The sequence below is a fragment of the Geodermatophilus sp. CPCC 205506 genome, from assembly GCF_051383635.1.
Classification (GTDB): Bacteria; Actinomycetota; Actinomycetes; order Mycobacteriales; family Geodermatophilaceae; genus Geodermatophilus.
Genome location: NZ_JALPKP010000005.1, coordinates 57672 through 112634, shown reverse-complemented (window position 1 = coordinate 112634; position 54963 = coordinate 57672). Strand labels below are relative to the sequence as shown.

Genomic DNA, 54963 nt, shown 5'->3' with positions numbered 1-54963 from the left:
GCTGCGGTGCTCGACGTGCAGGTACGAGTACCGGTCGAACACCCGGGAGGCGCGGCTCTGGCTGTGCCGGGTCAGCCGGAACGGGCTGCCCAGCGTGATCACCTGGCGTACCGAGTCCGGCGTCCGGCGGGCCAGGTCGCGGGCGAAGATCCCGCCCAGGCTCCAGCCGACCAGGCTGACCGGGCGGCCGTAGCGGTCGCTGAGGTCGTCGATCCGGTCCCGCATCCCCTCGACGCACTGCGCGGTCGGGCCGATGTTCCGGCCCAGGCGCCAGCCGTGCACGCGGTAGCCGAGGCCGCGGAGCACCGAGCGCAACGCCCGGGTGGACGTGTCGTCGGCGAGCAGGCCGGGGAGCACGAGCACCGGGTGCCCGTCGCCCTGGGGCAGCCGCTGCAGGAGCGGCAGGGTGGCGAGGAAGAGGCCGAAGTCGGCGGCGCCGCGGGCCGGCTCGGTGAGGTACAGCGGAAGGGCCGGGCCGTCTCCCCGGAGTCGTTCCCCATGCGGTCGTGCCACGTCGTCCTCCTCGCCGTCCGGCCGTCGTCGGCCGTCCCGGTCCGGTACCACTGTCGCGCCGCAGTCACACCTGACTGCTGCGGCGCGCGGAGTCCAGTGTGGCCGCCGTCGCACGCGCCACACAGGCCTCACGGCGCGCGTCGCGTGGCGACGGCGGCCGGGCCGGGAGACGGTGGAGCGGTGACCGCCGACGACGACGCCGGGCTGCGCGGCCGCAGCGCCACCGTGGACCTGGACGGGCCGGTGCACCACGTCGACTACGGCGGCACGGACGACGGGCCGACCGTCGTCCTCGTGCACGGCCTCGGCGGCTCGCACCTCAACTGGGACCTGCTGGCCCCGCTGCTCACCCCGCACGCCCGCGTGCACGCCCTCGACCTGCCCGGCTTCGGCCGCAGCGAGCCGGGCCACCGGCAGGCCACCGTGCGCAGCAACGTGACCGTGCTCGACCGCTTCGTCCGCGAGGTGACCGGAACGCCCGTGGTGCTGGTCGGCAACTCGATGGGCGGGATGATCTCGATCCTCGAGGCGGCCCGCGCACCGGCGCGGGTGAGCGGGCTGGTGCTCGTCGACCCCGCGGTCCCGGGCCCGCGCGGGCGCCCCGATCCGCGGGTGGCCGCGACCTTCGCCCTCTACGCACTGCCCGGGCTGGGGGAGCGCTACCTCGCCGCCCGGCACCGGAAGCGCGGAGCTCGCGCGGCCGTGCTCGACATGCTGGACGTGTGCGGTGTCGACCCGGCCGGCGTGCCGCCGGAGCTCATCGACCGCTCCGCCGCGCTGATCGACCAGCGGCAGGACGTCGCGGGCATGGACCGCGCGTTCCTCACGGCATTCCGTTCACTGTTCCTCCTGCTGGCCGACCCGCGGCTCATGCGGCGGGCGATGGCCGAGGTGACCGCGCCGGTGCTGCTCGTCCACGGCGGGCTCGACCGGCTGGTGCCCGTGTCCGCGGCCCGGAACGCCGCCCGCCGGCACCCGCGGTGGGAGTACGTCGAGCTGGAGGGAGTGGGGCACGTCCCGCAGCTGCAGTGCCCGCAGGTAGTGGCCAAGCACCTGCTCGACTGGCTGCCCGTCGTGCCCCGCAGGACGTGAGTCAGCCCAGCGTCGCGCGCAACGCCTCCAGGCCGGTGTAGCGCGCACGTGGACGACGACGACGTCGACGCCGGCGAACGCCCTTCGCAGGGGCAGCCACGGTCAGGTCGGTCTCGGGAGCGGCCACGGGCGACCGGCCCGGGCCCGGACGCGAACCGGTTCAGGCCGAGGCCGCGTTCCGGGCGGCCGCGACCAGCTCGTCGACCCCGCGGCGGATGCCCGTGGCGAGCACGTCGACGTCGGGGAAGGCGTCGAAGTCGGCGTTGATCCCGAACGTCATCGTGTCCAGGTAGGAGAAGATCCCGATGGAGACGCGCATGCCGCCGGCGATCGGCACGTAGGCGTGCGCCGAGCACATCCGACGGCCCAGCACGTAGAGGGGCACGCGCGGGCCGGGCACGTTGGTGGTCACGGTCTGGCCGAGCACCTGGCCGGTCGCCAGCGCCGCCCGGACGCCGAGGGAGAGCAGCGTGGGCGCCACGAAGTCGCCCATCGCGATGATCGAGCGGGCGTCGACCGCCGCGAGGGTCTTCTTGTGCTCGTCCATCTGCCGGCGCACGGAGGCCAGCCGCTGCACCGGGTCGGGCTCGCCGACGGGCAGGTCGACGAAGACGGCGGAGATCCGGTTGTCCAGGGTGTTGCGCTCACCGGCCTGGCGCACCGACACCGGGACCATCGAGCGGACGACCAGCTCCTCGCGGAGGTCACCCCGCCGTTCCAGGAGGTCCCGGAACCCGCGGGTGATGCCCGCGAGCACGACGTCGTTGACGGTCCCGCCCAGCGCCTTCCGGATGCCCTTGAGCTCGGCCAGCTGAGCCTCGGTCCACGCCCAGCGCCGGTGCGGGCCGATCGGGCCGTTCAACGACCGGGCGGCGGGGCTGGTGACCCGTCGCGCGGCCGCGGGGATGCCGGCGGCGAGCCGCCGGCTGGTTCGCAGTGCGTCCCTGGACGCCTGCGTGAGGCTGCCCGCACCGGGCAGGCGGGTGAACTGGCGCATCGGATGCGTGACGGCGTCCTGCACGGCGCCGGCGGCGACCGAGAGGCTCGACGGGATGCGCTGCGGCGTCCAGTCCTCGGGCTCGGGGTGGGTGGCGTCGGGGGTCAGGTCGAAGACCAGTTGCATGAGGTCGGTGCCGGCGACGCCGTCGACCATGCAGTGGTGGACCTTGGAGATCAGCGTCCACCGGCCGTTCTCCAGCCCCTCGACCAGGTAGAGCTCCCACAGCGGCTTGGCGAGGTCGAGGCGCTGGCCGAGGAGCCGGCCGGCCAGGTTGCGCAGCTGCTCGTCGCCGCCCGGACGGGGCACCGCGGTGTGCCGGACGTGGTACAGGATCTGGAAGTGCGGGTCGTCGACCCACACCGGCCGGCCGAGCTGCATCGGGACCTGCCGCACGCGCTGCCGGTAGCGGGGGACCAGGGGCAGCTTGCTCAGCAGCAGCCGGACGACGTCCCCGTACGAGGGGGCCGGCCCCTCGAACACCGACACCGATCCGACGTGCAGCGGGGTGTTCTCGCTCTCGGCGTAGTAGAAACCGGCATCGGTCGGGCTCAGGCGGTCCACGGTCAGCTCCTTCTGGCACGTCCGTGCTCTGACCTGCTAGCCGACCACGCGGCGACGGTCGCGTCCAGCGGACCTCCCCCGGTCCGGCGGCGGCCCGGCGTCAGCCCTCGTCGGCCCGCGGGCGGCCCGGGGCGGCGTCCCGGACCAGGCGCCGTGCGGTGTCCACCTCCCGCGCGACCGGGGCCAGCACGCCCTCGGCGTGGATCTCGGCGTCGTCGGGCGGCCGGTGCGCCTCGATGTCGGCCTCCAGTTCGCGGATGGCCCGGCGGAGGACGGCGACCTGCGCGAGGTCGGGCGCGGGTTCGCCCTGCCGGGTGGCGATGACCGCCTCGGTGACGGCGTCCGAGGTCCGCTCCAGCTGGACGATGACCGGCCAGAACGCCGCGGCGCGGGTGCTCACCGGCGGCGGCTCGGCCAGCCGTCGCTGCAGCTGGGTCTGCAACTCGGTCAGCGCCCGGTAGTTGCGCCGGCGGGCGCGGCGCCGCTCCACCGGGCCGCCGGTGAACGCCGCCTCCACGAACGCGTCGAGGGCGAAGGCGGCGGCGCGCAGCGCCTCGCCGAGCGGGGCCCGCCAGGTCTGCGGCCACAGCAGGTAGCCGAAGACGAGCACGATGGCGCAGCCGATGAGGGTGTCGACCAGGCGGGCGCCGACGAGCCCGGGGTCGCTGGGCAGCGCCAGGCCGAGCAGCAGGATGATCATCGGCGTCTGGAAGACGGCGAACAGACCGAAGTTCGCCGCCCGCGCCCACGGCAGGACGGCGGCCGCGGCGGCCATGGCCACCAGCACCCAGGCGTTGCGGGGGAGGACCGCCAGCAGCGCCGAGCCCAGCAGCACCCCGACGACGGTTCCGGCGCCGCGCTGCACGGCCCGGCCGAACACCGAGCCGAAGTCCGGCTTGAGCACGATCGCCACGGTGAGCAGCACCCAGTAGGGGCGCTGGATGGGCAGGTACTGGCGGGCGACCTCGGCGATCGTCATGCACAGCGCGAGGCGGACGGCGAAGTCCCGGCTGTCCCGGCTGGCCAGCGTGCGGTCGGTCAGCTCGCGCAGCCGGGTGCGCAGGTCGACGTCCGGGCGCGGGGCGGCGGCCCCGGCCCGCTCCTCGGGGTCGCCGACGACGTTCCAGACCAGCCGCACGCCGTGACGCACGGCCCGACGTGCCGGTGACCCGTCGTCCAGCGCGGGTGGCCGCTCGGCGGGCAGCTCGCGGGCGCCCTGGAGCGCGAGTGCGAGCGCGGAGACGGCGGTGACGTCCTGCGGGTCGGCCGGCACGCCGGCCCGGGCGGCGGCGACCGTCCCCTCGACCAGCGGGGCGGCCGCGTTGAGCACGCCGGCGAGCTCGGAGAGCTCTTGCGTGCGCCCCGACGAGTGGCTCCGGCTGCGGATCACCCGGTCGTAGGCGGCGTTGAGCGCGGTGGTCAGCGCCCGCCGGGCGTCGTCGGACTGCGGGGTGCCGCTCGCGGCGAGCAGCTCGCCGATGCGGGTGAAGACGGTGGCGACCGCGGTCCGGTCGGGGTCGAGCGTCTCGGTGCGCGCCTGGACCAGCGCGGTCAGCGTCGCCCAGGCCGCGCCGCCCAGGAAGAAGCCGATCTCCTGTGCGGTGGTCAGCGTGGTGACCAGCCCCGACGACAGCGCGGCGTAGACCAGCAGCTGCAGCCCGCCGAGCGACAGGGCGGCGTTGACCCCGCTGACCAGCGCCGCGACCACCGACAGCACGGCGATGACAACGACGGGCTCCCAGCCGCCACCGGTCGCGAACTGGCCGGCGACCAGGCCGACGGTGCCGAAGCCGACGGCGGCGGCGATGCGGCGCAGCCGGTCCCGCAGCGCGCCCCCCTGCGGTGCGAGGGTCGCCACGAGCGCGCCCATGGTGCCGAAGACGCCGGCGCTGAGGGCCGGCCCGGGCTCGACGCCCCCGCCGACGACGACCGCCACGGCCAGTGGCGCGGGGATGGCGACGGCGTACCGGACGACGTCCCGCCACGGCACCGGGGGACGGGTGGTGCGCACCAGCTCCTCCAGCCACGCCGGCGCGTGCACCCCCCTCTCCACGGTCCCGAGCTTTCCACCGCCCCGCGGAGCGACGCTCTGGGAGGCTGCCGCGGTGATCGAGGTCCGGGTGGCGACGACCACCGAGCTGGCCGAGCTACCGGCGGTGGAGGACGCCGCGGACGAGCTGTTCCGGGCGCGCGGGGTCCTCGACCTCCCGCCCGCGGCGCCGGCCGACGTGCGCGCGGGGGCGTGGCGGGTGCTGGTGGCCGGCCGGCCGGTGCGCGGGTTCGCCGTCCTGGAGCTCGTCGACGGCGACGTGCACCTCGAGCAGCTGTCGGTGCACCCCGACGCCATGCGCCAGGGGATCGGAGCGGCGCTGCTGGCGGCGACCGTCGAGGCGGCGCGCGCCGCCGGTAGCCGGCGAGTGACGCTGCTGACCTACGCCGACGTGCGGTGGAACGGCCCCTGGTACGCCCGGCACGGCTGGCGGGAGACCGACGACGTGGGCCCGGAGCTGCAGGCCCTGCGCGCGGCCGAGCACGCCCTGGGGCTCGACCGGCACGGCCGCCGGGTGGCGATGGCCCGGCCGGTGGACGGCGCGCCCTGACCGCTTGGCCCCGGGCGCCGGGACGGGCACGCTGGACGGGTGCCTGGGCAGGCGCCGGCGGCCACCGCGGCGCGGGGGAGGGCCGCGGGGCACGGCGGCACCACCGCGCTGCCCGTTCCGCTGACCTCGCTCGTGGGCCGGTCCGCCGACCTGGACACCGTGGCCGGCCTGCTGGGCCGGGCCCGGCTGGTGACGCTGGTGGGCGCCGGGGGGTGCGGCAAGACCCGGCTGGCCCTGGCCGCGGCGTCCCGCGAGCGCGACGCCGGCACGCCGGTCGCCTGGTGGCCGCTGGCGCCGTTGCGCGAGGCGGCGTTCGTGGCGCCGTCTCTCGCCACCACGCTCGGGCTGCAGCACAGCCGGGCCGACGCCGAGGCGCTGGCCGGCGCGCTCGGGAACCGCGAGGTCCTCGTCGTCGCGGACAACTGCGAGCACCTGGCCGACGAGATCGCCGAGCTGCTCCTCGCCCTGCTGCCCGAGTGCCCCGGCCTGCGGGTGCTGGCCACCAGCCGGCAGGCGCTCCGGGTCGCCGGCGAGCACGTGTGGGAGGTCCCGCCGCTGGGCGTGCCCCCGGAGCCGGCGACCGCGGCGGAGGCGGTGTCGGCCGCACCGGCCGTCGAGCTGTTCCTGGACCGGGCCGCCGCGGCGGGCGCGGCGCTGGGCCCCGGCGACCTCGCGGCCGTGGCGCGGCTGGTGCGCCGGCTCGACGGCATGCCCCTGGCGGTGGAGCTGGCCGCGGCCCGGACGGCGGTGGTGGCCCCGGCCGAGCTCGACGAGCAGCTGGACGACGCCTTCCGGGTGCTCGTCGACGACCGGCAGGGCGTGCCCGCCCGGCAGCGCACCCTGCACGCGACCCTCGCCTGGAGCCACGACCTGCTCGACGCCGACGAGCGGGTGCTGTTCCGCCGCCTGGCGGTGTTCGCCGGCCCCTTCGACCGGGACGTCGCGGCCGCCGTCGCCGGCGACCCGGGGAAGGACGCCGGCGCGGTGCTCGACTCCCTGGTCCGGCGCTACCTGGTCCGCTCGTTGCCCGACCCGTCGCGGCGCGGCTACCGGCTGCTCGAGCCGGTGCGCCAGTACGCCGCGCAACGGCTGGCGGAGGCCGGCGAGCTGGAGGAGACCGCACGGCGGCACGCCGGCGCCCACCTCGCGCTCGCCCGCCGGCTCGGGGCTGCGGTGCGGGGACCGGCCGGTCCCTCGGCGCAACGCGAGGCCCTGGACCACCTCGACGCGCGCAGCCCGGACCTGCGGGCCGCGCTGAGCTGGGCCCGTCGGACCCCCGGGGAGGAGGAGCTGCTGGTCGACCTCGTGGTGGTGCAGTGGTGGGCGTGGTGGCGGCTGGGCCGGTTCCCGGAGGGGCTGACCTGGACCCGGGCGGCGCTGGCCACCGGCGCCGGGACGACGGCCGACCGCGCGGAGCTGCTGCACGCGCTGGGCTGGCTGGCCCGCCACCAGGACGACCCGTATGAGGCCCGGGCGGCGCTCACCGAGGCGCTCGGGCTCTACGACGACCTGGGTGACGACGCCGACGCCTCGATCGTGCTGCACCGGCTGGCCGCCGTCTGCCTGGACACCGCCGTGCTCGGGGAGCCGGAGTGCCTGGCCGAGTGCCGGGAGCTGGTGGAGGCCAGCGCCGCGCGGGCCCGGGCCGCCGGCGACGACTGGACGCTGGGCGGGGCGACGTACTGGCACGGCCTGCTGGCCCTCGCCGAGCACGACCCGGAGACGGCCGCGCGCCTCCTGACCGAGGCCCGGGCGCTGTTCGTCGTGGCCGGGGACCGGTGGGCCGTGGGACGGGCGACCGGCATGTCCGCCGTCGCCCTGCTCCGGACCGGGCGGCTGCGCGACGCCGCGGCCGCGCTCCGCGAGGCGGAGCGGACCAGCGAGGAGGTCCACGACCGCTGGGGCGTGGCCCGGTGGGCGCTGCACGACGCGCAGTGGCACCTCGCGGCGGAGCAGCCGGAGGAGGCGGCGCGGTCGTGCGCCCGCGCCGCGACCGGTTTCGCCGAGCTCGGTGACGGCCTGCGCGTCGTCGAGGTGGCCCGCGTCTGCGCGGCCGTCCTCTCGGCGCTGGGCCGGGACGCCGGGGCCGCCGAGCTGCGGGCGGCGGTCGCGGTGGTGGCGGGGCGGCGCGGCGCGGCCGGGGCGCGGCTGGCCGACCAGGTGGTGGAGCTGGCGGCGGCCGGTCCGGCACCCGGGGCGCTGCCCGAGCCGCTGAGCGCCCGGGAGCTGGAGGTGCTGCGGCTGGTCGCCCGCGGGTGCAGCGACGCCGAGGTCGCGCGGACGCTGTTCCTCAGCAAGCGCACGGTCGGCGGGCACCTCGGCTCGGCCTACCGGAAGCTCGGCGTCCGCTCGCGGACGGCCGCCGCCCGCCGGATGGCGGAGCTGGGCCTGGCCCGCGCGGACGGGTAGCCCGGCGCGTAGTCCTACGCATCAGTTCCGGCCTCCCCGCCGCCACGCTCGGCCGAGCGGCCGCCGCACCGGGCGGCGCGCGACCGGGAGGTAGTGATGACCACCGTTTCCTCCACCGGCCGGGACGGCGCCGCCGTCGTCGTCGGCGCGAGCATGGCCGGGCTGCTGGCGGCCCGGGTCCTCGCCGAGCGGTTCGGCCGGGTCACCGTGCTCGATTCGGACACGCTGCCGGAGGACGCCGTACCGCGAGGCGGTGTGCCGCAGAGCGCGCACGCGCACGGGCTGCTGGCCGCGGGCCTGCGCGGGCTCGAGGAGCTGTTCCCCGGCCTGATCGACGAGCTCGTGGCCCGCGGCGGCCTGGTGGCCGACGTCCAGGAGCAGTTCCGCTGGGTCAACGACGGCTACACCATCGCCCGCGGCCGCTCCGGCATGCAGGGGATCCTGATCAGCCGGCCACTCCTCGAGCGGGAGGTGCGGCGCCGGACCCTGGCCGACCCCCGCATCGAGCTGTTCGACCGGGTGGACGTCCGGGGTCTCGTGTCCGACGACCACGGCCGAGTGCGCGGCGTCGCCGCGGTGGACCGCCGGGACCCGGCGGACCGGGAGAGCCGGCGGTGGGACGCCGACCTCGTCGTCGACGCGTCCGGGCGGACGTCGCGCGCACCCGACTGGCTGGCCGCGCTCGGCGCCGAGCCGCCGGAGGAGGAGCGGGTCGAAGTGGACGTCGCCTACTCCACCCGGTGGTACCGGCGCGAGCCGGGCCAGCTCGACGGCGACAGGGGGATCGTCATCGCGGCCACGCCGGGCAACCCGCGCGCCGGCTTCCTGCTCGCGCAGGAGGGCGACCGGTGGATCTGCGCCCTGGGCGGCTACCTGGGGGACCGTCCGCCGATCGACCCCGACGGCTTCGATGCATACGCCGCGACCCTGCCCTCGCCGATGCTGCACGAGGTGATCGCCTCGGCGGAGCCGATCACCGAGCCGCGGCGGTTCCGCTTCCCGGCGTCCGTCCGGCGGCGCTACGAGCGGCTGGCGCGGCCGCCGGAGGGCCTCCTCGTGACCGGCGACGCGGTCTGCAGCTTCGACCCGGTCTACGGCCAGGGGATGACCGTGGCCTGCCTGGAGGCCCTGGCGCTGCGCGACGTCCTGCGCCGCGGGGTGGACGGGCCCGCGCTGCCCCGGGCGTTCTGGCGCGCGATCGAGCCGGTCGTCGACGTCCCGTGGGAGATCGCCGTCGGCGGGGACCTGCGCATCCCGGGCGTGCGGGGGCCGCTGGACCGCCGGACGCGGGTGGTCAACGGGTACATCGGCAGGGTGCACCGGGCGGCCGCGCTCGATCCCGCGGTGGGGACGGCGTTCCTCCGGGTCGCCCACCTGGAGGCGCCGCCGGCGAGCCTGATGGCGCCGACGGTGATGGCGCACGTGCTGGTCGGTTCCCGCCGGTGGCCGTCGGGGACGACGCGCCTCATCCCGGTCCCGCGGTCGCCGGTCGACTCCCGCTCACCCGTCTGACCCGCCGTCGCTACGGACTTTCCGCGCCGGAAGTCCGCCGTCGTCCCGGCCTTCCGGCGCGGAGAGTCCGGAGGGGGAGGCCCGGGTGGACCGGCTCACGGGCTGACCTACAGTCCGGCGGGTGACCGTGACCCTGGGGGAGGTCGTCGCCGCCCTCGAGGCCCGCTACGACCCCACGCTCGCCGAGGACTGGGACGCCGTCGGCCTGGTCTGCGGCGACCCGGGCGAGCCGGTGCAGCGCGTGCTGTTCGCCGTCGACCCGGTCTCCGCCGTGGTCGACGAGGTCCTCGAGGCCGGGGCCCAGCTGCTGGTCACCCACCACCCGCTGCTGCTCACGCCGGTCTCCGCCGTGCCGGCCGACGACCCGAAGGGCCGCGTCGTGCACCGGCTCATCCGGGCCCGCGCCGGGCTCTTCGTCGCGCACACCAACGCCGACCGCGCTCCCGGCAACGGCGTCAACGACGCCCTGGCCGCCGCGCTGGGTCTCACCGGCACCACGCCCCTCCTGCCGGCCGCCGGGGACCCGCGTGCCGGGCTCGGCCGGATCGGCCGGCTGCCCGCGCCGCTGACCCTGCGCCAGTTCGCGGACCTGGTCGCCGGGAGCCTGCCCGCCACGGTGGGCGGCGTCCGGGTGGCGGGGGACCCCGGACGCCGGATCGAGACCGTGGCGGTCTGCGGCGGCAGCGGCGGTTCGCTCCTCCCCGCCGCCGCGGCGGCCGGCGCCGACGTGCTGCTGACCAGCGACCTCCGCCACCACCCCGTGTCGGAGGCCCAGGAGGTCCCCGGGCCCGCGGTGTGCGACGTCGCGCACTTCGCCTCCGAGTGGCCCTGGCTGCCCGTGGCCGCCGACGTCCTGCGCCGGGACCTGGACGGCCGGGTCGAGGTGCGGGTGTCCGAGCGGCGCACCGACCCGTGGACGTGGAGCGCCGGGGGAGCGGCCGCCCCGCAGGTAGGTTGAGCGGGTGAAGGCCGACCACTTCGACCAGCAGAAGCTCCTGGCCGTTGCCGCCGAGGACGTCGCGCTGGCCCAGCTGGCGCACCGCCGGCGCACGCTGCCGGAGTTGGCCGCCGTCGAGACCGCGGCGGAGGCCGAACGCGACCTCGCCGCGCAGGTGGTCCGCGCCGAGACCGAGGTGCGCGACCTGCAGCGGGAGGTCAAGCGGCTGGAGGCGGACGTCGACACCGTCCGGCAGCGCGCGGCCAAGGACCAGAGGCAGCTGGACTCCGGCAGCGTCGCGGCCAAGCAGATGACCGAACTGCAGCACGAGCTGCAGTCACTGGCCCGCCGCCAGTCCGACCTGGAGGACCAGGAGCTCGAGCTCATGGAGCAGCTCGAGACCGCGGAGGCGACCCTGGGCGCGGCGCAGGAGGGCCACGGCCGGGCACAGGCGGACAAGGAGCGCGCCGAGCAGCTCCGCGACGACGCCCTGGCCGACATCGCCGACGCCACCACCCAGCACGAGAAGGCCCGGCAGGAGGCCGTCGCCACCGTCCCGGCCGACCTGCTGGCCCTGTACGAGCGGATCCGCAGCCACACCGGCGGTACGGGGGCGGCGATGCTCAAGGCGCGCCAGTGCCAGGGCTGCCGCATCGAGCTGTTCGGCAAGGAGCTGGCCGCCGTCCGGAACGCCGACCCCCACGAGGTGGTCCGCTGCGACAACTGCGGCCGGATCCTGGTGCGCACGGCTGAGTCCGGGCTGTGAAGACGACGCGCGAGGGAGCATCGCAGGGAGCGCCAGCGACCGAGGAGCGGATCGAGCGCGGAGTCGAACGGGGAACGCTGTGACGCGGCGGTTCATCGTCGAGGCGGACGGCGGCTCGCGGGGCAACCCGGGCCCGGCCGGGTACGGCGCCCTGGTCCGCGACGCGACGACCGGGCGGGTGCTCGCCGAGCGGGCGGAGTCCGTCGGGCGGGCCACGAACAACGTCGCGGAGTACGGCGGCCTGGTCGCCGGGCTGCAGGCCGCCCTCGACCTCGACCCGGGCGCCGAGGTCGAGGTACGGATGGACTCCAAGCTCGTCGTCGAGCAGATGTCGGGTCGCTGGAAGATCAAGCACCCCGACATGCAGAAGCTCGCGCTGCAGGCCAAGGCGATCGCCCGGCAGCTGGGCGGGGTCCGCTACACCTGGGTGCCGCGGGCGCAGAACGGCGCCGCGGACGCCCTGGCCAACAGCGCCATGGACGGGCGGCCGGTCCGCCGCGACCTGGCCGCCGAGCCGGCCACGACCGAGGACGACGTCCAGCCGGTGGCCCAGCCGGCGCCCACCGTCACCACGGTGACCCATCTGCTGCGGCACGGCCGCACCGAGCACACGCCCGAGCGTCGTTACAGCGGCCGTAACGACCTGCCGCTGTCGGCCACCGGCCGGGCGGAGGTCACGGCCGCGGCCAAGCGGGCCGCGGAGCTCGGCATCGAGGTCGTCGTCGCCTCGCCGATCCGCCGGGCCCGGGAGACCGCCGAGGCCGTGGCCGCCGAGCTCGGGCTGCCCGTCGAGTACGACGAGGACCTCGTCGAGCTCGACTTCGGCCGGCTCGAGGGCCTGACCGCCGAGGAGGCGCGGGCGCAGCACCCGCTGGCCACGCGCCGGTTCATCGGCGACGTCACCGTGGCCGCACCCGGCGGGGAGTCGGTGGCCGACGTCAGCGTGCGGGTCGGCCGGGCCCGCGCCCGCATCCTGCGCGAGCACGCCGGCCGCACGGTGCTCGTCGTCAGCCACGTGACACCGATCAAGCTGCTGCTGGCCGCCGGGCTGGACGTGGCCGACGACGTCGTCCACCGGGTGTTCCTGGAAGCCGCGTCGTTCTGCACGGTGGCGTGGAGCTCCGACGGGCGCGCGTCGGTCCGGCTGGTCAACGACACGAGCCACCTGCGCTAGTCCTCACCCGATGAGTTGACCGTGCCCCGGCCGTCTCCCCTGCACGACAGGCGACCAGGGGAGGCGGGCGACATGGGCAGGGCGATCCTCTTCGCGGCGGTGTCCCTCGACGGGTACATCGCCCGCGAGGACGACTCGGTGGGGCCGCTGTTCGACTGGTACGGCAACGGCGACGTCGCCATGACCTTCACCGACGAGTCGCGCGTCTTCCACGTCACCGCGGAGACCGCCGACTTCCTGCGGTCCATGACACCGCGGATGGTCGCGGGCGTGGTCGGCCGCCACCTGTTCGACGTCACCAACGGCTGGGAGGGCGTGCCGCCCAACGGCGAGCACGCCTTCGTGGTCACCCACGAGGTCCCGGACGACTGGCCGCACCTCGGCACCGCGCCCTTCACCTTCGTCACCGACGGCGTCCGCAGCGCGATCGAGCAGGCCAAGGCGTACGCCGGGGACCGGGACGTCTCGGTCACCGCGGGGGACATCGGCGGCCAGGCGCTCCGTGAGGGCCTCATCGACCAGGTCGTGGTCAACCTCGTGCCGGTCGTCCTCGGTTCGGGGCGGCCGTACTTCGGCTCCGGTGGCCCGCCCGAGGTGCTCCTCGAGGACCCCCGCATCGTCCAGGGGCGGCGGGTCACCCACCTCGTCTACGACGTCCGCCGCTGACGCCGGCGGTGGCCCTCAGACGCGCTGGGCGGCGACGGCGGCGGGGATGCGGGCGACGTCGGCGTCCTGCAGCCACCGGTACCCCGGGGTCAGCAGCGGGTTGACCAGGCGGAACAGGCCGTGGGGCAGCACGGTGAGCTCCTCGGTGACCAGGGAGCCCCCGTCGGGCCGCGGCTCCACCGTCCGCCGTCCCCGCACGGTCATCTGGCGGGTGCCCCCCTCGAAGCCGAGCGAGGTGGGACCGGCCTCGACCACCTCGGTCGGCGTGACGAAGGTCAGCCCGGCGAAGCGGAGTCGTTCGACGGCGCGCTGCCCGACCCGTGCCGGGCCCGGCGGGTCCACCTGCATGCTGACCACCGCCGGCCGCCACTCCCGGTCCCGGGTCAGGTCCAGGACGAGCGCCGCGGTCGCCTCGACCGGAGCGGGGACGACCACGCGGGAGGTCAGGGTCACCATGCCGGGATCGCAGCACCGCCCCGGTCGGCGGTCGAGGGTCCATGGTCCTGCGGGAAGGGCGGCCGCGGGGACGGCGTTGTAGGGAGTGCCCCACGCCACACCCGGCAGACCGCCGGCGCGGGAGATCATGGGGCCGCACGCCCGACCCGAGGAGATCCGTGACCGCCACCATCGCGCCCGCCACGTCCGCCGTCGTCGGTGACGAGCGCACCCTGTCGGCCGCCGAGTACGAGACCTGGGCCGCGGAGGTCCGCGAGCTGGCCGCGCAGCGCGGCGCGGTGATCCTGGCGCACAACTACCAGGTCCCGGAGATCCAGGACGTCGCGCACTTCACCGGCGACTCGCTCTACCTCTCCCGCGTCGCCGCGCAGACCGACGCCCGGGAGATCGTCTTCTGCGGTGTCCACTTCATGGCCGAGACGGCGAAGATCCTCTCGCCGGGCAAGACCGTGCTGCTGCCCGACCACGCCGCCGGCTGCTCGCTGGCCGACTCGATCACCGCCGAGCAGCTGCGCGAGTGGAAGGCCCAGTACCCGGGAGCCGTCGTCGTCAGCTACGTGAACACCACCGCGGCGGTGAAGGCGGAGACCGACATCTGCTGCACGTCGTCCAACGCCGCCGACGTCGTCCGGTCGATCCCGGCCGACAAGGAGATCCTCTTCTGCCCCGACCAGTTCCTCGGCGCGCACGTCAAGCGGGTCACCGGGCGGGAGAACATCCACATCTGGGCGGGGGAGTGCCACGTGCACGCCGGGATCAGCCCGGCCGACGTCCGCGCGCAGATCGCCGCCCACCCGAACGCCGAGATCCTCGTGCACCCCGAGTGCGGGTGCACGACCTCGGTGCTCGACCTGGTGAGCCACGGCGACGTGCCGGCCGACCGCACCCGCGTGCTGTCCACCGGCGGCATGGTCGAGGAGGCGGCGCGGACGCAGTCGCGCGAGGTGCTCGTGGCCACCGAGGTGGGCATCCTGCACCAGCTGCGCGGCCTGAACAGCGGCACCGCGTTCATCCCGATGAACGACCGCGCCGCCTGCCGCTACATGAAGATGATCACGCCGGCCAAGCTGCTGCGGACGCTCCGCACCGGCGAGGGGGCCGTCGACGTCGACCCGGAGACCGCGGCGCGGGCCCGCCGGGCGGTCGAGGCGATGATCGCCATCGGGGAGCCCGGCCGCGGCGGGGAGTGAACCCGTCGGTTTCCGTGGAAACCGCCAGGGTTCAGCGCAGGACGTCGGAGGAGATGTCGGCGACGATCGCCGTGAACGTGCCGGTGTCCACCTCGTCGTCGACGGTGACCCGCACGATGTCGGCGACCTGCTGCGGCGACGTCGGCTGCACGGCCGCGGCACGGGCGGCGGCGATCAGGTGCAGCCGCTGGACCCGGGCGGTGGGGCAGTCGCCGGCGGTCCGGACCGGGGAGAGTCGGTTCTCGCGCATGGGTCGACGGTAGGCAGCTCCGGCGCCGATCCGGGCGTCCGCGGGCGCGTGTCCGCGGCGGTGTGGACCCGTCCGTCCCACCGACCACACTGGGTGGCCGGGGTCACACCACCGGCAGTACCGCTCGCCGGGGGGCGGTCCACCCGATGGGGCCAGGTCAGATGCGCGTGAACAGGTAGGCCGACACCGCGACCCCGAAGACGACGATGAACACCCGCAGCGGGGTGGCGGGGATGCGGCGGGCGATGCGGGCACCGAGGAACCCGCCGAGCAGGCTGGCCGGGGCGGCGACGGCGACGACCAGCCAGTCGACCGGCCCCCAGATGCCGAAGACGACGAGGGTGACGGTGGCGGTGACCGCCGACAGCGCGGACTTCAGCGCGTTGGCCAGCTTCAGCCGGTGCAGCCCCACCCCGAGGACGCCGACCAGGATCACGCCGAGCGCGCCGCCGAAGTAGCCGCCGTACACGGTGGCCAGGAACAGCGCGACGTACAGCCAGGCCGGGTCCCGGCGCGGGCCGCCGTCCTCGGTCGTCCGGAGCCGCCGGGTGAGCAGCGGCTGCACCGCCAGCAGCAGGCTGGCCAGCAGGACCAGCACCGGGACGACGACGTCGAAGGCCGCGCTCGGCGTGGTGAGCAGCAGGACGCTGCCCGCCGTCCCGCCGAGGAGGGCGACCAGGCCGAAGCGCAGCAGCCGCCCGCGCTGGCCGGCGTACTCGCGGCGGAAGCCGAGGACCCCGCCGAGGTAGCCGGGCCACTGGGCGATCGAGTTGGTCACGTTCGCGGCCACCGTGCCCAGGCCGAGGGCGACGAGGGTCGGGAAGAGGATCAGCGAGCCGCCGCCGGCGACGGAGTTGATCACGCCGGCGACGAGGGCGACGCCCGCGGCGACGGCCAGGTCGAGGGCGGACACGAGCGGCGAGCCTACGGTGGCGGCGTGGAGTCACCGGGAAGGACGCCGCTGGTGCGATGCGTCCTGCTCGTGGGCGGGGGGCGGTGACCGCCGTGGCCGACATCGTCCTGGTGCCCGGGGCCTGGCACGGCGCGTGGTGCTGGCGGCGCGTGCTGCCGCAGCTGTGGGCGGCCGGGCACCGGGTCCTCGCCGTGACGTTGACCGGGCTGGGGGACCGGGCGCACCAGCTCGCGCCGGACATCACGCTCGCCACCCACGTCGAGGACGTGGTCGCCGCGGTCCGGGCGGAGGAGTGCCGGGACGCGGTGCTGGTGGGGCACAGCTACGGCGGCGTGGTGGCGACCGGCGCGGCCGACCGGCTGGGCGGTGCGGTCGGCCGGCTGGTGTACGTCGACGCCGTCGTCCCGGCTCCGGGGGAGTGCTGGTCGACGCGCAACCCGCCGGACGTCCGGCAGGCGCGGCGCGCGGCGATCGAGCGGACCGGCACCATCCCGCCCCCGCCGCCCGGGGTGTTCGGCCTCACCGGCGCCGACGCGGAGTGGGTGGCGCGGCGGCAGACCCCGCAACCCGGCGGCGTCTACGACGACCCGCTCGACTTCGACGCCGACCGCTGGGCGGCCCGGCCGCGGACCTTCGTCGACTGCACCGCGCCGGCGTTGCGCACCATCGACCCCTCCCGGGAGCTGGTGCGCACCCAGCCGGGCTGGGAGCTGGTCGAGCTCGCCACCGGGCACGATCCGATGGTCAGCGCGCCCCGTGAGCTGACCGAGGTGCTGCTGGCGGTCGCCGCGCGCTAGCGACCGTGGAACCGGCGGTGCAGCTCGTGCACCTCCTCGTCCAGCCCGGCGACGGGCCCCTCGGGAACGATGCCGCGGACGACGTCGCCGATCGGCAGCGGACGCACCGGTCCCGGCGGCACCCCCAGCTCGGCCAGCCAGCCGCTCAGCTGGGCCGAGGAGCTGGCGTAGACGATCCGCCCCAGGCCCACCCAGGCGTGCGCGGCCGCGCACATGGGGCAGTGCTCCCCGGACGTGTAGACGGTCGCCGCCGCCCGCTCCGCGGGGGTGAGGTGCTCGGTGGACCACCGCGCGATCGCGAACTCGGGGTGCCGGGTGGCGTCGCCGCCGGCGACGTGGTTGGTGTCCTCGAAGCGCACCCGGCCGGCGGCGTCCACGAGCACCGACCCGAACGGCTCGTCGCCCGCGTCCAGCGCGGCGCGGGCGAGCTCCACGCACCGGCGGAGGTGGGTCCGGTCCACGTCGTCGACCACGGCGCCATGGTGGCGCAGCCGATGAGTTCCCGGCCCCCGCCGGGTCGTCCTGGCATGGGACAGCTGGTCGTCACGCAGAACTGCACGCTGGACGGCGTCATCGAGGCGCTCGACGGGTGGTTCGACCCGCAGGGCGACGACGAGGACACCTCCGACGTGCTGGCGGTGATCCAGCAGCAGATGGCCGCCCAGACCGGCTTCCTCCTGGGGCGGCGGACGTTCGAGGACATGCGCGGCCTCTGGCCGGCGCAGACCGACACGACGGGGATCACCCGGCACCTCGACGAGGTCCGGAAGTACGTCGTCTCCCGCACGCTGACCGACCCGGGCTGGGAGAACACGCGGGTGCTGCCCGGGGACCCCGTCGAGGAGGTGCGCGTGCTGCGGGCATCGCACGACGGCGAGGTCGGCGTGACCGGCAGCATCACCCTGTGCCACGCGCTGATCCGCGGGGGGCTGGTGGACGAGTTCCGGCTGCTGGTCCACCCGCGGGTGCTGGGACGGGGGCGACGGCTGTTCCCCGACGGCGTCGACGTCCGGCTGCGGCGGGTGGGCGCGGAGGAGTTCCGTGCCGGGATCACGCTGCTGACCTACCGGCCGACGGTCGGCTGACGGCACACTGCCGCCATGCCGACCCAGCCCATGCCCGCCGACTGGCAGCGAGCCCTCGTCGTCGCGGCGCACCCGGACGACATCGAGTACGGCCTGGCTGCCGCGGTGGCCGCCTGGACGTCGTCCGGCAAGGACGTGCACTACCTGCTGGCCACCCGCGGCGAGGCGGGCATGGCGGGGGTGCCGCCGGAGGAGGCCGGCCCGCTGCGCGAGGAGGAGGAGCGGAGGTCCGCCGCCGTCGTCGGCGTCACCGAGGTGGAGTTCCTCGGGCTGCGCGACGGCCAGCTGGTGGAGGGGCTGGACCTGCGCCGGGCCCTGGCGGGGGCCATCCGCCGGCACCGGCCGGAGCTCGTCGTCACCGGGTACTTCGGCGCCACGTGGTCGCCACCCGGGGTATCGCCGTCCTACGTGAACTCCGCCGACCACCGGGCGCTGGGCCAGGGTGTGCTGGACGCGGTCGCCGACGCGGGGAACGAGTGGATCTTCCCGGAGCTGACCGAGGAGCCGTGGCGCGGTGTGCAGTACATCGCCGTCCAGGAGATGACCGATCCGGCGCACGTGCTCGACGTCGCCGAGCACGTGGACGCCGCGGTCGCCTCGCTGTGCGAGCACCGCCGGTACCTGGAGCTGTTGTCGAAGGACCCGGTCGAGGAGCAGGCGCGTCAGGTCATCGACATGGGCACGCTGGCCGAGGACGGCGGCCGGCGGGTCGGCTTCAACCTGTACTGGGGCTGAGCGGCGGCGGTGGGCCGTGTCCTCACCGCGTTCTAGACTGTGGGCACGACGGACGAGTCGGCTGGGCGGTCGCGTCGGCGGGGGAGACCCCGCCGCCGAGGAACGTCCGGGCTCCACAGGGCAGGGTGGTCGCTAACGGCGACCCGGGGCGACCCGCGGGACAGTGCCACAGAGAACAGACCGCCAGCGCTCGCGCTGGTAAGGGTGAAACGGCGGTGTAAGAGACCACCGCACACCGGGTGACCGGTGTGGCTCGGTAAACCCCACCCGGAGCAAGGTCGAGAGGGACGGCGGGCGACCGCCGTCCTGCGCAGGCGTTCGAGGGCTGCCCGCCCGATGCCTGCGGGTGGACCGCTCGAGCCTGCCGGCAACGGCAGGCCTAGATGGATGACCGCCCATCGGGAGGCCGCAAGGCACCCGTGGACAGAACCCGGCGTACAGGCCGACTCGTCCGTCGCCCGCCCCTCTGACCAGAGCTCATGTAGTCAGCGGGGGCGACAGTCCGCCCAGGGTCCGCAACTCGGCCGCGGACGCCGCCGACGGCGGCCTCCCTGGAAGCAGCGGTCGGTGTCCCGCCGGCGGCGACCGCGGGTACCTTGGACGCGCCCGCCGTAGCAGATGGACCGGTCGAGAAGACGGCCAGCAGCCACCACCGGCCCCGGCCACGGATCCTCCGTCGGCGTGGACGGGGAGCCCTGAGACACCGATCGACCTCGCCGTCCTGCGCAGGCGGCTGCGCGGCGCTGTGGCCGCCGGGTTCTCGCCGTCCTGCGCCGACGATGACGACGTCTCCTGGCTGCTGCTGGCGTTCGAGGAGCTGGGTTCCAACGCGCTGCGGCACGGCAGCCCACCCGCCCACGTGGCCGTCACGATCACCGCGACCGGCTGGCTGGTGGAGGTGAGTGACGCCGCGCCCGACCGGCCACCGATCCCGGCCGAAGGGCGCGACGCCGCCCTCGGGGGCCTCGGGCTCTCTCTGGTGGCCCGGCTCAGCGACGGCCACGGCTGGGTGGAGGAAGTCGGCCGCAAGCGCGTGTGGGCCCACCTCGTCTGCGCGACCGCACGACCGACCGACCGAGAGGCGGGAAGTCCGCACGACGGGACGCAGACCTCCCCACGTTCTCCACACCCGGACGACCAATGGCCTCAGCAGTCGAGACCGCGGATGGCATCGCCGTGGTCGCGCACGGACCCCCGTGCTGGCGGCCGAGGTCCGGCAGTCGAGCAGTGGCTGCCGGACCGCCTGTCCGCCCGGCCGTTAGCTGCTCTCCGTGCCCGGCCTTCCTCGGTCGGAATCCACTCGCGGAGACGACGGACGTTCGCCGAGCATCTCCTCGATGACGCGGTCGAGCCGTTCGTCGATCACATCCCTCAGCGGCGGTGTCGACAGCGGAACGCAGTCGGCCCGGTAGCGGTCCGCGAGTGCCTCGTTGAGGGCCTGGGCGAGGACGTCCTGCTGGAGCCCCTCGAGCGGCACCAGGCCCTGGAGATAGCCGTCGAGGTCGAAGGCGTCGCCGGTGCCGCCCAGCGCCAGGTAGCGCAACCACATGTCCCGCACACTCAGCTCGGCCCGAACCCGCGCGCTGTCCATGTGCCGGTGGCGCTCATCGATGGTCATGGTCGTGGCGGTCAGGCACCGGCGGAGCGGGCGTTGCGAGCGGCCACCGCCGCCAGGAGGGCACGGGCCACGTCGTGGACAGGGTGGCCGGCCTGCCGGGCGGCGTCGGAGAGCCTGGCGAAGGCGTCCTGCTCGCTGGCGGCGCCCCGGGCGAGCAGCACGCCGGTGGCCCGGGCGACGGCGTCCCGACTGGCCAGCGCATCAGCCAGCTGCCGACTGAGCCGGCGGGCCTCCTGGAGGCTCTGGGAGTTGGCCAGCAGGATCGCGGCTTGTGCGGCGAGCAGGCGCATGACGTGCTCGTCCTGGGGTCCGTAGTTCTGCGGCCGCTCGCAGTAGACCTTCATCGCGCCGATCGATTCCGCGCCCACGATCAGCGGTGTGCTCAGCACCGAGCGAACACCCATCCGACTGACCGCCTCGTTCCACTGCGGCCACCGACCGTCGGTGGCGGTGTCATCGATCCGCACCAGCTCCCCGGTCCGCCAGGCGGTCAGGCAGGGTCCTTCGTCCAGCTCGTACTGGAGCACGTCAGCCTGTTCGACGGCAGCGTTGGACGCTGCGCGCGACCGCTTGCCGTGCTCGTCGACGACGGTGACCCCGGCACCCAGGGTGCCTGCAGTGGTGGTCGCGGCAAGCGTGGTGACGAGTGCAAGGGCAGTGTCGACGGTCTCCCGGGAGAGGACCAGGCCCGCCATCTGGGTCAGTGCCGATGCCAGTTCGTCGGGTCCGGGCGGTGCCGTGTCCGGCACGTGCGGAGCGGGGTCTGGCATGGCGGCTCCCTCCAGCGGTGCGGGCTGCCCGGTCAGGTGTCTCGTGCGCGCGGCGGGCGGTGAGTCGCGGGGGTGCGGTCGAGTTCTCCGGTGAGCACCAGGTGGTCGGCGACGTCGCGCACCTTGCGGTTGGTGTTCATCGAGGCGTCCGCCAGCAGTCGGAAGGCCTGGTCAGCGGTGAGCTTGAACCGTTCGATCAGCACACCCTTGGCCTGCTCGATGACCGACCGGGACTCCATCGCCTTCTCCAGGTTGTCAGCGAGGTCCCGGGCATCCTGCAGCGCGTCCAGGTTGGTCAACGCAGCGCCGGCATAGGCGGCGAACGCGGCAAGTGCAGCCCGGTCGTCGGCGGTGAACGCCTCGGCCACGCGCGCGTACACGTTCAGTCCCGCGGCCAGGTGCGCCGCCGGCACGGGCGCGGCCATCGAGCTCAGCGCGCCGCGCTCGAGGAAGGTCGGCAGGTAGTCCGGCCATCGGTCCTCGGTGCGGCCGTCGGGGATCTCGACCACGTGACCGCCGAGGGCAGCCTCCAGGCAGGGACCGTGACCGCGCGCGTACTGGCTCTCGTCGAGGTCGCCGGCCAGTGATCCGGTGAAAGCGGCAGTGGCGGGCTGCTCGCCGCGCATGAGCGTGATCGACACCTCGGCGCCCGCAGGCATCGCCTGCTGGACCAGCTCGACAACGCGTTGCAGTACCGACTGCGGGGTCTGGTTCGACAAGAGCAGCCGGCCGAGCTCGTCGAGGGCCGCCCGGGTCTGCGGCACGCTCTGACTGTCGGTGCGATCGGTCACCAGCGCCGCTCCTCACGCCCTGCGGCCTGGCGACCTCGACCACTGCCTGCCGAGGAGCAGGTCGCGCGCCCGTCTCGCGGACGGGCCCCACCCTCGTCTTGAGTGGGCTGCGCCGACGGACCTGCTGCACCACGACTGCGGGAACGAACGACGGCGTTGAGCACGGTACCCGACATTGACTGCGCAGGGCGGACCTCGCCCACCGGGCAGGTATCGACCCCGTCGGCGACGATGGGATCGCCCCGCACGCAGGAGCAGCCTCCGCCACGCGCACCGACCTCGACGAGGGACCACCACCCGCCGGCCGGTCGCGGCACGCCGACGCCGGCATCGGAGGAACCCGTGCAGATCGACCCGCTCACCGCGCGCCGCAACACCGTGCTCGCCGGCCTCGGCCCGGCGACGCTGGCCAGACTGTTGCCGGCGCTGCGGCCGACGCCGCTCCTCTCGGGAGTCGTGCTGCACGAGCCGGGGGAGGCCATCGAGGCCGTGCACTTCCCGCTCGTCGGCGTCGTCTCGATCGTCGCCGACCTCGGCGTCGACCTGGTCGTGGAGACCGCCACGATCGGCCGAGAAGGCATGGTCGGCATCCCGCTGGTCCTCGGTGCAGGCATCCCGACGGAACGAGCGTTGGTCCAGGTGCCCGGCGAGGCGCTGTCCATGGCCGCTGCAGACCTCAAGGCGCACCTCGCCGACGTCGACGGCCCGCTGACCGACATGCTGCGCCGCTCGGCCCAGGCACTGTTCACCCAGGTTGCGCGCAACGCCGCCTGCAACCGGGTTCACGTCGTGCGCCAGCGCGCCGCCCGCTGGCTGCTCATGACCGCCGACCGGATGGACAGCCCCACCTTCGAGCTGACCCAGCACTTCCTCGCCCAGATGCTCGCGGTGCGCCGCACCTCGGTGAGCGAGGTCGCCCAGTCACTGGCCGAGGACGGCTGCCTCACGTACGTCCGCGGCAGGATCACCATCATCGACCGGCCGCGCCTGGAGGCCCGCGCCTGCAACTGCTACGACGCGATCCGCCTGGCCACTGAAACGGCCCTGACGTCCACGTAGCGGTCAGCCCTCCTCGAAGCACGGCGGGCAGCGATCGACCGCCCGACAGCGACCTGTCGGTCCGCACGGAGTCCGGCGTGCAGGCCGACTCATCCGTCGCGCTTCGCTGAACCACTCATGCGGTCAGCGCCTGGCCGTGCGAACGGCGTCCCGCGAGGCCCTCTCGGCTCAGGACTCGGGGGCGCCCTGCCGGACCTCACGCTCCGGGATCGCTTCGACGGTCACCGGCACGGGATCAGCGGGCCCGAAGACCCGCGAGGCGGCCGTGATCGTGCCCTTCAGCACGTACTGCATGTAGTTCGCGGCGGCCATGGGCCCCAAGCCGAAGGGCAGCAGCCCGGCCAGCAGGGGCGGTCCGATCGCCAGCGCCCATGCCCGGAGGATCTCCGACTCCGAAGCGGCGATCTCCTGCCGCTCCTCCGCCGGCAGGGCCACCAGGGCGTCGAACGCAGCGGCCCCTGCCAACAGCGACGCGTGGGGTCCCAGGATGGCGTCGGGACGGATCCGGCCGGTCCTGTCGAGCTTGACCGCTCCCTCCGTGAGCACCAGGAGGACGGCGATGCGGGTGAGTTCGGGGTCGGTGAGGTCCCGGTCGTGGAGCAGTCCCACCTTGATTGCCGCACTGACCGACTCCTTCAGGACCTCCCTCAACGCGACCGGGATCGCGGCTGCCGAGATCGCCGTTCCCACACCCGGCACGATCGACGGCAGCGAGTAGGAGACCGCTCGCGCCGCCCTGATCCGGTTCCCGCGCGTCACCTGGCTCACCAGCTCCCCCGGCGCGACCAGGGGCTTGCTCGCTCGGACCTTGTCGACGACCTTCTGCGCCTCCTCGAGGGACGGCTGGAGAGTCCGGTTGATCAGCGCCATCGCACGCTCGACGGTCGCTTCGATGTCGAACTCCGGCTTCGGGAAGTTGAATCCGCCGGTCATCGGGTCTCCTGTCGGTTGTCGCCTCCTGCAGGATGTCAGCCGAAGGCCGGGTGGCGGTGCGGTACCTGCTGGATGACGGCCCGCCGTCGCGCCGGTCGGGGCATCGTGCAGACCGCTGCGGGTGCCGGCCGCGCCGCTGCATTCCGTTGTCGACGGTGGGGCGCCCTCGGTCTCCCGTGAGGGGCACCCTCGCCGAAGTCGGGGACAGACCTCAACCGTGGCGAGCGGACTGGCCACGGCCGTCCGGCGTCACGCGTGGACGACGGTTCCGTCTCCCTCGTCCGCGATCGACTCGTCCACTCTCTGGTCGGGGAGCACCGTACGCAAGCAGTCCAGCGCATGGCCCGACGCCACGGCGTTCCCGCGGGAACGTCGCCAAGCCAGCTGCCTTGACCGCGTTCCTGCGGGAACGCTCGACGGCGGGCTGGGGGCGACGATGGTGAGGCTCGTTGTTGCTGGTCCCACGTCGGCCCCCGAAGGTGTGTGACCGAGGGCCCGCCGCGGGCTGCGACCATAAGCAGCGGGTGATGGATGACCCCAATCGAACTGCAACCGCTCAGCCGTCGCTCGAGCGCCTTTCCGCCGCTCGCGCGCTCGAGCGGATGTCCGCTACCTTCTGCTTGCGATGAGTTGAACGCATGTCTCGCCATCGGCGTAGAGGCCATGCTTCCAGCGAGCGGCCCGCCATGAGCAGGAAGTCCTCCCGCGCCTGCCGGCCCCGCTCGTGGTAGCCGTTCGCGTCGTGTCGGAAGATCTCCACGTCTTCCTGCTTGTCGATGTGTTTGATGTCGGCCAGTGCTCGTGCGTCCGACAGCGTTCGCCACAGCTCCAAGGCCGTCCATGAGACTTTGCTCTTGCGGATCAGGTCGACCTCGCCAACGGCAGCGATGAGTCGGACCAGGGATTCGTCGAAACCGCTTCGCCTGTCAGCCACCCACGTCGGGCGATCCTCGTCGCGAGCCTGGCGCAGACTGGACAAGCACTCCGCAGTGGGACCGAGGACCTTCGCGTACGTCGCTCGCCGGTTCTCCCGCTGCGATTCGTGAGAGCGAAGAGAGTAGGCGACAAACCAACCGAATATGGCAACTGCCCCAGCAATGAAGGCCGCGGGCTGTACCCATTGAACCTGGCTCGCTGTCATTCCTGGATGCTCCGGTGCCGTGTCGGTGGGCGGTGCCGACGGGTGGAGTCGGTCGTCGCATGGCCGCGTCATGACCTGAGCGTTCCCCCGGAGGAATGAGCGGACCATCGTGATGGCTCTCGGACGGTCGCTCACCACTGGAACACGATCCTGAACCGGCGTCCGATGGACCGATCGACGTCCGGGTCGAGGCTCGGTCGCCAGTAGACGAGGCCCCCGTCCTCCAAGCGTGTCGGCCCATCGTCGGCGGCAACGGGCTCCCACTCGTTCTTCTGCTTCTCACGCACCTCCCCGTAGACGCTGGTACACCTGCGGTCGAGGGGGAAGACGATCAAAAAAGTCAGTTCCGCGGTGGGCTCGTCCAGCTGGGTGTTGACGTCTTGCTGGGTCGGCTGTCGCCAGCCGCCGAAGTAGGCGACCTGGTTGACCACTCTCAGTGGCGTGTCGCTTGTTCGCCGCGGGACGTGCACCCTCAGTCGTCGGGCCTTGTCGTCGCCACGAAAGCTCCCCCACTCGGCGCTCGGGTGGGTGAGTGAAGCTCCACAGGCCGAGTACTTCGTCGAGTAGACGAACGACATGTCCACCTCATCGCCCGCCCTGACATCCAGCAGCCGGAGATCGGTGAGGACCACCGCATCCCCTGGGATCTGCTCGCCGTTGAGCTCTTCGGGAGCCGCCTGTTCGCGGAGGTCCCAGAGCTTGCGCACCTCTCGTGCGGTGATGGGGAAAGCGGAGATGTTCTTCCCCCTCGGCGCCGCTGGGGACTCGGTGATCAGGAAGCTCACCACGGCGGCGACGACGCCGAGCGAGACCACTCCGAGGCGGACCAGTGGTCTCTCCAGCACCGGGATCGCGACCCCAGCCGCCTCCAGCCCCCCGCCGACGAGGCCAGCAGTGACGAGCGCGAACCCGAACACGAGCAGAGGCGAGTTCGGAGGCGGGAGTTGAAACCTGTTCCACTGCACGTCCACCTCCGGTGCCTCATCGTGCCGGTCCACATCGGGGCCAGGAGGTCGCGGCCCCACGATCGGTCGGTGAGGCATCCATGTTCCTGGAGGTCAGCGGGGACGGCAGGATCGACAGACGTGCGAGTCGACGTCCCGCGGCTGAGGCCCTCTGCCGCCGGACCCGCGTAGCCGTGGCCTACGACCGGGACACCGCCGAGCGGGTCCGACGACTCCTCGCCCCGCACGGCGACGTCGTCGACAAGCGGATGGTCGGCGGGGGACTGTCCTTCTCGGTGGACGGCCGCATGTGCTGTGGCGTCACCGGCACCGGGCTCCTGGTCCGCGTCGGCCCCGACGCGGTGGCCCGCACCCTCGAGGAGCCGCACGTCGGCCCGATGGAACTGGGCGGCAAGCGGCTCTCGGCCTTCGTCCTGGTCGACCCCGCCGGCTACGTCACCGACGAGGCGCTCGCCGGCTGGCTGCAGCGCGCCCGCGACTTCGTGGCCACGCTGCCGTAGCCGAGGACGCCGGCGGAAAGGCGGTGCTGAGCCCGGGCACCCCGCACTACCGTCCGCGGGGGTGACCCCTCCACGGATCCGCCCACCCGGTGTGGCCGACGAGCGCACCCAGCTGCTCGGCTGGCTCGATCTCCAGCGGGCGATCGTCCCGTACAAGTGCGAGGGGCTCTCGGAGCAGGACGCCCGCCGGGCACTACTGCCGACCTCGCCGGCCATGACCGTCGCGGGCCTGGTCTCCCACCTCCGCTGGGTGGAGCACTGCTGGTTCGAGGTGCTGTTCCTCGACCGCCCGGCCGACGGCAACCCGCAGTTCGGGGAGGTGGAGGCGGCCGACTTCGAGGTCGGCGACACCCCGCTGGAGCAGCTGCTCGACGAGTACGCCCGGCAGTGCGCCGTCTCCGACGAGATCGTCGCCGCGGCCGACCTCGACGACCGCGGCCGGAACGCCGAGTACGGCGCCACCGAGCTGACCCTGCGCTGGATGCTGCTGCACGTGCTGGAGGAGGTCGCCCGGCACGTCGGCCACCTCGACGTCCTCCGCGAGCAGCTCGACGGCGCCAGGGGCTACTGGTGAGACGGCCTACTCGACCCGCAGGTCGCCCTCGGCGGGGTACGGCTCGGCCAGGGCGCCGTCGGGGGCGAACCGCGCCCGGAAGGTGAGCCTCGAACCGGCCCCGGCCTCGCCCAGCAGCGCGCGGCGGAAGGCCACCGCGAGGTCCTCGCCCCGGCGCCGGGACAGCAGATCGGCCATGCCGGCCACCGGAGCGGCGTCCTCCACGTGCACCACGACCGTGTCCCAGCCGTCCCGACGCGGGTCCGGCTCCCGGGACACGATGGGCCCCGAGAGCCGGGTCAGGTTCTCGACGACCTGGACCACGTCATCGCCCCGCCACCGTCAGGACGGCGCCGGGTCGCGGCGCCGTCCGCGGTGACCGTCCTCAGTCCGCCCCTGTCCCTCCGGACACGACCAGCTGTTCGAGGGCGGCGATGTCGGACTTCAGCTTCGCCAGCGCGCTGGTCACCTCGCCGTCCGCCCGCGGCGTGGGGACGCCGGCGAGCCCCTCGCCGGCCGCCGCGCTCGGTGCCTGCGACGGGGGTGCGGGCGGCGGGCTCACCGACACGGTGGCCGTCATGCTGGGCCCGGACGTCGAGATGCCGGTGATCGAGACGGCGGTGTCCTGGCCGGCGTAGGAGTCGGAGCTCGGCGTCGACGTGGGCGTCAGCGCGGTGTTGGCGCTCGTGCCCGGGTAGACGTCCCCCGCGTCGCCGCGGTTCCGGTTGCGCTCCAGGTCCCGCTTCCCGTCGGCCTGCACCAGGCCGACCATGTAGTGGAACTCGTCGGTGTTGGTGGTCTGGGCGTCGTCGATGTGCCAGACGAGCAGGCCGCCGGCCGGGATGAGGCCGTCGTACCCGGTGCGCTGCCGGTTCTCCACGAGGAAGTACTCCTTGCCGCGCGTGCCGTCCCGCCACATGCGGTGGACCGTGCGGCTGGTCTTGACGTCGTCGAACGTGATCGTCCCCGCGTCCTCGACGTTGACCTCCTCCACCCAGCCCTGCTTGAGCTTGCACCAGGCCGACGGGTGCGCCGGCAGGTCACCGCCGCCGTTCCACGAGCCACCGGCCATGAGGCACCAGTTGCCGGCCCCCTCCGAGGTGTCGTCGGTGTCGTAGAGGTCGGGCAGGCCGAACAGCAGGTGGCCGAGCTCGTGCGCGCTGACGCCGATCTTCGCGTCCTCGGGGATCGTCAGGTAGGCGTAGATGCGGGTGCGGTCGGTGCGGTACGGCGACGTCAGCACCCACTTGTGCGACCAGATGTCCCCGGAGTCGCCGGTGGCCTCGCCGCCGCCCCCGGCGTGGACGACGACGAAGGCGTCGACGTAGCCGTTGCCGTCGTTGTCGTAGGGCTTGAAGTCCACCTGCGGGTCGGCCGCGACCGCCGCGTCGCGGGCCATGTGCTGCGCCCGCGGGGTGCCGGTCGGCCGGCCGATGCCGAAGTTGTCGTTGGCGTACCACGCCAGGGTCCGCGGCATCCGGTACGGGCCGACCACCTCTCCGACGAGGTCGATCTTGCCGCCGCTGACCTCTTTGAAGTACTCGGTGACGCTCCCGCGCGGCAGCACGCCGGTCGAGAAGAACAGGTCGTTGAAGTGCTGCGGCGTCTCGTTCATCGGGTGGTCGGCGAAGTCCACCAGCACGACGACGACGCGCACCTTCCCGCGCAGCGGGGCGCGCTCCGCCGCGGCACCGCTGATGGCGCTGTACGGCGTGCCGAGCGGGAACTCGTCGGCCGGGATGATCGTCCCGTCGTCGAACCCCGGCCAGCGCGGCCTGCGGGGCAGCGTCAGCTGCCGCAGGATCGGCGACTCGGCGTCGGCACGGAACTGCCGCAACTCCTCGCGCAGCCGCTCCCGGAGCTCCGGGCTCGGGGCCACGGCACACAGATCCCGCCAGACCGCCACGGACATGGCGCACCTCCGCTCTCGTCGGATCCGCGGCGATCCTCGGCGCGGTGCCGTCACGCGACCGTCACGGGAGCGTCACCGGGTCCGGCCCGGGCCGGCGGTCAGCGGGCCACCAGCAGGACGAGGACGCCGCCCAGCGCACCGGTCAGGACGCCGACGACCAGCAGGACGAGGGCGCTCGCCCGGTCGAACTGGCTGCCCAGGAGCACGTCGACCAGCAGCCCGGCATCGCCGGACCGGTCCCGCCAGGCGCGCAGCGCGGCACCGGTCCGCCGGCTCTCCCGGATCAGGAGCGCGAGGGCGGTCAGCTCGGCCAGCAGCGACACCAGCAGGCAGACGACGGCCAGGGCGACCTGCGCGGTCTCGCTCATGCCGGGAAGCGTGCCGCACGCGGACCGGCCGCGGGGGCGCTCAGGGGGTGCAGCGGTCGCCGTCGGGGCCGGGGGCCAGCGGCCGGGAGGCCTCGTCGGCGGCGGTGAGGGCGCGGGCGTACCAGCGGGCGCAGGCGGCCGTCACCAGCGCCCAGGCGAGCAACAGCAGGACGATCACCGCCACGGCCGGCTCCCGGCGGTGAGCGTGACCCCGTGCGAGGCGAGATCGGCGCGGACCCGCTCGGCGTTCCGCCGGTGGGTGGCGGCCCGCTCGCGCAGGACGTCGGCCAGCGCCGGGCTGGCGCACCGGCCGGCCCGCCGGTCGAGCACGGCGGCGGTCTCCACGTAGACGGCCGCGCGGCGGATCAGCTCGACGATCTCGAGCCGGTTCTCGGCGAACTGCCGTCCGGTGCGGACGGGGCCTCTGTGCGTGTCACGGTGGGCGAGCTCGGTCACGTCCGTCACCTCCAGAGGAGCGCTGTCAGGGAGGAAGACGCCCCCGCCCGACGGGGATGACGCGAGATCCGCTGCGGTAGGCCATGTCGTAGCTCGACAGCACCTCCAGCAGGAACGCCGATGCCGACCGGGCCACCTGCGGCACCTCGCCGGCAGGGGTCTCGGCGAGCACCTCCGCGAGGAGGTCGTGGTGCACCTGCACCACCTCGAGCAGGCTCCGACCCGCGGCCAGGGTGCCACGCCCGAGCTGGTAGCCGGTGGTCAGCGCCGATTCCTCCTGCCTCGACAGGTACCGGAGGAAGGCCGCGCGGTAGTCGCGCAGCAGGTCCCCGTGCGGTGTCACGGCCCCGGCACCGGCGGGGCGGCGAGTCGTGTGTCCAGTTCCTCCAGTCCTTCCTCGAGGTCCAGCGCGGTGATGACCGTGCCGGTGTCCATGCCCAGCTCCACCATGGCGAAGGCGACGTCGGGCTGGATGCCGACGATGACGGTGACCGCGCCTCGCAGCCGGGCCATCTCGGCGATGTCCCGGAGGGTGCGCGTGCCGAAGGAGTCCAGGACGTCGAGCGCGGCCACGTCGATGACCACCCCGCGGGCGCGGTCGGCGCCGATCCGCTCCACGAGGTCCTCCTGGAAACGGACCAGCTGGGAGTCGTCGAGCGCCGTGTGCACCGAGGCGATCAGGTACGGGGCCTGCCGCAGGATGGAGAACAGCCGCGGGCCGGGTGTCATGGCCCACCTGTCTCGCTGCCCCGGGTGACCGTGTACCCCAGGAGCCGCTCGGCCTGCTCCAACCCGCCCTGCAGGTCGCCGATCGTGTTCATCTTGCTGAGATCCACCCCGATGGTGACCAGCGTCTGGGCGATCTCGGGGGACAGACCGGTGATGATCACGCTGGCGCCCATGAGCCGGGACGCGTCCACCGTCCGGACCAGGTTGTTGGCGACGGACTCGTCGACGTCCGGGACGCCGGTGATGTCGACGACGACGACCTTGGCCCGGTGGGTGCGGATGCCGCTGAGGAGTTGAACGGTCAGCTGACGCGCGCGCTCCTGGTCCAGCACACCGATGATCGGCAGGATCAGCAGCCGCTCCCGGACCGGGAGCACCGGCGTCGACAGCTCCCGGATGGCGTCCTGCTGCTGCCGGATGACCCGCTCCCGCTCGTCGACGAAGCTGACCGCGACGGTGTTGGCGATCCGGTTCGCGGCCGGCTCGTAGGCGTCGAGCACACGGTTGAGCAGGGGCAGGTCACCCTGGTACTTCTCGAACAGCGACCGGGCCAGGACGTCGCGCAGCAGCAGGACGATCCCCACGACCTCGTGGGTCTCCACGCCGCGCGGGATGATCCGCTCGGACAGGTCGCGGGCATAGTGCTGCAGCGCCTCCACGCTGCCGGTCTCGAGCACCTCGACGTAGTTGTCGTAGACCAGGGTGGTCTCGGCGGCCATCTCCTGAGAGGTCATCGCCTGCAGCAGGTGGGCCCCCTGGATGCGCGAGGCCCACTCCTGCCGCAACCGGGTCCGGTGCTCGCGCAGGTGGGCCACGAGCTGGGGGAGCAGGACGTCCTCGTCGGCGTGCGCAGTCGAGTGCGGGCGGGCCTCGGTCACGGTCGCGTCCTCGTTCCTCGTCATCGCTCTCCCCGCCACTTCGTCATCGTCACCGTCACGCCGCGGCCGCTCTCGGAGAGGACCGCGAACTCGTCCATGAGGCGTCGGGCACCGGGAAGCCCGAGCCCGAGACCCCGGTAGGTGCTGTAGCCGTCCCGCAGGGCCTCTTCGACGTCGGGGATCCCGGGGCCGGAGTCGCGCGCCACGATGGAGATGCCGGTCCGCGGTTGCTCGACGGGCTCGACCACGATCTCGCCGGCGTCGGCGAAGCGCACGATGTTGCGGGCGATCTCGGAGACCGCCGTGGCGATCAGCGTGATGTCGGTGGGGGAGAACCCGAGCTGGGTGGCCACCTCGCGGGCCGCCTGGCGCGCCCCGACGATGTCGGCATCGGTGCGGACGGGGACGCGCACGACGTCCTCCCGGGCGCGGCCGCGTCCGACGAGGGGCTCGGACAGCCTCGCGCAGAGGTCGCACTCCAGCAGGTGGCGGGCCGCGTCCACCTCCCGCTGGCGCCGGCGGTCGCCGCCGGAGATGGCGAGCAGCACCGGGCGGCACCGCTCGGTCGGGGGTTCCACGCGCTCGGAGACCAGGAGGTACTCCACGCGCAACCGGGCGCGGGTGCGGTTGAGCTGGGCGGCCACGGCACCGGCGGTCGAGCCGAGCTCGGCGGCGAGGGAGCGGGTGTCCTGGCCGGAGACCTCGTGGGCCAGGAGGGTCGCCCGGTCCCGGTCGGAGAGCCTGGTCAGCGCCTCGGCGACGGCCGCGCGGTCCTCGCTGGCGAGCACGCCCTCGTCGGGCGCATCGGACGGGCGCAGGTCGACGACCCGGTGGAGGTGGCGGCGCTGCCGGTCCGCGTCCCGCCACATCGACGTGACGACGTTGCGGGCAGTGACGATCGCGTAGGGCTCGAGCATCCCCGGCTCCACCCGGCCCGCCGCCGCCAGCACCCGGGCCAGCGTCTCCTGCACCAGGTCGTCGGCGGTGGCCTGGTCGGGGACGCGCGCGGCGACGATCCGGCGGACGAGGGGGATGAGGCCTGCGACGTCCGCAGACTCCATGCCCGCGACATCCACCGGGTCGACGGCCTCCATGCGACGAGACGCTACGCCCGGGGGCACCGGCCGGTCGCGCCGAACGGCGCCGCCGGTGGCACCTGACCAGCACGTCCACCGCGGGACGCGGATCCGGCGATCCATGACGCGCCGTCGTCCCGGCATCCGGGGCGACGGCGGGTCGGGCCCCCGCGCCGAGCAGGACGGATGCGACCGCGGCCCGCCGGACGGGGAACTGCCTGATTCGTCAGCCCCCGCCCGGTGCGACGTCTCCACCGTGCAGGGCCCGAGGAGCCGGCCGGCGGACCCGTGACCCCGGTCCGTCGGCCGGCCCCCGGAAGTCACCCGACAGGAGGAGGTGGCGCTCCGCGGTCGCGCGCCTCCGTTGTGTCATCATCTGCGTCGTGCACGTGAGGACCCGGTGACCGTCGTCGTCGCGCTCGCGGCACTGGTCGCACTCGTCGCCGGTGTGGCCGGCGGCGTGGTCGTCAACCGCGCCGCCGGGCGCTTCCCGTGGCCCCCGAGCGCTCGGGTCCGTGACCTGGCCCGCCCCGGAGCCGCCGCCGTCCGCCCGCCGGTGCTGGAGATCGTCACCGCGCTGCTGTTCGTCCTCGTCGGCCTGCGGTTCGGGGTCTCCTGGGAGCTGCCCGCCTTCCTCCTCCTGGCCGGCGCGGGGGTGCTGCTCGCCGTCATCGACCTGCGGGCCCGGCTGCTGCCGAACCGGGTGCTGCTCCCCGCGCTCGGCGCCGGCGCCGCCCTGCTGGTGCTGCCCGCCGCCCTGGACGGCGCCTGGCCGGCCCTGCTGCGCGCCGTCCTCGGAGCCGCGGCGCTGTTCGCCGCCTTCCTCGTCCTCGCCCTGCTCTCCCCGGGGGCGCTCGGGATGGGCGACGTGAAGCTGGCCGCCCTGCTCGGCCTGTACCTCGGCTGGCTCGGCTGGGGCGCGGTCCTCGGCGGGGCGGTCGCGGGCTTCGTCGTCCAGGCCGTCGTGGCGCTGGGCCTGCTCGCCGCGCGGCGGATCGGGCTGCGCGGCGAGCTCCCGTTCGGCCCGGCGATGCTCGCCGGCGCCGCCGTCGCCATCTGGTGGACCGCGCTGCCCGTCTGAGGCGGCTCCCGGCACGACCCGGTCATCCCGGTCACTCCGGGTGACATGCCGGGCCCCGTACACCCGGGGGAGTGACGCGGGTCGATCGATGGGGGGAAGGACCCTCAAGTCGCCGAGCGGAATGCCCGACGGGGTTCTCACTGCCGCAAGGCCGGGTCGACCGATCCGGACCGGACGGCCCGTCCCCCCAGGAGAACCCCCGTGATCAACCCGCTCGCCACTCTCGTCACCCTCGTCGCCCTCGCCAAGGACCGCGTCCAGCGCGAGGAGAAGGGCGCCACCGCCGTCGAGTACGGCCTCATGGTGGGCCTGATCGCCATCGCGATCATCGGCGCGGTCATGTTCCTCAGCGACGAGCTGTCCGGCCTCTTCGACCAGATCGGCAACGAGCTGTCCACCGCCGGCGACTGAGCCCGGCCCCACCCAGCACCGCGGCGCAGCGGCTCCTCCCCCGGGAGCCGCTGCGCCGTCGCACACGGACGAGCGGGCCACGACCACGGAGAGGAGGCGGGGATCGATGCGCAACCGGCTGCAGGAGCAACGCGGGGCCGCGGCGGTGGAGTTCGCCATGATCATCCCCCTGCTGCTGATCCTCGTGCTCGGCATCGCCGAGTTCGGTCACGCCTTCCAGGTGCAGGGCACGCTGTCGGCCGCCGCTCGCGAGGGCGCCCGGGTGATGGCGCTGCAGAACGACCCCGCCGCGGCGCGCACCGCCGTCCGCAACGCCGCGCCCACGCTCGACCCCGCGATCACCAACGCGCAGATCGCCGTCACACCGGCCGCGTGCCCGATGACGAGCACCGGCACTACCAACGTGCGCGTGACCATCGAGTACCCGATGCCGTTCCTCACCGACTTCTTCGGCGTGAGCATCGAGCTGTCCGGGACGGGGGTCATGCGGTGCAACGGCTGAGAAAGGCCCCCCCTGCCCCCCGCCACGGCGGCCGCACGGCCCTCCGCCGCCGGCTGGCCGGCGAGCACGGAGCCTCGGCGGTGCTCATCGCGCTGCTGCTGGTCCCCGTCCTCGGCTTCACCGCGATCGCCGTCGACGTCGGCGCCCTCTACGCCGAGAAGGCGCGGCTGCAGACCGCCGCCGACGCCGCCGCGCTCGCCGTCGCCCGCGACTGCGCCCGCGGCGCCTGCGGGAACATGCAGGCGACCGCCCAGGCCCTCGTCGACGCCAACCTCGGGGACGCCACCGCGGGCCCGCCGGTGCTCGGCAGCGACCCGACCAGCGTCACCGTCACCGGCAGCACGCCGACCGAGCACTGGTTCGCGCCGGTCCTCGGCCACGAGGCGACGCAGGTCCAGGCGACCGCCACCGTGGCCTGGGGCGCGCCGAGCGCGGGGACGGCGGCCCTCCCGCTGATCTTCTCGTGGTGCGAGTTCGCCGCGCAGACCGGCGGCGGCATCCCGTCCACGACCACCGAGCGCACCATCGTGCTGCCCAAGAAGAGCGACACCGGCTGCACCGGGCCCTCCCACATGTTCGTCCCCGGGGGCTTCGGCTGGCTGGTCACCAACGGCAACGGGACCACGTGCCGGGCCACCAGCTCGGTGGGCGGCCGGTTCACCTCGGAGACCGGCAACAACCCCTCGCAGGGCTGCGACCCCGAGGACCTCGCCGCCCTCGTCGGTCGCACCGTGCTGCTGCCGATCTTCGACGACTACGGCGGCACCGGCAGCCACGCCTGGTACCACGTCTACGGCTATGCCGCCTTCACGATCACCAGCTACCACTTCGGCGGTCAGTACGACTCCGGCACGCCCTGCAAGGGCGAGGAGCGGTGCATCCGCGGCTTCTTCACCCGCTTCGTCGACACCTCCGATGCCTTCTCCTACGGCCCCGGCGCGCCCTCACTCGGCGCCTGGGTCCTCCGACTGATCCGATAGGGGCCCCGCCTTGAGACGCCGACTCCTCGCCGCCACCGCGGCGCTCCTCCTCGCCGTGGTGGGCACCGTGGTGCTGCTCGCCTACGTGCGCGGCGCCGACGCGCGCGCCCTGGCCGGCGTGCGCACCGCCGAGGTGCTCGTGGTGGACCAGCCGGTCCCCGAGGGCACGCCGGCCGACACGCTCGGCGAGTACGTCCGGGTCGAACAGCTGCCGGCCAAGGCCGTCGTCGACGACGCGGTCACCGACCTGGCCGCCCTCGCGGGGCAGGTCGCCACGGTGGCCCTCCAGCCGGGGGAGCAGGTGCTCGCCAGCCGCTTCGCCGCTCCGGACGCCCTCGCCGTGCCCGGAACGGTGGCCCCGCCCCCGGGCGCCTCGGAGGTCAGCGTCCTGCTCGAGCCGCAGCGGGCCGTCGGCGGCCGGCTCGCCGCCGGGGACGAGATCGGCGTCTACGTCTCCATGGACCTCGAGAACGAGGCCGGCAAGAAGATCGGCGTCACGCACGCCACCCTGCACGGCGTGCTGGTGACCCAGGTCCAGGGCGCCCCGGTACAGCCGACCGGGTCGGAGACCGAGACCGTCTCCTCGGGCAGCGCGCCCGAGGGCAGCCTCATGGTCACGCTCGCGGTGCCGGCCAGGGACGCCGAGCTCGTCGTCTTCGGCATGGAGCACGGCACGGTGTGGCTGTCCCTCGAGCCCGAGGGTGCGGACTCCTCCGGCACCACGATCGTCAACCAGGGAAACGTGTACGGCGACCAGCTCGCCGGCCTCGGCACCGTCTACGGAGGAACCAAGTGAGTCGCGTGGTGTTGGCCGCGGCCGACGACGAGCTCGCCCAGCGGGTGCACGCCGCGGTCGACGGCGACGTCCAGGTGCTGCCGCCCGGTCGCCTGCCCGGCGACCCGGCCCGGCTGTTCGAGCAGCTGCGGGACGGCGAGCTGCCCGACGTCCTGCTCATCGGCCACCTGGCACCGCCGCAGGAGGTGCTGACGCTGGCCCAGCGGCTCGACGTCCAGTGCCCCGGCATCAGCGTGGTGCTGCTGGCCGAGCCCTCGCCGGAGATGCTGCAGGCCGCCATGCGCGCCGGGATCCGCGACCTGCTCGCCCCCGGCGCGGAGCCCGCGGCGATCCGCGCCGCCGTGGAGCGGGCCGGCTCGGCCGCGGCCGGCCGGCGGCGGGTGCTGCGCCCGGTGGAGGAGACCGCCCGGTACACCGGGCGGGTCATCACCATCGCCTCGCCCAAGGGCGGGGTCGGCAAGACCACGATCGCGTCCAACCTCGCGCTCGGACTCACCGCGGCGGCGCCGCAGTCGACCGTGCTGGTCGACCTCGACGTGCAGTTCGGCGACGTCGCCTCCGCGCTCGGCCTCACCCCCGAGTACACGCTGCCCGACGCCGTCCACGGTCCGGCCAGCGAGGACACGATGGTCCTCAAGACCTTCCTCACCCAGCACCCGAGCGGGCTCTACGCCGTCTGCGGGGCCGAGTCGCCGGCCGCCGGCGACGGCGTCACGGGCGCCGACGTCACCCGCCTGCTCACCTCACTGGCCCGGGAGTTCCGCTACGTCGTGGTCGACACCGCGCCGGGCCTGTCGGAGCAGACCCTCGCCGCGCTCGACCGCGCGACCGACGTCGTGATGCTGAGCAGCATGGACGTCCCCGGCGTCCGCGGACTGCGCAAGGAGCTCGACGTGCTCCGGGAGCTGTGCATGATCCCCGCCGGCCGGCACGTGGTCATGAACCTCGCCGATCCCAAGGGCGGGCTGTCGGTGCGCGACGTCGAGACGGCCATCGGCACCGGGGTGGACGTCGTCGTGCCCCGGTCGGCCGCGGTGCCGGCGTCGACCAACCAGGGCGTGCCGATCCTCGCCAGTGGCCGCAAGGACCCCGCCGTCAAGGAGCTGCGCCGTCTCGTGGCCCGCTTCGCCGCGACCCCGCTGATGAAGCCCAGCCGGTACCGGGCCAAGCACCGGGCGGCGTCGTGAACCTCGCGTCTCGTCTCGCCGCCGCGCAGGGCCGGCACGCGGCGCCCGACGCCCCCGTCCTGTCCGTCGCTCCGGATGCGGCCACCACGACCGCGGCCCCCGTGCCCCGGCCGGTGTCCCCGGCGACCCCGCCCCCCACCGACGCGCTCACCAGGCTCAAGGACCGGGTGGCGAAGGCGCTGTTCGAGCGCATGGGCAACCGGATGAACGACCCGACCCTGTCGGAGGAGGCGCTGCGCACCCTGGTCCTCGGCGAGCTCGACGAGGTCGTCGAGGAGGAGCGGGTCCCGCTCAGCACCGAGGAGCGGCAGCGGCTGACCGCCGAGCTGGCCGACGACGTCCTCGGCTTCGGGCCGCTGCAGCGGCTGCTCGACGACCCGACGGTCTCCGAGATCATGTGCAACGGGCCGGAGAACGTCTACGTCGAGCAGAACGGCAAGCTGGTCCGCACCGGCTCCCGGTTCACCTCCGAGGAGCACCTGCGGCGGGTGATCGACCGGATCGTCTCCCGCGTGGGACGGCGGATCGACGAGTCCTCGCCGCTGGTCGACGCGCGCCTCGCCGACGGCTCCCGGGTCAACGCGATCATCCCGCCGCTGGCCTTCAGCGGGTCGACCCTGACCATCCGGAAGTTCGCCAAGGACCCCTTCGGCGTCGACGACCTCATCGGCTTCGGCACGCTGAGCCCCGAGATGGCCGAGCTGCTGAGCGCCTGCGTCGAGGCCCGGCTGAACATCATCGTGTCCGGCGGCACCGGCACCGGGAAGACGACCCTGCTGAACGTGCTCTCCTCGTTCATCCCCGAGGACGAGCGGATCGTCACCATCGAGGACGCCGTCGAGCTGCAGCTGCAGCAGGAGCACGTCGTCCGGCTCGAGTCACGGCCGCCCAACATCGAGGGCCGGGGCGCGATCACCATCCGCGACCTCGTCCGCAACTCCCTCCGGATGCGCCCCGACCGGATCGTCGTCGGGGAGTGCCGCGGCGGGGAGTCGCTGGACATGCTCCAGGCGATGAACACCGGCCACGACGGGTCGCTGTCCACGGTGCACGCCAACTCCCCGCGCGACGCGATCGCCCGGCTGGAGACGCTGGTGCTCATGGCCGGCATGGACCTGCCACTGCGGGCCATCCGCGAGCAGATCGCCTCGGCGGTGGACGTCGTCGTGCAGCTCACCCGGTTGCGCGACGGCACCCGCCGGGTCACCCACGTGACCGAGGTGCAGGGCATGGAGGGCGAGACCGTCACCCTCCAGGACGCCTTCCTCTTCGACTACGCCGCCGGCGTCGACGCGGCCGGCCGGTTCCTCGGCAAGCCGGCGCCGACCGGCGTCCGGCCGCGGTTCACCGACCGCTTCGACGACCTCGGCATCACCCTGTCGCCGCGGGTGTTCGGGGCCGTCGAGCCCCGGCGGGGGTGGGGCTGATGTCCCCGGCCGTGCTGCTCGCCGGCCTGGTCGCGCTCGCCGGTGCCCTGTTGCTCGTCGCGCTGGTCGTGCTCCCGGCCGGTCCGCGCCGGGTGCCGCTGTCCCGGCTGGACCCCTCGGTCGCACCGCAGGCCTCGGCGCTCGCCGGTGCCTCGGCCGCCGCCGGCGCCGCCGTCGAGCGCGTGCTGGTCAAGCGGGGGCGCATCGCCGCCGGCGCCGCTGCGCTGGAGCGGGCGGGGATGACCATGGCCCTGCCCGACCTGGTGCTGCTCGTCGGGTCGGCCACGCTGGTGCTGGGCGCGCTCGCACTGCTGCTCGGTGGGCCGATCCCCGCCGTCCTGGCCACGGTCGCCACGCCGCTGGCCGCCCGGCTGCTGGTGCGGATCCGCACGGGCCGTCGGCAGGCGGCCTTCGCCGACCAGCTGGACGACTCGCTGCAACTGATGGCCAGCAGCCTGCGCGCCGGGCACAGCCTGCTGCGCGCGGTCGACTCGGTGTCCGCCGAGGCCGCCGCGCCCATGTCGGAGGAGTTCGCGCGCCTCGTCAACGAGACCCGCGTCGGTCGGGACCTGGGCGACGCGCTCGACGAGGTGGCCGAGCGGATGGACAGCGACGACTTCCGCTGGATCGCCCAGGCCATCGCCATCCACCGCGAGGTCGGGGGCAACCTGGCGGAGGTGCTCGACACCGTCGGGCACACCATCCGCGAGCGCAACGCCATCCGCCGTCAGGTCAAGGCCCTGTCGGCGGAGGGGAAACTCTCGGCCGTCGTCCTCATGGCCCTGCCGTTCGGCGTCATCGCGTTCCTGTCGGTGGCCAACCCCGAGTACCTGTCGGCCTTCACGGAGAGCCTGGCCGGGTACGCGATGATCGGGATCGCCGCGGTGCTCCTGGTGGTCGGTGCCCTCTGGCTCAAGAAGACCGTCAGGATCACGTTCTGATGGCGCCGACCGCCGTGCTCGCCGCCGCGGCCGTCGCGCTCGCCCTGCCGCTGCTCGGCTGGGCCCTGTTCGCCCGCCCGCAGGACGTCGTCGTCCAGGCCCGGGCCAACCTGGTCCGGGGCTTGGAGCTGCCCGGCGCGGCCGCGCGGCCGCGATCCGGGCTGCTGCCCCGGCTCACCCGCTCGCTCACCCCGGCCGGGACGGTGGCCCGGCTCAACCGGCTGGCCGGCGGCGCGGGCCGCCCCGCCGACTGGCCGGTGCCGCGGCTGGTCGCGGCCAAGCTGGTGCTGGCCGCGGCCGCGGGCGGGCTGGGGCTGCTGGTCGTCGTGTCCCGTCCCGGCGCGCTGACCGTGCTCATGGCCGTCGTGGTCACCGGCGTCGCCTACGTCGTCCCCGAACTGCTCCTCTACAGCCGGGGCCAGGAGCGGCAGAAGGCGATCGCCCTCGAGCTGGCCGACACCCTCGACCAGATGACGATCGCCGTCGAGGCCGGGCTGGGCTTCGAGGCGGCGATGGCGCGGGCCGGCCGCAACGGCCGGGGACCGCTGGCCGAGGAGCTGGTGCGGACGCTGCAGGACATCGCCGTCGGCCAGCCGCGCCGGGAGGCCTACGTCGCGCTGGCCGAGCGGGCCGCGGTTCCGGACCTGCGGCGCTTCATCCGCGCCGTCGTCCAGGCCGACGTCTACGGGGTCTCGATCGCCGACGTGCTGCGCACCCAGGCCCAGGAGATGCGGCTCAAGCGGCGGCAGCGGGCCGAGGAGAAGGCGATGCAGATCCCGGTCAAGGTGATCTTCCCGCTGATCCTGTGCATCCTGCCGACGCTGTTCATCGTGCTGCTCGGCCCCGCGGCCATGGACATCGTCGACGCCTTCAGCGGGTGAGCGGGGGCGCATCGGCCGCCCGCCGAGACCTGCGAACTCGTGGTCATCAGCGGCCGATGGCCACGAGTTCGCAGGTCTCGCGCTGGGGGCGCGGCGCGGGTCAGCCGGGCGCGGTGCGGGTCAGCCGGTGGAGCGGGGCTGGGCCGGGTTGGTGGGGACCCCCTGGGACGGCGGGTTGACCGGCGGGCCGGACGTCGCCTCGGAGACCTTCGAGCCGGCCGCGGCGGGCACCGGGTCGTCGGCGGCCGGCGCGGTCGGATCCCCGCCCGAGGGTTTCGCGCCCGCGCGCAGCGAGGTGAGCCGGTTCTGCATGATCGTCACCACCTGCAGGCGGTTGGCGTGCGCCCGCTCGTACGCGAGCAGCGTCTCCAGCCCCGCGGCGTCCAGGGAGCGGATCCGCGAGGTGAGGCCGTCGACCGGCAGGTGGTCGTAGTCGGGCAGCGGGAGTTGGTCGCGCTCGGTCATGCAGCGCGCCTACCCCTGCCCCGCCCGTCCGACACCGGGTGTGAGGCCACTGCCGGTGGGTAGGCGGCTGGAGCGGGAGCGCCCGGGCAGGGCCTCGCTGTCGGTCCCCACCAGCCGATGAGGAGTGGTTCGCACCCCATGGACGTGTCCTTCCTGGAGCCGGTCTTCAGTGCCGCCGGCCCCTACGCCACGGTCTGCGCCGACGTCACGCACACCACCGAGAACGCCGCCACGGAGCTGGAGCTGCGGGTCCGCGCCATCACCGGGAAGCTGGCCGAGCAGGGCGCGCCGGAGGCGGTCGTGGAGGCGGCCCGCAGCCGGCTGCTCGAGGCGAACGACGGCGGTGACGTCGCTCCGCTGCGGGGCCGGGCCCTCGTCGTCGCGGCCGACGGCACCGTCGTCCTCGACCAGCCGCTGGTCGACGTGCCGCGGCAGGAGGTGGCCGCGTGGTCGCCCCAGCCCGACCTGCTGCCGGTGCTGCGTCAGCTGCCCGGCCGGGTGCCGCACATCGTCGTCGTCGCCGACCGGGTCGGGGCCGACATCTCCGTCGCCACCCTCGCCGGCCGCCCGGAGATCGAGGACGAGGTGGAGGGCGACAGCTTCCAGATCCGGAAGTTCCCGGGCGGCGGCTGGGCGCACCACCGTTACCAGCACAACGCCGAGAACAAGTGGGTCCACAACGCGGACAACGTCGCGCAGCGGATCACCTCGCTGGTGCGCCGGGTCCAGCCGAGGTTCGTGCTGGTCGCCGGTGACGTCCGGGCCCGGCAGATCCTCACCGACCGGGCCGCCGACTCGTGGTCGGACCTGGTCGTGTCGATGGACGAGGGTGGCCGCGCCGCCGGTGCCGACCGCGAGCCGGTCGACCGGCGGGCGGCCGAACTGGTCGCCGAGCACGAGGGCCACGAGGAGGCGCAGGCCGTCGAGCAGATCCAGGCCGCCGGCGCCCACGGCCTGGCCGTGACGGGCACCCCGGCGGTCGTCGAGGCGCTGCGCAAGGGGCAGGTCGAGACGCTGGTGCTGGCCGACCAGCCCGGCGAGGCCACGCTGCTGGTCGGCACCTCGCCGCTGGACCTCGGCGTCGACCAGCACGACATGGACGCCCTGGGCACCCACGGCACCGTCGTCCCGGCGGACCGTGCGCTGCTCGCCGCGGCCGTCGCCGGGAGCGCCGGTGTCGTCGTGGTGCCGCGGGCGGCGATGCCGGACGACGTCCCGGTGGCCGCCGTCCTCCGCTACACCGACGCGTCGACGCCGTCGGCCCAGTGACCACCCGAGCGACCAGGGAGCCCCCGTGACCGACCCGCACGCACCCGCCACCCCGTCCGGCACCTCCGAGGCCGACATCGAACGCCGCGCGGCGATCGCCGAGGCCCTCGGCAAGGAGGTGTGGCCGGCCGACCGGGACACCCTGCTGGCGAAGGCGGAGGAGGGCAACGCCCCCGACCGGGTGCTCGCCGACCTGCGCCGGCTTCCGGCCGGCCAGGAGTTCGCCAACGTGCAGGACGTCGCCCGCGCCCTGGGCGTCGGCACGGAACAGGAGCGTTTCTGATGACCACGCAGAAGGAGCCGAGCCCGGAGGCACTGGACAACGTCACCGAGGACAACGTCCGGACCCGGTCGCAACTGCTGCCCGAGGAGAGGGAGGTCGAGGGCAGCGGCATGGAGGAGGTGGCCGCCGAGGTGATCCTCGCCGAGTCGGAGGAGCGGACGGTCCACGCCGACCCCGACGACGCCCAGGGCGGCCACCGGCGCTCCGAGGACACCGCGGACCTGCCCTGAGCACCCACGAGCACTGGGTCCAGCTGCGCTGGTCGGACCCGGACTCCCTCGGCCACGTCAACCACGCCCGGGCGCTGAGCCTCGTCGAGGACGCCCGGCTGGCGATGGCCGAGGGGGCGCCGGGCGACGGCGGGGTCATCCTCGCCCGGCTCGAGGTCGACTACCTGCGCCAGCTCTACTACCGGACCGGCGAGCGGGTCTGCGTGCGCAGCTGGGTCACCCGCCTGGGCACGAAGTCGCTGACCGTGCGCCAGGAGCTGGTGCAGGACGGCGAGGTCGCGATCCGCGCCGACGTCGTCATGGTGCTGTTCGACTTCGCCACCGACACCAGCCGCGCGATGACCGACGGCGAGCGCGGGCACTGGTCGCGGTTCGCCGCCGCCTGAGCCCGTGTCGTCCGGTGCGGACCCGGAACCGGACGCCGTCCGCCCCGTCGGCTGGTCGGCGCGCGACGACCTCAACCGACCAGGTGGTGGCGGACCTGGTCCCGTTCTTGCGCAGGTGATCCCGGGTAAGGGGGCGCCATGCCGAAGACGACGAAGACGGGCACCGCCAAGCAGGACGAGCTGCCCAGCACCCTCCGCCGCTCACCGAAGAAGGCGCAGCGGACCTTCGCCAAGGCCTACGACTCGGCCATGCAGTCCTACGACGATGAGCAGCGGGCCAACCAGACGGCCTGGGCCGCGGTCAAGCACAGCTTCGAGAAGGTGGGCGACCGCTGGGCGCAGAAGGAGGGCGGCAAGAAGGGGCCCTCCGACGCGCGGGCCGCCGGCGGACGCGACACGAACCGCGAGACCAAGGGCGGCGTGGACGCCAACGCCACCAAGGGGCACCTGCTCCAGGTGGCCAAGAAGCTCGGCATCCCGGGCCGGTCGTCGATGAAGAAGAAGCAGCTCGTCGACGCCATCCAGAAGGCCAACGGCAGGAAGACCGCCGCGGCCCGGAAGACGTCGAAGAAGACGTGACCCCGATGCCCGGTCAGGCGCCGGCGATGAGCACCAGGTCGGTCTGCCGGTCGCCGAGGTAGGTGACGCCCTCGCCGGTGAGCGCGATGCCCTCCTCGAGCGCCATCCGCACCGGCTGGCCACCCCACTCGGGCACCGGCACGCGCACGCACAGCTCCAGGGCGTAGACGGTGTCCGGGCGCAGCACCCGCTCACCGGCCCCGGGCACCCCGCCCTGGTCGTCCCACAGGCCGATCGCCGGACCGGCGCCGTGGCCGTGGAAGCCGACCGGGTGCGAGTAGACGTCCCCGTCGATCCCCTCGGCGGCCGCGGCGGACCGCGCGGCCGCGAGCACCTCGTTGCCGGTGCGCCCGACCCGCAGGGCCGCCGTCGTGAGGTCCTGCATCCGGTTGCCGACGGCCATCGCCCGGCGCAGCCCGGCCGGGGCGGTGCTCTCCCCGGCGCGGAGCACGTAGCCGTTGCGCTGGCTGTCGGTCTTCAGCCCCAGGCTGGACGTCCCGACGTCGCAGTGCACCAGATCACCGGGGGCGACGGGGGAGTCGTACGGGACGGCGGGCAGCAGCGCGCCGCGCTCCAGGACCGGCGCCACACCGGCCCGCTGCAGGTCCACGACCGGGTGGAACCACGGCTCCACTCCCAGGTCGGTGAAGCGCTGCCGGATCCACCACGCGAGGTCGGTGGCCGTCGTCTCGCCGACGACCAGGACGGCGGGGGAGAACGCCTCCTCGATCACCTCGCGCACCAGCAGGTTGAGCACGTGCAGCGCGGCGATCTCCTCCGGCAGTCGGGTCTCCAGCCAGCCGACGGCGAGCTCCTCGGCGGGCACCAGCCGCTCGGCCCACGGTCCGAGCGCGTCGGTGAGCAGCCGGTGCTCGGTGTGCGACAGCCCGTCGGCGAGGGCGAAGTCGGCCGACACGTCGACGCCGATGCGCCGGGGGCCGGCCTGCTCGACGATCCGCCGCACCTCGGCCCACTGCGATTCCGCCGACGGCAGGTCGCGGGCGTCCTCCGGCGCCCAGGCCGGCAGGAACTGGCCCACCGGGTACCGGGAGACCGCGGCCGCGGTGACGCCGTCGTCGCTGCGGTGCAGCACCAGGATCGTCCGCCGCCGGGCCGACAGCCAGGTCGCCGGCAGCAGGGTGGCCAGCACCGGGTCCTCGTTGTACTCGCGGCCGACGACCACCCACAGGTCGATGCCGGCGCGGTCCATGAGCCCCGGCAGCAGGTCGAGCAGCCGCTCGGTGAGCCACCGGTCGCGGACGTCGGCCTGCTCGCGCAGCGGCAGCGGCACCGTGCGGGTCGGGTCCGGCGCGACGAGCGTCATGAGGACAGGGAAGCAGAGAACCGGCGTCCCCACCGGTCGAGCGGCCCCCTGCACGGCCCCGCCGCGGGAGCCCTGGGTCCGTCGTCAGGCCGGGCCGGCGGCGGACGCGTCCTCGTGCGGGCGGTTGTCCTGCAGGCGCACGGTGCGCTGGCGGGGGAGGACGGCGGCGACGCGGTTCCGGCCGGCCTGCTTGGCCTCGTACATCGCCCCGTCGGCCTCGTCGACCAGCCGCCACATCGCCGCGGCGGCGTCCTCCCCGTCGACCGGCCGGACCAGCGACATGCCGATGGACGCGGTCACCGAGTGGCCGTCGGCGGTGCGGCTGCCGGAGACCGCCGAGCGCAGCCGCTCGGCCAGCCGGCCGGCCTCGGAGGAGTCGCTGACCAGCCCGAGCACGATGAGCTCCTCGCCGCCGACGCGGGCCAGCACGTCGGTGGGTCGCACCGTCGCCGCCAGCGACGTCGCCACCGCGCGCAGCACGGCGTCGCCCGCCGCGTGCCCGTGGGCGTCGTTGAGCTGCTTGAAGTGGTCGAGGTCGAGCACCATCGCGGCCACCCGGGACCCGTCGCGGCGGGCCTGGCGCCACACCCGCGGCGCCTGCTCGACCAGGTAGCGCCGGTTGGACAGCCCGGTGAGCGGGTCCTGGTGGGACAGCGCCTGGGTGGCGGCCAGCAGCCGCTGCACCCTGCGGCGGAGCACGAAGACGCCGAACGACGCCAGGTTCAGGACGCCGGCACTGATCACGACCTGGAAGGTGATCAGCAGGGGGCCGTCGTAGGAGTGCTGCAACGCGATCGAGCAGGCCACGACCGTCGCCAGCATGGTGGCGCCGAACATCCAGGGGCCGAGGAACCAGGCGGCGACGAATGACGGGAAGAGCAGCATGAGCGGCGTCGCCTGCGCCGGTTCGGCGACGCTGAGGACGACGATCACGTAGACGACCTGGCAGAGCAGCACCAGCCCGAACGTCTGCGCCCGGCCCGCCCGCTGCCGCACGGCCAGCGCCACCGCGGCCACCAGGCAGGCGCCCATCGCGGCGGTGTAGCTGATCCGGGTGGCGCCGTGGTGCAGGGTCCCGTCGATGAACAGGTTCGCCGTGCCGATCAGGCCGGCGACAGCCGTCAGCGCGGCGAGGGTCAGCGCCGCGATACGGTGCTCCGGTCCTCGGCCGACGGACGCGTCGTGCCGCCGCGTCAGTGTGTCGGTGCCCTTGCGTCGCCCCCCGGTCACAGAACAAGCATGCACCACTGGCGGCATCGGTAGTGTGACTTCGCACACTCCGGCGAAACGCGTTGGTCTCGCGATGGACGTGCGCATCCCGCGAGGCCAGGGTGGCGGCCATGTCCCACCCGTAGCCGGGTCTGGTCGACGTCCGCATGCTGGCCGACCACCCCGCTCACGGCGTCCGGCCCCGCCGCGCTGCGGATGGTGGCGCCCGGCGCGGCCACCGCCGGCCGGTTCGGCCTGGTGGAGTACCGGCTCGACCCGCACAGCCCCGGCGCCGCGCCGCACCACCACCAGACCTCCCCGGAGTCCTTCTGACCGGCGCGGCCCGGCGGTGGCAGGGTGGGCCGCACAGACCCGACGCGGAGGAGGGCGCACATGGCGCAGGGCCCGTGGTTCTACTGCCTCAAGCACCACACCGTCGAGGACCGGGACGGCTGCGCGGAGCGGCACCGGCTCGGTCCGTACGCCACCCGCGAGGAGGCCGAGCACGCGCTGCAGTCGGTGGCCGAGCGGGAGGAGCGGCTCACCTCCGAGGACCGGGACTGGGAGGGCGACTGACGAAGGACCCCCCGCCCGGCGCGGGCCCCCGGAGGGTGGCCGTGCCGGTCCGCCACCAAGGCATGATCGGGACCGGAGCGCCGGGCGGTCCGGCGCGCGAGAGGTGGCGACGTGACTGACGGGCGTTCGGTGGAGGACCTGGTCGTCGGTGTGCTCGGCGGGACCGGTCCGCAGGGCCGCGGACTCGCCGTCCGGCTCGCCGCGGCGGGGCAGCGCGTGCTGCTGGGGTCACGCGACGCCGAGCGGTGTGCGTCCGTCGCCGCGGACGTCGCCACCCGGGCCACGGCGGCCGCGGGCGGCGAGGAGGTCTCGGTGCAGGGCGGGTCGAACCTCGACGTGGCCGGCGCCGCGGACCTGGTGATCATCGCCGTCCCCTTCGCCGGGCACGCCGACACGATCGCCGAGCTGGCCACCCCGCTGGCCGGGAAGGTCGTCGTCGACTGCGTCGTCCCCATGGCCTTCGACGAGCTCGGCGCCTACGTGCTCGACGTCCCCGAGGGGTCGGTGGCGCAGCAGGCGGCCGCGCTGCTGCCCGACTCGGACGTGGTCGGCGCCTTCCACCACCTGTCGGCCGTCCTGCTCGAGGACCTCTCGAAGCCCACCCTCGACGGCGACGTCATGGTGGTCGGCGACGTGCGCGAGGCGACCGACACGGTGCAGGCGCTGGCCGGCCGGCTGCCCGGCATGCGCGGTGTCTACGCGGGGCGGCTGCGCAACGCCCGCCAGGTCGAGGCGCTGACGATCAACCTGGTCTCGGTCAACCGCCGGTACAAGGCGCACGCCGGGGTCCGCATCACCGACGTCTGACGCCGCGGCTCACCGGGCGGCGAGCGCCTCCAGGTGGGGCACCACCTCGGCCGGGTGCGGCATCGCGGCGATCTCGGCGGCCACCTCGCGGGCGTTCGCGGTCAGTGACGCGTCGCCGACCAGCCGCTCGAGCGTCGCGGCATCCAGCTCAGCGAGCGGCACGGCCAGGCCGGCGCCCCGCCGGGCCAGCAGGCGGGCGTGGGCGGTCCGGTCGCCCGCGCCCGGCACCACGATCTGGGGTACCCCGGCGACGAGCGCGGTCATCAACGTCCCCGCGCCCCCGTGGTGGACGACGCCGGCGACCAGCGGGAACGCATCGCCGAACGGCAGCCAGTCCGTCGTCGTGACGTTGGCCGGCAACGGCTTCCGCGTCGCGCGCCGGTCGGGCCGGACGAGGACGACGTCGACGTCGGCGCCCGCGGCGGCCTCGACCACGCGGCTCATCAGCCGGTCCGGCCGGGGGTCGTCCACGGTGGACCGGCTGACCAGCAGGGTCGGCCGGTCGCGGGGCAGGCGGAGGTCGGCGGGCAGCCCGCCGGTGCCCGACGCGGGCACGTAGCGCATCGGGCGGCCGCGGCGCTCGCCGGCCAGGCTGGGCGGGATCGCGACGACGGCGTCGACCGGCTCCGGCAGCACGCCGGCGCCGGGCCGGACAAGGTTCCCGGCGACGGCGCGGAACAGTGCCCACCCGTCGAACACCAGGGCGTCGACGAGGACCGAGGGGACGCCGCACCGTGCCGCGGCCAGCGCGCCGGCGGCGGCCAGCCCCTCGTGCAGCACCAGGTCCGGCCGCCAGTCCCGGGCCAGTGCGACCGTCCCGGCCGCCATCCGGCCGCTGACGGACGCGAACAGCAGGCCGACGCCGTCGGTGCCCTCGTCGCCGGCGACCATGCGGCCGATGCGGACCGGATGGCGGAGCAGCGGCGCGACGAAGGCCCTGCGCATGCTGAGCCCGGGCGCGACGTCGTGCGCGGGCAGGCCGGCCCGGCGCACCACGTCGACGCCCTCGGCGGCGGTGGCGAACAGGACGTCGTGCCCGGCGTCGCGCAGCGCCCGAGCCGGCGGCACCAGCGGCAGCACGTGCCCGGTCAGCGGTGCGGCGACCAGGAGCACCCGCATGCCGCCAGGGTGTCTGCGGGCGCCGGGCCGGGGCAAGCCTCCACCGCGCCGTTGCCGGCGTTCTCCGCGCACTGCCCGTCCTGCAGGACCCGCAACGGACGAGGAACGCCGGCAGTGCGTCCCGGTCGGGCGGCCGGGGCAACCGGGAGGGGCTACTCGAAGGAGTGCTCGGGTCCCGGGAACGTGCCCGCGTGCACCTCGTCGGCGTACTCCCGGGCCGCGCGCAGCAGCTCGGCGCGCAGGTCGGCGTACTTCTTCACGAACCGGGGGACCCGGCCGCCGGTCAGCCCGGCCATGTCCGGCCAGACCAGCACCTGGGCGTCGCAGTCGACGCCGGCCCCGATGCCGATGGTCGGGATGGTCAGCTCCTTGGTGACCTGCCCGGCGATCTCGGCCGGCACCATCTCGAGGACGACGGCGAACGCGCCGGCCTCCTGGACGGCGTGCGCGTCGGCCAGCAGCTGGTCGGCGCCCGCGCCGCGGCCCTGCACCCGGAAGCCGCCGAGGGCGTGCTCGCTCTGCGGCGTGAACCCCACGTGCGCCATCACGGGGATGCCGTTCTCGGTCAGCAGCCGGATCTGCGGGGCCACCCGCACCCCGCCCTCGAGCTTGACCGCCTGCGCGCCGCCCTCCTTCATCAGCCGGACCGACGTCGCCAGCGCCTGCTGCGGGCCGGCCTCGTAGCTGCCGAACGGCAGGTCGGCCACGATCAGCGGCCGCGTGGTCGAGCGGGTGACCGCCTTGGTCATCAGCAGGATGTCCTCGACGGTCACCGGGACCGTGGAGGTGTGCCCGAGGACGACGTTGCCGGCGGAGTCGCCCACCAGGAGCACCGGGATGCCGGCCTCCTCGAACACCGACGCGCTCACCGTGTCGTAGGCGGTGAGCATCGCCCACTTCTCGCCGCGCTCCTTGGCCTGCTGCAGGTGGTGCACCCGCACCCGGGCCGAGGAGGTCCCGCCGTACAGCACCGACTCCGTCATGACTGGGCCGCTCCTTCGCGGACGCTCGGAAGGCTCTCCCGCCAGCGGTTGGAGATGGGCAGCCGCCGATCACGTCCGAACGCCTTCAGGCTGATCTTCGTTCCCGGTGCCGACTGCCGGCGCTTGAACTCGGCGGCGTCGACCAGACGGAGCACGCGGGCCACCACCTCGGGGTCGTGGCCGCGCTCGAGCAGCTCGGCCATCCCGAGGTCGCGGTCGACGTAGTCGGCGACGACGGCGTCCAGCTCCTCGTACGAGGGGAGCGAGTCGGTGTCCACCTGCCCGGGCGCCAGCTCGGCCGACGGTGGCTTCTCGATGGAGTTCCGCGGGATCGGCTCGGTCTCGCCGCGGTCGAGGGCGTACGCGTTGCGCCAGCGGGCCAGCTCCCAGACGAGGGTCTTGGGGACGTCCTTGATCGGCCCGAACCCGCCGGCCGAGTCGCCGTAGAGGGTGGAGTACCCGACGGCGATCTCGCTCTTGTTGCCGGTGGTCAGCAGGAGGTGGCCGTGCTGGTTGGACAGGCCCATCAGCAGCGTGCCGCGCACCCGCGCCTGCAGGTTCTCCGCCGCGACCCCGTGGAGGTCCACCGAGCCGTGGTACGCGTCGACCATCGGCGCGATCGGCACGACGGAGTAGTGCAGCCCGGTCCGCTTCGCGAGGTCCTCGGCGTCGGCCAGCGAGTGCTCGCTGGAGTACTTCGAGGGCAGCCCGACGCCGTACACCCGGTCGGCGCCCAGTGCGTCGACCGCCAGCGCCGCGACGACCGCGGAGTCGATGCCGCCGGAGAGGCCGAGCACCACCGAGGGCAGGCCGTTCTTGTCGATGAAGTCCCGGAGGCCGAGGACCAGCGCCCGCCAGACCTCCTCGCAGTCCTCCAGGGCCTCGACGATCGACGGCGGCCGGGTCTCGAACGCCGCCACCGGCTCCTCGGACACCACGTGCCGGGTCACCGTCATCGGCCCGATCCGGCCCTCCCGGCGCTCGGGCACCGCCGACGGGTCGATGGTGAGGTCGACGGTGAGCAGGTGCTCGACGAACTGCGGCGCCCGGCCCAGCAGCTCGCCGTCCGGCGCGACGGCCATCGAGTCGCCGTCGAAGACGAGCTCGTCCTGCCCGCCGACCTGGTTGCAGTAGACGACGGTGGCCCGCGCCTCGGCGGCGCGGCGGCGGACCAGCGGCAGCCGCAGGTCGTCCTTGGCCCGCTCGTAGGGGGAGGCGTTGGGGGAGACGACGAGGTCGACGCCGGCCTGCCCGGCCACCCCGCACGGGCCGCCCTCGACCCACAGGTCCTCGCAGACGGTCAGTGCCACGTCGATCCCGTGCAGCCGGACGACCGGCAGCTCGGTGCCGGGCACGAAGTAGCGCGCCTCGTCGAAGACGCCGTAGTTGGGCAGGTGCCGCTTGTAGTAGCGGACGACGACCTCGCCGCCGAACAGCAGCGCGGCGGCGTTCCGCGGCGCGCCGCGCCGGGGGTTGGCGTCGGCCGGGCGGTCGTCCTCGGGCATCGACTCGACCGGCGCCGGGCCGGCCCCCTGGGTGTGCGCGAGGTAGCCGACGACGACGGCGATGCCGCCCAGGCCCTGGTCGGCGAGGGAGGCGGCGAGGTCGACGACGGCGGACTCGCTGGCGGCGGCGAAGGACTCGCGCAGCACGAGGTCCTCGGGCGGGTACCCGGTCAGCGTCATCTCGGGGAAGACGACGAGGTGGGCGGAGGCCTCGGCGGCCTTCGCCGTCCAGCGGGTCACCAGCTCGGCGTTGCCGGGGAGGTCGCCGACGCGGGTGTCGACCTGGGCCAGGGCCACCCGGAGTTGAACCGGCGGGGATTCGGTCACGCCGCCCATCCTGGCCGCCGCCCGGGGTGCCCGGCCAGGCGGGGCAGGTCAGCCGGCCTGGGCGGTCGCCCGCGGCGCCGGCACGCCGTCCACGGCCGGCGGGGCGACGGCCTCGGGGGCCGGCGGGGCGTCGGCCTCGGGTGCCGCCGGGGTGGACCGTTCGAGGAACCGCAGCAGCTCGACGGGGAAGGGCAGGACGAGCGTGGAGTTCTTCTCCGCGGCCACCTCGACCACGGTCTGCAGCAGGCGCAGCTGCAGCGCGGCCGGCTGGGTGTGCATCACCTGGGCCGCCTGCGCCAGCTTCTGCGACGCCTGCAGCTCGCCCTCGGCGGTGATCACCCGGGACCGGCGCTCCCGCTCGGCCTCGGCCTGCCGGGACATCGAGCGCTTCATCGACTCCGGCAGCGCGACGTCCTTGATGTCGACCCGGTCGATGTGCACGCCCCAGTCGACGGCGGGGCTGTCCATCATCAGCTCCAGGCCCTGGTTGAGCCGCTCCCGGTTGGACAGCAGGTCGTCGAGGTCGCTCTTGCCGATGATCGAGCGCAGCGACGCCTGCGCCACCTGGCCGATCGCGGCCTCGTAGTTCTGCACGTCGACGACCACCCGGACCGGGTCGAAGACGCGGAAGTAGACGACGGCGTCCACCTTGACGGTGACGTTGTCGCGGGTGATGCCCTCCTGCGCCGGGACCGGCATCGTGACGATCTGCATGTTGACCTTGTGCATGCGGTCGATGGCCGGGGCGATGACGGTGAGGCCGGGGGAGCGGGCGTCGCCGCGCAGCCGGCCGAGGCGGAGCACCACTCCCCGCTCGTACTGCTTCACCACCCGGATGCTGGCGCCCACCAGCACGAGCAGGCCGATGACCACCACCGCGAGCACTGCCAGAACGGCGTCCATCTCGCCCTCCGCCGGCGGCCCCGCGGCCGGACGCGCAGGTCGCGCCCGTGGCCGCGGCGCCCTCGTGACGGCGTTTCCATGCTAGATCCGGACGGCGCCCGCGGACCGTCAGCAGTGCGCGTACTCGGACGGGCGCAGCGCCATCACGCCGGCCATCGCGACCAGCATCAGCGCGTGCCCCCAGAGCATCAGGCCGCCGGTGGACAGCACGCCGGCCCACATCGGGACGAAGAGGACGACGAACGGCAGGTACATCGCCGCGCCCATCTCGGCGCACGCCCGCCAGCTGTGCCGCCGCCACCGCATGACCGCGGTCATCCCGATCGTCATGTTGGTCGCCATCACCAGGGCCATCGGCTCCGGGCGGTCGAGGACGGCGCCGGCGCCGAAGGCGTCGAGGACGAACTGCCACACCGGGTGCAGGGCGACCATCCCGACGGCCATGGCGACGACCATCTCCAGGTAGTGCAGGACGAGCCTGCGGGTGCGCCGCGAGCGGTGCGGCGCGTCGGACGGGTGGACGGGGGTGTGCAGGGGGGACACGGGTGGCTCCTCTCCGGGCAGGGGGCGGGTCAGGGGACGAGGGCGTAGCCGGCCTCGTCGACGGCGGCGGCGATGTCCGCGCGGTCGACGGCTGCGTCGACCGCGACGGTGACGGTGCCGCGGGCGAGGTCGACGGCGACGCTGCGGACGCCGTCGACGCGGCTGATCTCCTCGGTGACGGCACGCTCGCAGTGGGCGCAGGTCATCCCGGTGACCTGGAAGGACGTCGTCCCGATGAACGTGCGGGGGGTGCTGGTCAACACGGCGGGCTCCTGGGGGAGTCGGGTGGATCGGACGATCCGAGACTCCGGTCAGGGCACCGGTTGTCGCGCCGGGGAAACCGCCAGGTCGATCACCGGGGAGGGGCCGAAGTGGCCACTTCTGCCCCCGCGGTCAGCGTGCCGACCAGCCGCCGTCCGAGGCGATGACCTGCCCGGTGACCCACGCGGCCTCGTCACCGACCAGCCAGGCGACGAGGCGGGCGGTGTCGTCCGGGGTGCTCCACCGGCCCCCGGGGTTGGCCCCGGCGACCCGCGCGCGCAGGTCCGCGTCGGCGTAGCCGGTGTCGTTGGGTCCGGGGTCGACGCAGTTCACGGTGATCCCGCGGGGCATCAGGTGCACCGCGAGGCTCCGGGTGAGCTGGTGCAGGGCGGCCTTGGCGGCGATGTAGGGCAGCTCCGCCGGCATCGCGCCGGCGTACTGCCCCGAGGTGAAGGTCAGGACCCGCCCGCCGGGCCGGCCGTCGTGGCGGGCGGCGAGGGCCTGCACCAGCAGCAGCGTGGCCCGGGTGTTCACCGCGTAGGTGAGGTCGAGCTCCTCGGCGGTCACCTGCTCGAGGGACTGGGCGCTGCTGCGCGCGTGGTTGGCGACGAGGACGTCGAGCCGGCCGAACTCCTGGCAGGCGGCGTCGACCAGCCGGGCCGGTGCCGCGGCGTCGGCCAGGTCGGCGGCGACGTGCGCCACCCGGCCGCCGGCCGCCCGCATCTCGGCGACCAGGGCCTCCGCGCCGCCCGGGTCCGCGCCCCAGGGCTGCTCGGCGTCGTGCGGGGACCACGAGTGGACGAGCACCGCGGCTCCGTCGGCGACCAGGCGCCGGGCGACCGCCGCGCCGATGGCGATGCGCCGGCTGGCGCCGGTGACGAGGGCGACCCGACCGTCGAGCGGGCGGGTCACCTCCCCAGCAGGGCGGCCAGCTGGTCGGCGTGGTCGCGCTGGTGGCCGGGCAGGAACGCCAGCAGGCCGGCGATCGTGACCGGGCCGTCCACGGCGTGCACCCCGGCGCTGTCGAGGTCGGCGGGCGCCAGGTCCGCCACGCTGCCGAACAGCGCCGCCTGCGCCGTCCGCAGCTGCTCGGCCAGCTGTACCGGCGGAACGGCGCGGTAGCCGGCGACCCGGGCCGGCTCGTGCGGGACGAAGTCGGCCAGCAGCGGCTCGGACTCCGTGCGCAGCCGGTAGATGCGCTCGGTGAACACCAGCGCGCTGTCGCGCAGGTGGCCGGCGACCTCGCGCGGCGTCCAGTCCAGTTCCGCGGCGTACTCCGGGAAGTGGCCCATCCGGACCAGGCGGGCGCGGTCCGCGGCGGACAGGCGCGCGTCCCACCGGTCCGTGGCGGACGCGCGGGCCACCAGGAGGTCGACGCGCGCCTGCTGGCGCGCCAGGGTGTCCGCGGTCTCGCCCACCAGGTCACGTACGGCTGTCATGGCGCGGCAGCCTGGCCGACCGCGGTCGCGAGGGCCAGGGCCGTTGTCCCCGGGCGGAAGTGTGGGATCGCTCACTCCCCGCGCAGGATCGTGCCCTCCAGCGCCCGCACCGCCCTGCACCGCCCCCTGCCGCGATGATCATGG

Annotated in this window: 64 protein-coding genes, 1 other RNA gene and 1 pseudogene (1 of these 66 cut by a window edge); 33 read left to right on the top strand and 33 right to left on the bottom strand. The window is 74.5% G+C overall.

What is annotated here, in order from left to right:
* Nucleotides 1-513, bottom strand: the 5' portion of a protein-coding gene (locus tag MY520_RS04590) for an esterase/lipase family protein (RefSeq protein WP_436690546.1). The gene continues 306 nt to the left of window position 1, outside the view; only the first 513 of its 819 coding nucleotides appear in the window; its start codon is at nucleotides 511-513; the stop codon falls past the left edge of the window.
* A 180-nt stretch (nucleotides 514-693) separates the two neighbouring features.
* On the opposite strand from MY520_RS04590, the gene MY520_RS04585 reads away from it, so the two are divergent.
* Nucleotides 694-1605, top strand: coding sequence for an alpha/beta fold hydrolase (locus MY520_RS04585; RefSeq protein ID WP_436690544.1), 912 nt, complete (start codon nucleotides 694-696; stop codon nucleotides 1603-1605).
* Nucleotides 1606-1765: 160 nt separating this feature from the next.
* Here MY520_RS04585 and MY520_RS04580 read toward each other — a convergent pair whose 3' ends face one another.
* Together MY520_RS04580 and MY520_RS04575 are read right to left on the bottom strand one after the other, a co-directional pair.
* Nucleotides 1766-3166 (bottom strand): WS/DGAT/MGAT family O-acyltransferase, encoded by a 1401-nt coding sequence (locus MY520_RS04580; protein WP_436690542.1) that lies wholly within the window; start codon nucleotides 3164-3166, stop codon nucleotides 1766-1768.
* Nucleotides 3167-3266: 100 nt separating this feature from the next.
* The gene (locus tag MY520_RS04575) at nucleotides 3267-5207 is read right to left on the bottom strand and encodes an FUSC family protein (protein WP_436690540.1); all 1941 of its coding nucleotides are present in this window, start codon (nucleotides 5205-5207) and stop codon (nucleotides 3267-3269) included.
* 64 nt (nucleotides 5208-5271) lie between these two features.
* On the opposite strand from MY520_RS04575, the gene MY520_RS04570 reads away from it, so the two are divergent.
* The 7 genes from MY520_RS04570 (at nucleotide 5272) to MY520_RS04540 (ending at nucleotide 13230) form a co-directional block, all read left to right on the top strand.
* On the top strand, nucleotides 5272-5766 hold the full coding sequence (locus tag MY520_RS04570; RefSeq protein ID WP_436690538.1) for a GNAT family N-acetyltransferase: 495 nt from the start codon (nucleotides 5272-5274) through the stop codon (nucleotides 5764-5766).
* A 39-nt stretch (nucleotides 5767-5805) separates the two neighbouring features.
* A complete protein-coding gene (locus tag MY520_RS04565) occupies nucleotides 5806-8175 on the top strand; it encodes an ATP-binding protein (RefSeq protein WP_436690536.1) in 2370 nt (789 codons plus the stop codon).
* Nucleotides 8176-8271: 96 nt separating this feature from the next.
* Nucleotides 8272-9687: an FAD-dependent oxidoreductase gene (locus MY520_RS04560; protein WP_436690534.1), complete on the top strand. Its 1416-nt coding sequence runs from the start codon at nucleotides 8272-8274 to the stop codon at nucleotides 9685-9687.
* Nucleotides 9688-9808: 121 nt separating this feature from the next.
* Nucleotides 9809-10645 (top strand): Nif3-like dinuclear metal center hexameric protein, encoded by an 837-nt coding sequence (locus tag MY520_RS04555; RefSeq protein ID WP_436690532.1) that lies wholly within the window; start codon nucleotides 9809-9811, stop codon nucleotides 10643-10645.
* A 4-nt stretch (nucleotides 10646-10649) separates the two neighbouring features.
* Nucleotides 10650-11390 (top strand): zinc ribbon domain-containing protein, encoded by a 741-nt coding sequence (locus MY520_RS04550; RefSeq protein WP_436690530.1) that lies wholly within the window; start codon nucleotides 10650-10652, stop codon nucleotides 11388-11390.
* A 79-nt stretch (nucleotides 11391-11469) separates the two neighbouring features.
* On the top strand, nucleotides 11470-12564 hold the full coding sequence (locus tag MY520_RS04545) for a bifunctional RNase H/acid phosphatase (RefSeq protein ID WP_436690528.1): 1095 nt from the start codon (nucleotides 11470-11472) through the stop codon (nucleotides 12562-12564).
* A gap of 72 nt (nucleotides 12565-12636) precedes the next feature.
* Nucleotides 12637-13230: a dihydrofolate reductase family protein gene (locus tag MY520_RS04540; RefSeq protein ID WP_436690526.1), complete on the top strand. Its 594-nt coding sequence runs from the start codon at nucleotides 12637-12639 to the stop codon at nucleotides 13228-13230.
* Nucleotides 13231-13245: 15 nt separating this feature from the next.
* Here the strand turns inward: MY520_RS04540 and MY520_RS04535 are convergent, their stop codons facing one another.
* Nucleotides 13246-13686 (bottom strand): SRPBCC family protein, encoded by a 441-nt coding sequence (locus MY520_RS04535; RefSeq protein WP_436690524.1) that lies wholly within the window; start codon nucleotides 13684-13686, stop codon nucleotides 13246-13248.
* 158 nt (nucleotides 13687-13844) lie between these two features.
* Between MY520_RS04535 and nadA the strand changes: the two genes are divergently transcribed.
* Nucleotides 13845-14876, top strand: a complete 1032-nt coding sequence (gene nadA, locus MY520_RS04530; RefSeq protein WP_436690522.1) for a quinolinate synthase NadA — start codon at nucleotides 13845-13847, stop codon at nucleotides 14874-14876.
* A gap of 31 nt (nucleotides 14877-14907) precedes the next feature.
* Here nadA and MY520_RS04525 read toward each other — a convergent pair whose 3' ends face one another.
* Complete coding sequence (locus tag MY520_RS04525; RefSeq protein WP_436690520.1) at nucleotides 14908-15126, bottom strand: hypothetical protein; 219 nt, start codon at nucleotides 15124-15126, stop codon at nucleotides 14908-14910.
* A 157-nt stretch (nucleotides 15127-15283) separates the two neighbouring features.
* The gene (locus tag MY520_RS04520; RefSeq protein WP_436690518.1) at nucleotides 15284-16039 is read right to left on the bottom strand and encodes a sulfite exporter TauE/SafE family protein; all 756 of its coding nucleotides are present in this window, start codon (nucleotides 16037-16039) and stop codon (nucleotides 15284-15286) included.
* A 92-nt stretch (nucleotides 16040-16131) separates the two neighbouring features.
* Between MY520_RS04520 and MY520_RS04515 the strand changes: the two genes are divergently transcribed.
* Nucleotides 16132-16836 carry an alpha/beta fold hydrolase gene (locus MY520_RS04515; RefSeq protein WP_436690516.1) on the top strand — a complete coding sequence of 235 codons (705 nt, stop codon included), beginning with the start codon at nucleotides 16132-16134 and terminating at the stop codon, nucleotides 16834-16836.
* Here MY520_RS04515 and MY520_RS04510 read toward each other — a convergent pair.
* Nucleotides 16833-17309: a nucleoside deaminase gene (locus MY520_RS04510; protein WP_436690514.1), complete on the bottom strand. Its 477-nt coding sequence runs from the start codon at nucleotides 17307-17309 to the stop codon at nucleotides 16833-16835. The two genes, MY520_RS04515 and MY520_RS04510, sit on opposite strands and share 4 nt — an antisense overlap.
* A gap of 54 nt (nucleotides 17310-17363) precedes the next feature.
* On the opposite strand from MY520_RS04510, the gene MY520_RS04505 reads away from it, so the two are divergent.
* The 4 genes and pseudogenes from MY520_RS04505 to MY520_RS04490 form a co-directional block, all read left to right on the top strand.
* Nucleotides 17364-17921, top strand: coding sequence for a dihydrofolate reductase family protein (locus MY520_RS04505; RefSeq protein WP_436690512.1), 558 nt, complete (start codon nucleotides 17364-17366; stop codon nucleotides 17919-17921).
* 15 nt (nucleotides 17922-17936) lie between these two features.
* Nucleotides 17937-18656 (top strand): PIG-L deacetylase family protein, encoded by a 720-nt coding sequence (locus MY520_RS04500; RefSeq protein WP_436690510.1) that lies wholly within the window; start codon nucleotides 17937-17939, stop codon nucleotides 18654-18656.
* Nucleotides 18657-18709: 53 nt separating this feature from the next.
* Nucleotides 18710-19110: RNase P RNA component class A (rnpB, locus tag MY520_RS04495), an RNA gene on the top strand.
* A gap of 291 nt (nucleotides 19111-19401) precedes the next feature.
* Nucleotides 19402-19653: pseudogene (locus MY520_RS04490) on the top strand (ATP-binding protein); the annotation flags it as partial.
* 261 nt (nucleotides 19654-19914) lie between these two features.
* On the opposite strand, the gene MY520_RS04485 reads toward MY520_RS04490, so the two are convergent.
* Genes MY520_RS04485 through MY520_RS04475 form a run of 3 tightly spaced genes read right to left on the bottom strand, consistent with a single transcriptional unit; the run spans nucleotide 19915 to nucleotide 21835 of the window.
* The gene (locus tag MY520_RS04485; RefSeq protein WP_436690508.1) at nucleotides 19915-20274 is read right to left on the bottom strand and encodes a hypothetical protein; all 360 of its coding nucleotides are present in this window, start codon (nucleotides 20272-20274) and stop codon (nucleotides 19915-19917) included.
* Nucleotides 20275-20285: 11 nt separating this feature from the next.
* A complete protein-coding gene (locus MY520_RS04480) occupies nucleotides 20286-21044 on the bottom strand; it encodes a GAF and ANTAR domain-containing protein (protein ID WP_436690506.1) in 759 nt (252 codons plus the stop codon).
* Nucleotides 21045-21076: 32 nt separating this feature from the next.
* Nucleotides 21077-21835, bottom strand: coding sequence for an ANTAR domain-containing protein (locus MY520_RS04475; protein WP_436690504.1), 759 nt, complete (start codon nucleotides 21833-21835; stop codon nucleotides 21077-21079).
* Nucleotides 21836-22177: 342 nt separating this feature from the next.
* Between MY520_RS04475 and MY520_RS04470 the strand changes: the two genes are divergently transcribed.
* A complete protein-coding gene (locus MY520_RS04470) occupies nucleotides 22178-22894 on the top strand; it encodes a Crp/Fnr family transcriptional regulator (protein WP_436690502.1) in 717 nt (238 codons plus the stop codon).
* Between the two features lie 168 nt (nucleotides 22895-23062).
* Here MY520_RS04470 and MY520_RS04465 read toward each other — a convergent pair whose 3' ends face one another.
* From MY520_RS04465 to MY520_RS04455, 3 genes are all read right to left on the bottom strand, one after another.
* Entirely contained in the window at nucleotides 23063-23827 is a 765-nt protein-coding gene (locus MY520_RS04465) for a hypothetical protein (protein ID WP_436690500.1), read from the bottom strand.
* 556 nt (nucleotides 23828-24383) lie between these two features.
* Nucleotides 24384-24806: a hypothetical protein gene (locus MY520_RS04460; RefSeq protein WP_436690498.1), complete on the bottom strand. Its 423-nt coding sequence runs from the start codon at nucleotides 24804-24806 to the stop codon at nucleotides 24384-24386.
* A gap of 293 nt (nucleotides 24807-25099) precedes the next feature.
* The gene (locus MY520_RS04455) at nucleotides 25100-25939 is read right to left on the bottom strand and encodes a hypothetical protein (RefSeq protein ID WP_436690496.1); all 840 of its coding nucleotides are present in this window, start codon (nucleotides 25937-25939) and stop codon (nucleotides 25100-25102) included.
* Nucleotides 25940-26106: 167 nt separating this feature from the next.
* On the opposite strand from MY520_RS04455, the gene MY520_RS04450 reads away from it, so the two are divergent.
* A complete protein-coding gene (locus MY520_RS04450; protein ID WP_436690494.1) occupies nucleotides 26107-26433 on the top strand; it encodes a TfoX/Sxy family protein in 327 nt (108 codons plus the stop codon).
* Nucleotides 26434-26494: 61 nt separating this feature from the next.
* Nucleotides 26495-27007 (top strand): DinB family protein, encoded by a 513-nt coding sequence (locus tag MY520_RS04445; RefSeq protein WP_436690492.1) that lies wholly within the window; start codon nucleotides 26495-26497, stop codon nucleotides 27005-27007.
* Between the two features lie 6 nt (nucleotides 27008-27013).
* Here the strand turns inward: MY520_RS04445 and MY520_RS04440 are convergent, their stop codons facing one another.
* From MY520_RS04440 to MY520_RS04400, 9 genes are all read right to left on the bottom strand, one after another.
* The gene (locus tag MY520_RS04440; RefSeq protein WP_436690490.1) at nucleotides 27014-27310 is read right to left on the bottom strand and encodes a hypothetical protein; all 297 of its coding nucleotides are present in this window, start codon (nucleotides 27308-27310) and stop codon (nucleotides 27014-27016) included.
* A gap of 61 nt (nucleotides 27311-27371) precedes the next feature.
* A complete protein-coding gene (locus tag MY520_RS04435) occupies nucleotides 27372-28865 on the bottom strand; it encodes a M6 family metalloprotease domain-containing protein (RefSeq protein WP_436690488.1) in 1494 nt (497 codons plus the stop codon).
* Between the two features lie 131 nt (nucleotides 28866-28996).
* Nucleotides 28997-29266 (bottom strand): hypothetical protein, encoded by a 270-nt coding sequence (locus tag MY520_RS04430; RefSeq protein WP_436690486.1) that lies wholly within the window; start codon nucleotides 29264-29266, stop codon nucleotides 28997-28999.
* A 40-nt stretch (nucleotides 29267-29306) separates the two neighbouring features.
* Complete coding sequence (locus MY520_RS04425) at nucleotides 29307-29450, bottom strand: hypothetical protein (RefSeq protein WP_436690484.1); 144 nt, start codon at nucleotides 29448-29450, stop codon at nucleotides 29307-29309.
* A complete protein-coding gene (locus MY520_RS04420) occupies nucleotides 29441-29722 on the bottom strand; it encodes a hypothetical protein (RefSeq protein WP_436690482.1) in 282 nt (93 codons plus the stop codon). Before MY520_RS04420 ends, MY520_RS04425 begins: the two co-directional genes overlap by 10 nt.
* A gap of 25 nt (nucleotides 29723-29747) precedes the next feature.
* On the bottom strand, nucleotides 29748-30065 hold the full coding sequence (locus MY520_RS04415) for a phosphatase RsbU N-terminal domain-containing protein (RefSeq protein WP_436690481.1): 318 nt from the start codon (nucleotides 30063-30065) through the stop codon (nucleotides 29748-29750).
* Nucleotides 30062-30451, bottom strand: coding sequence for an STAS domain-containing protein (locus tag MY520_RS04410; RefSeq protein WP_436690479.1), 390 nt, complete (start codon nucleotides 30449-30451; stop codon nucleotides 30062-30064). Before MY520_RS04410 ends, MY520_RS04415 begins: the two co-directional genes overlap by 4 nt.
* Nucleotides 30448-31353, bottom strand: a complete 906-nt coding sequence (locus MY520_RS04405) for an STAS domain-containing protein (protein ID WP_436690477.1) — start codon at nucleotides 31351-31353, stop codon at nucleotides 30448-30450. The genes MY520_RS04410 and MY520_RS04405 overlap by 4 nt, the downstream gene beginning before the upstream one ends.
* Nucleotides 31350-32423 carry a sigma-70 family RNA polymerase sigma factor gene (locus MY520_RS04400; RefSeq protein WP_436690475.1) on the bottom strand — a complete coding sequence of 358 codons (1074 nt, stop codon included), beginning with the start codon at nucleotides 32421-32423 and terminating at the stop codon, nucleotides 31350-31352. The genes MY520_RS04405 and MY520_RS04400 overlap by 4 nt, the downstream gene beginning before the upstream one ends.
* A gap of 382 nt (nucleotides 32424-32805) precedes the next feature.
* On the opposite strand from MY520_RS04400, the gene MY520_RS04395 reads away from it, so the two are divergent.
* The 9 genes from MY520_RS04395 to MY520_RS04355 all read left to right on the top strand — a co-directional run bounded on the left by MY520_RS04395 (nucleotide 32806) and on the right by MY520_RS04355 (nucleotide 40611).
* Entirely contained in the window at nucleotides 32806-33486 is a 681-nt protein-coding gene (locus tag MY520_RS04395; protein WP_436690473.1) for a prepilin peptidase, read from the top strand.
* A gap of 201 nt (nucleotides 33487-33687) precedes the next feature.
* Entirely contained in the window at nucleotides 33688-33897 is a 210-nt protein-coding gene (locus MY520_RS04390; protein ID WP_436690471.1) for a Flp family type IVb pilin, read from the top strand.
* A gap of 106 nt (nucleotides 33898-34003) precedes the next feature.
* Complete coding sequence (locus MY520_RS04385; RefSeq protein WP_436690469.1) at nucleotides 34004-34399, top strand: TadE/TadG family type IV pilus assembly protein; 396 nt, start codon at nucleotides 34004-34006, stop codon at nucleotides 34397-34399.
* A gap of 80 nt (nucleotides 34400-34479) precedes the next feature.
* Nucleotides 34480-35379: a pilus assembly protein TadG-related protein gene (locus tag MY520_RS04380; RefSeq protein WP_436690467.1), complete on the top strand. Its 900-nt coding sequence runs from the start codon at nucleotides 34480-34482 to the stop codon at nucleotides 35377-35379.
* Nucleotides 35380-35389: 10 nt separating this feature from the next.
* Complete coding sequence (cpaB, locus tag MY520_RS04375) at nucleotides 35390-36175, top strand: Flp pilus assembly protein CpaB (RefSeq protein WP_436690466.1); 786 nt, start codon at nucleotides 35390-35392, stop codon at nucleotides 36173-36175.
* A complete protein-coding gene (locus MY520_RS04370) occupies nucleotides 36172-37362 on the top strand; it encodes an AAA family ATPase (protein WP_436690464.1) in 1191 nt (396 codons plus the stop codon). The genes cpaB and MY520_RS04370 overlap by 4 nt, the downstream gene beginning before the upstream one ends.
* Nucleotides 37359-38789 (top strand): CpaF family protein, encoded by a 1431-nt coding sequence (locus tag MY520_RS04365; RefSeq protein ID WP_436690462.1) that lies wholly within the window; start codon nucleotides 37359-37361, stop codon nucleotides 38787-38789. The genes MY520_RS04370 and MY520_RS04365 overlap by 4 nt, the downstream gene beginning before the upstream one ends.
* Nucleotides 38789-39730, top strand: coding sequence for a type II secretion system F family protein (locus tag MY520_RS04360; protein WP_436690460.1), 942 nt, complete (start codon nucleotides 38789-38791; stop codon nucleotides 39728-39730). The genes MY520_RS04365 and MY520_RS04360 overlap by 1 nt, the downstream gene beginning before the upstream one ends.
* Nucleotides 39730-40611, top strand: coding sequence for a type II secretion system F family protein (locus MY520_RS04355; protein ID WP_436690458.1), 882 nt, complete (start codon nucleotides 39730-39732; stop codon nucleotides 40609-40611). The genes MY520_RS04360 and MY520_RS04355 overlap by 1 nt, the downstream gene beginning before the upstream one ends.
* Nucleotides 40612-40731: 120 nt before the next feature.
* Here the strand turns inward: MY520_RS04355 and MY520_RS04350 are convergent, their stop codons facing one another.
* The gene (locus MY520_RS04350) at nucleotides 40732-41076 is read right to left on the bottom strand and encodes a hypothetical protein (protein ID WP_436690456.1); all 345 of its coding nucleotides are present in this window, start codon (nucleotides 41074-41076) and stop codon (nucleotides 40732-40734) included.
* A 138-nt stretch (nucleotides 41077-41214) separates the two neighbouring features.
* On the opposite strand from MY520_RS04350, the gene MY520_RS04345 reads away from it, so the two are divergent.
* The 5 genes from MY520_RS04345 (at nucleotide 41215) to MY520_RS04325 (ending at nucleotide 43823) form a co-directional block, all read left to right on the top strand.
* A complete protein-coding gene (locus tag MY520_RS04345) occupies nucleotides 41215-42345 on the top strand; it encodes a Vms1/Ankzf1 family peptidyl-tRNA hydrolase (RefSeq protein WP_436690454.1) in 1131 nt (376 codons plus the stop codon).
* A 25-nt stretch (nucleotides 42346-42370) separates the two neighbouring features.
* Entirely contained in the window at nucleotides 42371-42628 is a 258-nt protein-coding gene (locus MY520_RS04340; protein ID WP_436690452.1) for a DUF2795 domain-containing protein, read from the top strand.
* Nucleotides 42628-42858 (top strand): hypothetical protein, encoded by a 231-nt coding sequence (locus MY520_RS04335; protein WP_436690450.1) that lies wholly within the window; start codon nucleotides 42628-42630, stop codon nucleotides 42856-42858. The genes MY520_RS04340 and MY520_RS04335 overlap by 1 nt, the downstream gene beginning before the upstream one ends.
* The gene (locus tag MY520_RS04330; protein ID WP_436690622.1) at nucleotides 42855-43244 is read left to right on the top strand and encodes an acyl-CoA thioesterase; all 390 of its coding nucleotides are present in this window, start codon (nucleotides 42855-42857) and stop codon (nucleotides 43242-43244) included. Before MY520_RS04335 ends, MY520_RS04330 begins: the two co-directional genes overlap by 4 nt.
* A 138-nt stretch (nucleotides 43245-43382) precedes the next feature.
* Nucleotides 43383-43823 carry a ChaB family protein gene (locus tag MY520_RS04325; protein ID WP_436690448.1) on the top strand — a complete coding sequence of 147 codons (441 nt, stop codon included), beginning with the start codon at nucleotides 43383-43385 and terminating at the stop codon, nucleotides 43821-43823.
* Nucleotides 43824-43836: 13 nt separating this feature from the next.
* Here MY520_RS04325 and MY520_RS04320 read toward each other — a convergent pair whose 3' ends face one another.
* Both MY520_RS04320 and MY520_RS04315 read right to left on the bottom strand, forming a co-directional pair.
* Nucleotides 43837-45147, bottom strand: a complete 1311-nt coding sequence (locus MY520_RS04320) for a M24 family metallopeptidase (RefSeq protein ID WP_436690446.1) — start codon at nucleotides 45145-45147, stop codon at nucleotides 43837-43839.
* Between the two features lie 84 nt (nucleotides 45148-45231).
* Nucleotides 45232-46377 carry a diguanylate cyclase gene (locus MY520_RS04315; RefSeq protein WP_436690444.1) on the bottom strand — a complete coding sequence of 382 codons (1146 nt, stop codon included), beginning with the start codon at nucleotides 46375-46377 and terminating at the stop codon, nucleotides 45232-45234.
* Between the two features lie 372 nt (nucleotides 46378-46749).
* On the opposite strand from MY520_RS04315, the gene MY520_RS04310 reads away from it, so the two are divergent.
* Nucleotides 46750-46932: a hypothetical protein gene (locus tag MY520_RS04310; RefSeq protein WP_436690442.1), complete on the top strand. Its 183-nt coding sequence runs from the start codon at nucleotides 46750-46752 to the stop codon at nucleotides 46930-46932.
* Nucleotides 46933-47043: 111 nt separating this feature from the next.
* On the top strand, nucleotides 47044-47739 hold the full coding sequence (gene npdG / locus MY520_RS04305) for an NADPH-dependent F420 reductase (RefSeq protein ID WP_436690440.1): 696 nt from the start codon (nucleotides 47044-47046) through the stop codon (nucleotides 47737-47739).
* Between the two features lie 9 nt (nucleotides 47740-47748).
* On the opposite strand, the gene MY520_RS04300 is transcribed toward npdG, so the two are convergent.
* The 8 genes from MY520_RS04300 to MY520_RS04265 form a co-directional block, all read right to left on the bottom strand.
* Entirely contained in the window at nucleotides 47749-48858 is a 1110-nt protein-coding gene (locus MY520_RS04300; protein ID WP_436690438.1) for a nucleotide disphospho-sugar-binding domain-containing protein, read from the bottom strand.
* A gap of 152 nt (nucleotides 48859-49010) precedes the next feature.
* A complete protein-coding gene (panB, locus tag MY520_RS04295; protein ID WP_436690436.1) occupies nucleotides 49011-49841 on the bottom strand; it encodes a 3-methyl-2-oxobutanoate hydroxymethyltransferase in 831 nt (276 codons plus the stop codon).
* The gene (locus MY520_RS04290) at nucleotides 49838-51673 is read right to left on the bottom strand and encodes an NAD+ synthase (protein ID WP_436690434.1); all 1836 of its coding nucleotides are present in this window, start codon (nucleotides 51671-51673) and stop codon (nucleotides 49838-49840) included. The genes panB and MY520_RS04290 overlap by 4 nt, the downstream gene beginning before the upstream one ends.
* Nucleotides 51674-51721: 48 nt before the next feature.
* Nucleotides 51722-52576 carry a slipin family protein gene (locus tag MY520_RS04285; RefSeq protein ID WP_436690432.1) on the bottom strand — a complete coding sequence of 285 codons (855 nt, stop codon included), beginning with the start codon at nucleotides 52574-52576 and terminating at the stop codon, nucleotides 51722-51724.
* A 108-nt stretch (nucleotides 52577-52684) separates the two neighbouring features.
* Nucleotides 52685-53119, bottom strand: coding sequence for a hypothetical protein (locus MY520_RS04280; RefSeq protein WP_436690430.1), 435 nt, complete (start codon nucleotides 53117-53119; stop codon nucleotides 52685-52687).
* A 29-nt stretch (nucleotides 53120-53148) separates the two neighbouring features.
* Nucleotides 53149-53382: a heavy-metal-associated domain-containing protein gene (locus MY520_RS04275; protein ID WP_436690428.1), complete on the bottom strand. Its 234-nt coding sequence runs from the start codon at nucleotides 53380-53382 to the stop codon at nucleotides 53149-53151.
* Nucleotides 53383-53512: 130 nt separating this feature from the next.
* Nucleotides 53513-54292: an SDR family oxidoreductase gene (locus MY520_RS04270; protein ID WP_436690426.1), complete on the bottom strand. Its 780-nt coding sequence runs from the start codon at nucleotides 54290-54292 to the stop codon at nucleotides 53513-53515.
* The gene (locus MY520_RS04265; protein ID WP_436690424.1) at nucleotides 54289-54819 is read right to left on the bottom strand and encodes a DinB family protein; all 531 of its coding nucleotides are present in this window, start codon (nucleotides 54817-54819) and stop codon (nucleotides 54289-54291) included. Before MY520_RS04265 ends, MY520_RS04270 begins: the two co-directional genes overlap by 4 nt.
* Between the last annotated feature and the right edge of the window lie 144 nt (nucleotides 54820-54963).

Coding starts and splice junctions, on each gene's coding strand:
- MY520_RS04560 (WP_436690534.1), top strand. CDS start 8,272: ATGACCACCGTTTCCTCCACCGGCCGGGACGGCGCCGCCGTCGTCGTC.
- MY520_RS04540 (WP_436690526.1), top strand. CDS start 12,637: ATGGGCAGGGCGATCCTCTTCGCGGCGGTGTCCCTCGACGGGTACATC.
- MY520_RS04535 (WP_436690524.1), bottom strand. CDS start 13,686: ATGGTGACCCTGACCTCCCGCGTGGTCGTCCCCGCTCCGGTCGAGGCG.
- MY520_RS04525 (WP_436690520.1), bottom strand. CDS start 15,126: ATGCGCGAGAACCGACTCTCCCCGGTCCGGACCGCCGGCGACTGCCCC.
- MY520_RS04505 (WP_436690512.1), top strand. CDS start 17,364: ATGGGACAGCTGGTCGTCACGCAGAACTGCACGCTGGACGGCGTCATC.
- MY520_RS04500 (WP_436690510.1), top strand. CDS start 17,937: ATGCCGACCCAGCCCATGCCCGCCGACTGGCAGCGAGCCCTCGTCGTC.
- MY520_RS04485 (WP_436690508.1), bottom strand. CDS start 20,274: ATGACCATCGATGAGCGCCACCGGCACATGGACAGCGCGCGGGTTCGG.
- MY520_RS04480 (WP_436690506.1), bottom strand. CDS start 21,044: ATGCCAGACCCCGCTCCGCACGTGCCGGACACGGCACCGCCCGGACCC.
- MY520_RS04465 (WP_436690500.1), bottom strand. CDS start 23,827: ATGACCGGCGGATTCAACTTCCCGAAGCCGGAGTTCGACATCGAAGCG.
- MY520_RS04430 (WP_436690486.1), bottom strand. CDS start 29,266: ATGAGCGAGACCGCGCAGGTCGCCCTGGCCGTCGTCTGCCTGCTGGTG.
- MY520_RS04410 (WP_436690479.1), bottom strand. CDS start 30,451: ATGACACCCGGCCCGCGGCTGTTCTCCATCCTGCGGCAGGCCCCGTAC.
- MY520_RS04405 (WP_436690477.1), bottom strand. CDS start 31,353: ATGACGAGGAACGAGGACGCGACCGTGACCGAGGCCCGCCCGCACTCG.
- MY520_RS04400 (WP_436690475.1), bottom strand. CDS start 32,423: ATGGAGGCCGTCGACCCGGTGGATGTCGCGGGCATGGAGTCTGCGGAC.
- MY520_RS04385 (WP_436690469.1), top strand. CDS start 34,004: ATGCGCAACCGGCTGCAGGAGCAACGCGGGGCCGCGGCGGTGGAGTTC.
- MY520_RS04360 (WP_436690460.1), top strand. CDS start 38,789: ATGTCCCCGGCCGTGCTGCTCGCCGGCCTGGTCGCGCTCGCCGGTGCC.
- MY520_RS04355 (WP_436690458.1), top strand. CDS start 39,730: ATGGCGCCGACCGCCGTGCTCGCCGCCGCGGCCGTCGCGCTCGCCCTG.
- MY520_RS04350 (WP_436690456.1), bottom strand. CDS start 41,076: ATGACCGAGCGCGACCAACTCCCGCTGCCCGACTACGACCACCTGCCG.
- MY520_RS04345 (WP_436690454.1), top strand. CDS start 41,215: ATGGACGTGTCCTTCCTGGAGCCGGTCTTCAGTGCCGCCGGCCCCTAC.
- MY520_RS04335 (WP_436690450.1), top strand. CDS start 42,628: ATGACCACGCAGAAGGAGCCGAGCCCGGAGGCACTGGACAACGTCACC.
- MY520_RS04325 (WP_436690448.1), top strand. CDS start 43,383: ATGCCGAAGACGACGAAGACGGGCACCGCCAAGCAGGACGAGCTGCCC.
- MY520_RS04320 (WP_436690446.1), bottom strand. CDS start 45,147: ATGACGCTCGTCGCGCCGGACCCGACCCGCACGGTGCCGCTGCCGCTG.
- MY520_RS04310 (WP_436690442.1), top strand. CDS start 46,750: ATGGCGCAGGGCCCGTGGTTCTACTGCCTCAAGCACCACACCGTCGAG.
- MY520_RS04300 (WP_436690438.1), bottom strand. CDS start 48,858: ATGCGGGTGCTCCTGGTCGCCGCACCGCTGACCGGGCACGTGCTGCCG.
- panB (WP_436690436.1), bottom strand. CDS start 49,841: ATGACGGAGTCGGTGCTGTACGGCGGGACCTCCTCGGCCCGGGTGCGG.
- MY520_RS04285 (WP_436690432.1), bottom strand. CDS start 52,576: ATGGACGCCGTTCTGGCAGTGCTCGCGGTGGTGGTCATCGGCCTGCTC.
- MY520_RS04265 (WP_436690424.1), bottom strand. CDS start 54,819: ATGACAGCCGTACGTGACCTGGTGGGCGAGACCGCGGACACCCTGGCG.